Source organism: Vibrio sp. C8 (genome assembly GCF_054051265.1).
This window is the reverse complement of sequence record NZ_JBPAOE010000011.1, coordinates 57,672-115,342: the sequence shown is the minus strand read 5'-3', so window position 1 is coordinate 115,342 and position 57,671 is coordinate 57,672. Positions and strand designations below refer to the sequence as shown.

At 43.8% G+C, this 57,671-nt stretch carries 51 protein-coding genes and 1 pseudogene (2 of these 52 cut by a window edge); 13 read left to right on the top strand and 39 right to left on the bottom strand.

Annotated elements, in window-relative coordinates:
- The 11 genes and pseudogenes from ACRQQK_RS06555 to sixA form a co-directional block, all read right to left on the bottom strand.
- Positions 1–247, bottom strand: the 5' end (the start) of a protein-coding gene (locus ACRQQK_RS06555; RefSeq protein WP_457510521.1) for a ParA family protein. The gene continues 533 nt to the left of window position 1, outside the view; only the first 247 of its 780 coding nucleotides appear in the window; it begins with the start codon at positions 245–247; the stop codon falls past the left edge of the window.
- 9 nt (positions 248–256) lie between these two features.
- Positions 257–1,396 carry a protein-glutamate methylesterase/protein-glutamine glutaminase gene (locus tag ACRQQK_RS06550; RefSeq protein WP_457510520.1) on the bottom strand — a complete coding sequence of 380 codons (1,140 nt, stop codon included), beginning with the start codon at positions 1,394–1,396 and terminating at the stop codon, positions 257–259.
- Positions 1,397–1,422: 26 nt separating this feature from the next.
- On the bottom strand, positions 1,423–3,666 hold the full coding sequence (locus tag ACRQQK_RS06545; RefSeq protein WP_457510519.1) for a chemotaxis protein CheA: 2,244 nt from the start codon (positions 3,664–3,666) through the stop codon (positions 1,423–1,425).
- 9 nt (positions 3,667–3,675) lie between these two features.
- Complete coding sequence (locus tag ACRQQK_RS06540) at positions 3,676–4,401, bottom strand: protein phosphatase CheZ (RefSeq protein WP_457510518.1); 726 nt, start codon at positions 4,399–4,401, stop codon at positions 3,676–3,678.
- Positions 4,402–4,457: 56 nt separating this feature from the next.
- On the bottom strand, positions 4,458–4,826 hold the full coding sequence (gene cheY, locus ACRQQK_RS06535) for a chemotaxis response regulator CheY (RefSeq protein ID WP_042483844.1): 369 nt from the start codon (positions 4,824–4,826) through the stop codon (positions 4,458–4,460).
- A 45-nt stretch (positions 4,827–4,871) separates the two neighbouring features.
- Positions 4,872–5,606, bottom strand: a complete 735-nt coding sequence (locus tag ACRQQK_RS06530; protein WP_042483847.1) for an RNA polymerase sigma factor FliA — start codon at positions 5,604–5,606, stop codon at positions 4,872–4,874.
- The gene (locus ACRQQK_RS06525) at positions 5,599–6,486 is read right to left on the bottom strand and encodes a MinD/ParA family protein (RefSeq protein ID WP_042483851.1); all 888 of its coding nucleotides are present in this window, start codon (positions 6,484–6,486) and stop codon (positions 5,599–5,601) included. Before ACRQQK_RS06525 ends, ACRQQK_RS06530 begins: the two co-directional genes overlap by 8 nt.
- 13 nt (positions 6,487–6,499) lie before the next feature.
- A complete protein-coding gene (gene flhF / locus ACRQQK_RS06520; RefSeq protein ID WP_457511095.1) occupies positions 6,500–7,525 on the bottom strand; it encodes a flagellar biosynthesis protein FlhF in 1,026 nt (341 codons plus the stop codon).
- A gap of 36 nt (positions 7,526–7,561) precedes the next feature.
- Positions 7,562–7,993: pseudogene (locus ACRQQK_RS06515) on the bottom strand (flagellar biosynthesis protein FlhF); the annotation flags it as partial.
- A 48-nt stretch (positions 7,994–8,041) separates the two neighbouring features.
- Complete coding sequence (gene flhA / locus ACRQQK_RS06510; RefSeq protein ID WP_457510517.1) at positions 8,042–10,138, bottom strand: flagellar biosynthesis protein FlhA; 2,097 nt, start codon at positions 10,136–10,138, stop codon at positions 8,042–8,044.
- Between the two features lie 248 nt (positions 10,139–10,386).
- Entirely contained in the window at positions 10,387–10,854 is a 468-nt protein-coding gene (sixA, locus tag ACRQQK_RS06505; RefSeq protein WP_457510516.1) for a phosphohistidine phosphatase SixA, read from the bottom strand.
- A gap of 376 nt (positions 10,855–11,230) precedes the next feature.
- Between sixA and ACRQQK_RS06500 the strand changes: the two genes are divergently transcribed.
- Positions 11,231–14,008: an insulinase family protein gene (locus ACRQQK_RS06500; protein ID WP_457510515.1), complete on the top strand. Its 2,778-nt coding sequence runs from the start codon at positions 11,231–11,233 to the stop codon at positions 14,006–14,008.
- Positions 14,009–14,074: 66 nt separating this feature from the next.
- On the opposite strand, the gene ACRQQK_RS06495 is transcribed toward ACRQQK_RS06500, so the two are convergent.
- The gene (locus tag ACRQQK_RS06495) at positions 14,075–14,668 is read right to left on the bottom strand and encodes a VOC family protein (RefSeq protein ID WP_457510514.1); all 594 of its coding nucleotides are present in this window, start codon (positions 14,666–14,668) and stop codon (positions 14,075–14,077) included.
- 224 nt (positions 14,669–14,892) lie between these two features.
- On the opposite strand from ACRQQK_RS06495, the gene argS reads away from it, so the two are divergent.
- Complete coding sequence (gene argS / locus ACRQQK_RS06490; RefSeq protein ID WP_457510513.1) at positions 14,893–16,626, top strand: arginine--tRNA ligase; 1,734 nt, start codon at positions 14,893–14,895, stop codon at positions 16,624–16,626.
- Positions 16,627–16,732: 106 nt separating this feature from the next.
- Entirely contained in the window at positions 16,733–17,161 is a 429-nt protein-coding gene (locus ACRQQK_RS06485; RefSeq protein WP_457510512.1) for an HIT domain-containing protein, read from the top strand.
- Positions 17,162–17,261: 100 nt separating this feature from the next.
- Here ACRQQK_RS06485 and ACRQQK_RS06480 read toward each other — a convergent pair whose 3' ends face one another.
- The 5 genes from ACRQQK_RS06480 to znuA all read right to left on the bottom strand — a co-directional run bounded on the left by ACRQQK_RS06480 (position 17,262) and on the right by znuA (position 25,157).
- A complete protein-coding gene (locus tag ACRQQK_RS06480; protein WP_457510511.1) occupies positions 17,262–17,492 on the bottom strand; it encodes a FeoC-like transcriptional regulator in 231 nt (76 codons plus the stop codon).
- Positions 17,489–19,762 carry a Fe(2+) transporter permease subunit FeoB gene (feoB, locus tag ACRQQK_RS06475; protein ID WP_457510510.1) on the bottom strand — a complete coding sequence of 758 codons (2,274 nt, stop codon included), beginning with the start codon at positions 19,760–19,762 and terminating at the stop codon, positions 17,489–17,491. The genes ACRQQK_RS06480 and feoB overlap by 4 nt, the downstream gene beginning before the upstream one ends.
- Complete coding sequence (locus tag ACRQQK_RS06470; RefSeq protein ID WP_457510509.1) at positions 19,762–19,989, bottom strand: FeoA family protein; 228 nt, start codon at positions 19,987–19,989, stop codon at positions 19,762–19,764. The genes feoB and ACRQQK_RS06470 overlap by 1 nt, the downstream gene beginning before the upstream one ends.
- A 721-nt stretch (positions 19,990–20,710) precedes the next feature.
- A complete protein-coding gene (locus ACRQQK_RS06465) occupies positions 20,711–24,061 on the bottom strand; it encodes a helix-turn-helix domain-containing protein (protein WP_457510508.1) in 3,351 nt (1,116 codons plus the stop codon).
- Between the two features lie 211 nt (positions 24,062–24,272).
- Complete coding sequence (gene znuA / locus ACRQQK_RS06460; RefSeq protein WP_457510507.1) at positions 24,273–25,157, bottom strand: zinc ABC transporter substrate-binding protein ZnuA; 885 nt, start codon at positions 25,155–25,157, stop codon at positions 24,273–24,275.
- A gap of 80 nt (positions 25,158–25,237) precedes the next feature.
- On the opposite strand from znuA, the gene znuC reads away from it, so the two are divergent.
- Positions 25,238–26,026: a zinc ABC transporter ATP-binding protein ZnuC gene (znuC, locus tag ACRQQK_RS06455; protein ID WP_457510506.1), complete on the top strand. Its 789-nt coding sequence runs from the start codon at positions 25,238–25,240 to the stop codon at positions 26,024–26,026.
- Positions 26,019–26,801: a zinc ABC transporter permease subunit ZnuB gene (gene znuB / locus ACRQQK_RS06450; protein WP_457510505.1), complete on the top strand. Its 783-nt coding sequence runs from the start codon at positions 26,019–26,021 to the stop codon at positions 26,799–26,801. The genes znuC and znuB overlap by 8 nt, the downstream gene beginning before the upstream one ends.
- Positions 26,802–26,868: 67 nt before the next feature.
- On the opposite strand, the gene sucD is transcribed toward znuB, so the two are convergent.
- The 8 genes from sucD to sdhC form a co-directional block, all read right to left on the bottom strand.
- Positions 26,869–27,741 carry a succinate--CoA ligase subunit alpha gene (sucD, locus tag ACRQQK_RS06445; RefSeq protein ID WP_102940821.1) on the bottom strand — a complete coding sequence of 291 codons (873 nt, stop codon included), beginning with the start codon at positions 27,739–27,741 and terminating at the stop codon, positions 26,869–26,871.
- On the bottom strand, positions 27,741–28,907 hold the full coding sequence (gene sucC / locus ACRQQK_RS06440) for an ADP-forming succinate--CoA ligase subunit beta (RefSeq protein WP_102967658.1): 1,167 nt from the start codon (positions 28,905–28,907) through the stop codon (positions 27,741–27,743). Before sucC ends, sucD begins: the two co-directional genes overlap by 1 nt.
- Before the next feature lie 191 nt (positions 28,908–29,098).
- The gene (gene odhB / locus ACRQQK_RS06435; protein ID WP_457510504.1) at positions 29,099–30,334 is read right to left on the bottom strand and encodes a 2-oxoglutarate dehydrogenase complex dihydrolipoyllysine-residue succinyltransferase; all 1,236 of its coding nucleotides are present in this window, start codon (positions 30,332–30,334) and stop codon (positions 29,099–29,101) included.
- Between the two features lie 28 nt (positions 30,335–30,362).
- Complete coding sequence (sucA, locus tag ACRQQK_RS06430) at positions 30,363–33,173, bottom strand: 2-oxoglutarate dehydrogenase E1 component (RefSeq protein WP_457510503.1); 2,811 nt, start codon at positions 33,171–33,173, stop codon at positions 30,363–30,365.
- 90 nt (positions 33,174–33,263) lie between these two features.
- Positions 33,264–33,974 carry a succinate dehydrogenase iron-sulfur subunit gene (locus ACRQQK_RS06425; protein ID WP_457510502.1) on the bottom strand — a complete coding sequence of 237 codons (711 nt, stop codon included), beginning with the start codon at positions 33,972–33,974 and terminating at the stop codon, positions 33,264–33,266.
- A gap of 14 nt (positions 33,975–33,988) precedes the next feature.
- Positions 33,989–35,755 carry a succinate dehydrogenase flavoprotein subunit gene (gene sdhA / locus ACRQQK_RS06420; protein ID WP_457510501.1) on the bottom strand — a complete coding sequence of 589 codons (1,767 nt, stop codon included), beginning with the start codon at positions 35,753–35,755 and terminating at the stop codon, positions 33,989–33,991.
- Entirely contained in the window at positions 35,756–36,100 is a 345-nt protein-coding gene (gene sdhD / locus ACRQQK_RS06415; protein ID WP_167412932.1) for a succinate dehydrogenase, hydrophobic membrane anchor protein, read from the bottom strand.
- Positions 36,094–36,486, bottom strand: coding sequence for a succinate dehydrogenase cytochrome b556 subunit (gene sdhC, locus ACRQQK_RS06410; RefSeq protein ID WP_457510500.1), 393 nt, complete (start codon positions 36,484–36,486; stop codon positions 36,094–36,096). The genes sdhD and sdhC overlap by 7 nt, the downstream gene beginning before the upstream one ends.
- A gap of 394 nt (positions 36,487–36,880) precedes the next feature.
- Here sdhC and ACRQQK_RS06405 point away from each other — a divergent pair, with 394 nt between their 5' ends.
- Entirely contained in the window at positions 36,881–38,170 is a 1,290-nt protein-coding gene (locus ACRQQK_RS06405) for a citrate synthase (protein WP_457510499.1), read from the top strand.
- 67 nt (positions 38,171–38,237) lie between these two features.
- Here ACRQQK_RS06405 and ACRQQK_RS06400 read toward each other — a convergent pair whose 3' ends face one another.
- Positions 38,238–38,996, bottom strand: coding sequence for a Nif3-like dinuclear metal center hexameric protein (locus ACRQQK_RS06400; protein ID WP_457510498.1), 759 nt, complete (start codon positions 38,994–38,996; stop codon positions 38,238–38,240).
- A gap of 103 nt (positions 38,997–39,099) precedes the next feature.
- Here ACRQQK_RS06400 and ACRQQK_RS06395 point away from each other — a divergent pair, with 103 nt between their 5' ends.
- Complete coding sequence (locus ACRQQK_RS06395; RefSeq protein WP_457510497.1) at positions 39,100–39,861, top strand: DUF1853 family protein; 762 nt, start codon at positions 39,100–39,102, stop codon at positions 39,859–39,861.
- Between the two features lie 73 nt (positions 39,862–39,934).
- On the opposite strand, the gene pgm is transcribed toward ACRQQK_RS06395, so the two are convergent.
- The gene (gene pgm / locus ACRQQK_RS06390; RefSeq protein WP_457510496.1) at positions 39,935–41,581 is read right to left on the bottom strand and encodes a phosphoglucomutase (alpha-D-glucose-1,6-bisphosphate-dependent); all 1,647 of its coding nucleotides are present in this window, start codon (positions 41,579–41,581) and stop codon (positions 39,935–39,937) included.
- 158 nt (positions 41,582–41,739) lie between these two features.
- Entirely contained in the window at positions 41,740–42,300 is a 561-nt protein-coding gene (seqA, locus tag ACRQQK_RS06385; RefSeq protein ID WP_457510495.1) for a replication initiation negative regulator SeqA, read from the bottom strand.
- Between the two features lie 92 nt (positions 42,301–42,392).
- Here seqA and ACRQQK_RS06380 point away from each other — a divergent pair, with 92 nt between their 5' ends.
- The 3 genes from ACRQQK_RS06380 (at position 42,393) to fldA (ending at position 44,079) form a co-directional block, all read left to right on the top strand.
- Positions 42,393–43,157, top strand: a complete 765-nt coding sequence (locus ACRQQK_RS06380) for an alpha/beta fold hydrolase (protein ID WP_457510494.1) — start codon at positions 42,393–42,395, stop codon at positions 43,155–43,157.
- Positions 43,158–43,273: 116 nt separating this feature from the next.
- Positions 43,274–43,495: a DUF2788 domain-containing protein gene (locus ACRQQK_RS06375; protein WP_039424790.1), complete on the top strand. Its 222-nt coding sequence runs from the start codon at positions 43,274–43,276 to the stop codon at positions 43,493–43,495.
- 56 nt (positions 43,496–43,551) lie between these two features.
- Complete coding sequence (gene fldA, locus ACRQQK_RS06370; RefSeq protein WP_042483937.1) at positions 43,552–44,079, top strand: flavodoxin FldA; 528 nt, start codon at positions 43,552–43,554, stop codon at positions 44,077–44,079.
- Positions 44,080–44,160: 81 nt separating this feature from the next.
- Here fldA and ACRQQK_RS06365 read toward each other — a convergent pair whose 3' ends face one another.
- Together ACRQQK_RS06365 and ACRQQK_RS06360 are read right to left on the bottom strand one after the other, a co-directional pair.
- Positions 44,161–44,850, bottom strand: coding sequence for an LrgB family protein (locus tag ACRQQK_RS06365; RefSeq protein WP_457510493.1), 690 nt, complete (start codon positions 44,848–44,850; stop codon positions 44,161–44,163).
- Entirely contained in the window at positions 44,847–45,263 is a 417-nt protein-coding gene (locus ACRQQK_RS06360; protein WP_457510492.1) for a CidA/LrgA family protein, read from the bottom strand. Before ACRQQK_RS06360 ends, ACRQQK_RS06365 begins: the two co-directional genes overlap by 4 nt.
- Positions 45,264–45,386: 123 nt before the next feature.
- Between ACRQQK_RS06360 and ACRQQK_RS06355 the strand changes: the two genes are divergently transcribed.
- Positions 45,387–46,280: a LysR family transcriptional regulator gene (locus tag ACRQQK_RS06355; protein ID WP_457510491.1), complete on the top strand. Its 894-nt coding sequence runs from the start codon at positions 45,387–45,389 to the stop codon at positions 46,278–46,280.
- Here ACRQQK_RS06355 and ACRQQK_RS06350 read toward each other — a convergent pair.
- Positions 46,273–46,788: a DUF4442 domain-containing protein gene (locus ACRQQK_RS06350; protein WP_457510490.1), complete on the bottom strand. Its 516-nt coding sequence runs from the start codon at positions 46,786–46,788 to the stop codon at positions 46,273–46,275. The two genes, ACRQQK_RS06355 and ACRQQK_RS06350, sit on opposite strands and share 8 nt — an antisense overlap.
- A gap of 256 nt (positions 46,789–47,044) precedes the next feature.
- On the opposite strand from ACRQQK_RS06350, the gene fcrX reads away from it, so the two are divergent.
- Positions 47,045–47,494: a ferric iron uptake transcriptional regulator FcrX gene (fcrX, locus tag ACRQQK_RS06345; protein WP_167412944.1), complete on the top strand. Its 450-nt coding sequence runs from the start codon at positions 47,045–47,047 to the stop codon at positions 47,492–47,494.
- Between the two features lie 118 nt (positions 47,495–47,612).
- Here the strand turns inward: fcrX and ACRQQK_RS06340 are convergent, their stop codons facing one another.
- The 3 genes from ACRQQK_RS06340 to fabB all read right to left on the bottom strand — a co-directional run bounded on the left by ACRQQK_RS06340 (position 47,613) and on the right by fabB (position 51,263).
- A complete protein-coding gene (locus ACRQQK_RS06340; protein ID WP_457510489.1) occupies positions 47,613–48,626 on the bottom strand; it encodes an aspartate-semialdehyde dehydrogenase in 1,014 nt (337 codons plus the stop codon).
- Positions 48,610–49,755 (bottom strand): 4-phosphoerythronate dehydrogenase, encoded by a 1,146-nt coding sequence (locus ACRQQK_RS06335; protein WP_457510488.1) that lies wholly within the window; start codon positions 49,753–49,755, stop codon positions 48,610–48,612. Before ACRQQK_RS06335 ends, ACRQQK_RS06340 begins: the two co-directional genes overlap by 17 nt.
- A 296-nt stretch (positions 49,756–50,051) precedes the next feature.
- Positions 50,052–51,263 carry a beta-ketoacyl-ACP synthase I gene (fabB, locus tag ACRQQK_RS06330; protein WP_457510487.1) on the bottom strand — a complete coding sequence of 404 codons (1,212 nt, stop codon included), beginning with the start codon at positions 51,261–51,263 and terminating at the stop codon, positions 50,052–50,054.
- A gap of 126 nt (positions 51,264–51,389) precedes the next feature.
- Here fabB and mnmC point away from each other — a divergent pair, with 126 nt between their 5' ends.
- Entirely contained in the window at positions 51,390–53,405 is a 2,016-nt protein-coding gene (gene mnmC / locus ACRQQK_RS06325; protein ID WP_457510486.1) for a bifunctional tRNA (5-methylaminomethyl-2-thiouridine)(34)-methyltransferase MnmD/FAD-dependent 5-carboxymethylaminomethyl-2-thiouridine(34) oxidoreductase MnmC, read from the top strand.
- Positions 53,406–53,636: 231 nt separating this feature from the next.
- On the opposite strand, the gene ACRQQK_RS06320 is transcribed toward mnmC, so the two are convergent.
- From ACRQQK_RS06320 to ACRQQK_RS06300, 5 genes are all read right to left on the bottom strand, one after another.
- On the bottom strand, positions 53,637–53,936 hold the full coding sequence (locus ACRQQK_RS06320; protein WP_457510485.1) for a type VI secretion system PAAR protein: 300 nt from the start codon (positions 53,934–53,936) through the stop codon (positions 53,637–53,639).
- An 8-nt stretch (positions 53,937–53,944) separates the two neighbouring features.
- Complete coding sequence (locus ACRQQK_RS06315) at positions 53,945–54,733, bottom strand: glycosyl hydrolase family 26 (protein WP_457511094.1); 789 nt, start codon at positions 54,731–54,733, stop codon at positions 53,945–53,947.
- Between the two features lie 211 nt (positions 54,734–54,944).
- A complete protein-coding gene (locus ACRQQK_RS06310; RefSeq protein WP_457510484.1) occupies positions 54,945–55,244 on the bottom strand; it encodes a type VI secretion system PAAR protein in 300 nt (99 codons plus the stop codon).
- An 8-nt stretch (positions 55,245–55,252) separates the two neighbouring features.
- Positions 55,253–56,041, bottom strand: a complete 789-nt coding sequence (locus ACRQQK_RS06305; RefSeq protein WP_457511093.1) for a glycosyl hydrolase family 26 — start codon at positions 56,039–56,041, stop codon at positions 55,253–55,255.
- Positions 56,042–56,256: 215 nt separating this feature from the next.
- Positions 56,257–57,671: the 3' portion of a hypothetical protein gene (locus ACRQQK_RS06300; protein ID WP_457510483.1), read on the bottom strand. It continues 190 nt past the right edge of the window; the window shows 1,415 of its 1,605 coding nt (coding positions 191–1,605); its start codon lies beyond the right edge, outside the window — the gene reads right to left on this strand; the stop codon is at positions 56,257–56,259.

Sequence of the window (57,671 nt, the reverse complement as noted above, 5' to 3'; positions counted from 1 at the left end):
CAACATCGGTTTTCAATATCAAAGGTTTAACACTTTGTTCGCTATATTCTTTTAACTGAAACAGATCGAACAAGCTGGTTGGAACGTTATCTGAATCATAACCCAGATACGTCGTTAACGATGCGTGCGGATCGGTATCCACCAGCAAGACACGTTTTCCTTGTTTACTTAACAAACCGGCTAGCGTAATCGTTGTTGTGGTTTTACCTACGCCACCTTTTTGGTTTGCAACGCTCCAAACAATCATTAAATATCCTTATGCAAGACCTACTTCAACCAGCATTCTTTCAGCAATGCGGTCTAGTGGTAGATCTTCAGATGAAATACCTGATTTCGCGACAGCTTGCGGCATACCATACACCACGCAACTTGCTTCATCTTGTGCCCAAATGGTCGAACCCGCAGATTTCAGCATTCGGGAACCTTCGCGCCCATCAGCACCCATACCGGTCAAAATCATTGACAGCACTTTGTCGTTATAAACTTTTGCCGCTGAACCAAAAGTAACATCCACGCATGGCTTATAGTTCATGCGTTCCCCACCATCCAGAATACGAATTTTCGCGGCACCCGGACGGCCTTCCAACATCATTTGCTTACCACCCGGAGCTAAATAAGCAACACCTGGGCGTAGTGGATCGCCGTCTTCCGCTTCTTTAACTTCAATTTTGCATAGTGAATTCAATCGGCTAGCAAACGCCGCGGTAAACGTAGCAGGCATATGCTGAACCAGAACAATCGGATGAGGATAATTGGCTGGCAGTTTAGTCAGAATTTTTTGTAGCGCCACCGGACCACCAGTAGAGGTACCAATAGCAGTGAGCTGATAACTTTTACCAGAGGCTTTGAAGCGAGCCATCGGAGACGACGGTCTTGCTATGGGTGCAGCCGACGCAGTTGTGTTCGCTTGTGCACGTCCAAATGGACTGGTTGTAGGTGTCGAAGTAGAAGCTGTTGTTGCGCGCGTTGTACCACCAAGTGGGCGGCGCATAAAACTCTTTTTCGCTGCTATCTGAATCACTCGCTGTTGGAGTAAACTCACCGCTTCATCACGATTTCGCGCAATGTCTTCAAACTTCTTCGGTAAGAAATCTAAAGCGCCCGCGTCTAATGCATCTAATGTTGCTTTAGCGCCTTCTTGTGTTAACGAAGAAAACATCAAAATCGGTGTCGGATTTGATGCCATGATTTGACGAACGGCAGTAATACCGTCCATCACTGGCATCTCAATATCCATGGTAATCACATCTGGCTTTAGACGTTCGGCTTTTTCAACCGCTTCTTTACCGTTAGTTGCGACATCGATGACTTCAAGGCGTGATTCAGCGTTTATGATCTCGCTTACTCTGCGTCGGAAAAAACTTGAGTCATCTACAACTAATACTTTAATCGCCATAGTTTTCCTTAAATTTATACTCTTACTTAAACTCGAGAAGCAGCTGCATAACGTTTAAGCAGATCTGGAACATCAAGAATCAAAGCAATGTGCCCGTCACTGGTAATTGTCGCACCAGCCATACCCGGAGTACCTTGCAGTAATTTATCTAGTGGTTTGATAACCACTTCTTCTTGACCAATTAAAGTATCAACGACGAAACCAACACGCTGGCTGCCTAGTTGAACTATAACCACATGTCCATGTCCTTTACGAGCTTGTACCTTACCCGCTTGCGGTGCTAGCCAGTTTTGCAGATAGAAAAGCGGAATCGACTTATCACGAACAATGATGGTTAACTGTCCATCGACAACGTTAGTTCTACCCAAATCTAAGTGGAAGATTTCGTTCACGCTAGCCAATGGTAGTGCAAATGGATGTCCGGCAACACCAACCATAAGAGTTGGTAAAATTGCGAGAGTAAGCGGTACTTTAATCGTAATCTTAGTGCCTTTACCCAGTTCAGAGTCGATATCGATTGAACCGTTTAGGGTATTAATAGCCGTTTTTACAACGTCCATCCCTACGCCACGACCTGAAATATCAGAGATTTTCTCTTTACTGGAGAAGCCAGGCATGAATATAAGGTTAAAGCACTCTTTATCAGTCAGGCGAGAGGCTGCATCTTCATCCATCATTCCACGCTTAACCGCGATAGAACGTAGTTTTTGCGGGTCCATACCTGCACCATCATCAACGATAGCAAGTTCAATATGGTCGCCTTCTTGTGAAGCTGAAAGAATCACTTTACCAGTACGAGACTTACCAGTATTTGCACGCTCATCCGGCATTTCAATACCATGGTCAACCGAGTTACGAACCAAGTGAATCAAAGGATCCGCTAAGGCTTCAACCAAGTTTTTGTCGAGGTCAGTCTCTTCACCACGCATTTCAAGCACAATGTCTTTATTCAGGCTGCGCGCTAAGTCTCGAACCACTCGTGGGAAACGGCCAAAAACTTTCTTGATCGGCTGCATGCGCGTTTTCATCACTGCGCCTTGCAGATCAGCAGTGACAACATCGAGATTTGCAACCGCTTTAGACATTTCTTCGTCGTTACTATTTAGACCAAGACTTAACAGACGGTTACGAACCAATACTAACTCACCCACCATGTTCATAATCACATCGAGAGTCGAAGTATCTACACGAACAGTTGCTTCTGCTTGGTTCTGAGGTTTCTTAGCTGCGGCAACTTCGCGCTTTTCTTCAGGCTGTTTCACCGCTGGTACTGCTGGTTTTTCTGCCGCTGCAACTTTAGGCGCAACCGCTTTTGGAGCTGGAGCAGCAGCTTTTGCCTCAGCCGCTGCCGGTTGAGTAATGGCTGCGGCTGGGCGCGTTGCCATATCCAACTCTTCAATTGACGGGCCTTTACCTGAACCGTGTAGTTCATCAAGAAGTTTTTCGAACTCTTCATCGGTCATTAAGTCGCCGTCAGCGCCTGTTGCGCTTGGAGCGACTGATTGCGTAGGTTTACTTGGAGCAACAGGTTCAGCCGGCTTTTGTGGCACACCGCTGGCGGTTGGGCTCTTACCCTTACCGTGAAGTTCATCAAGCAACTTTTCAAACTCATCATCGGTGATATCACCGCTTAAATCCGAGTTAGTCGCCGTACTTGGCTGCACAGGAGCCGCTTCAGGTTTAGCCGCTACGGCTGCCGGGCTTTTGCCCTTACCATGCAACTCATCCAGTAATTTTTCAAATTCGTCTTGAGTTATTTCGTCGATAGAATCAGCCGACAATTTCGTTTCTTCTGGCTGACTTTGAACCGGAGTTTCGACCGAGGGTTCTTCAACAACAACGTCTTCAACGACAACTTCTGCTGCTGGAGCATCTTCAGATTCTGGCTTGCATAAGTTATGAAGCTCATCAAGAAGTGCGGGATCTGCAGGTGTTAATGCTTCACCATCTTGAACCGCACGGAACTGTTCATTCACTGTATCGAGTGAACGAAGCATAGTATCCATAAGGCTTGGGGTAACACTGCGTTGACCATTACGTAAAATGTCAAACACGTTTTCCGCGCCGTGGCAGGTTTCTACCAACTCTGTTAGAGACAAAAAGCCTGCACCACCCTTTACAGTGTGGAAGCCGCGGAAGATTGCGTTTAACAAATCTTTGTTCTCAGGGTCATTTTCTAACTCGACTAATTGCTCAGAAAGCAATTCGAGGATTTCACCTGCTTCAACCAAAAAGTCTTGAAGAATGTCTTCGTCTAAATCGTAGCTCATACGTTACCCCTAAAAACCAAGACTCGACAATAAATCGTCTACTTCGTCTTGAGATGCGACTGCATCTTCTCTCTGATGAGGATTTAAAATTGGTCCTTCAGCTTGAGTAGATGCTTTTTTCTCGCTAACTATTTGTTTCTGTTGTTCTGATTGTTCTTTACCAAATGCCGTCAAAATATCGACCAAACGTTGTTCTACTTCGTTAACCAAAGTGATCACACGGCGAATAATTTGACCGGTCAAATCTTGGAAGTCTTGCGCCATCAGTATTTCAGTAAGCTGACCACGCAACTCACTGCTGTCACCTTCAACTTGCGACAATAGGCCATCAACACGATGACATAATGCTTTGAATTCACTGAGTTCTATCTGACCGCGCATAAGTTCGTTCCACTGAGGGCGAACGAGCAGTAATGTTTCATGTAAACTGTCAGCAATAGGCATACAACGATCAACAGCATCCATGGTCTTGTTTGCTGCAACTTCCGTTTTTTCTATTACGTAGGTTAACCGAGTCCGTGCATCGGGAATTTCATCTTTAGCTATTTCTGTGATTCGATCATCAATTTGAAACTGCTTTAGTGAATCATGCAGATCTCGGGTCAATTCCCCGATCTCTTTAAACATCGGGTTACGTTCAGATTCAAAGACTCGCTTTAGAAATAGATTCGCTTCGTCTTGCAATCCATTCTCTAGCAATTCAACGAGTTCTTTGGCTTGTTCTAATGAAATCATTCTGATATAGCCTTACACGCGTAATGAATAGAGCACCTTCGTCCTAGCAAAAGTGTTTATAGACGTTCGAATATTTTTTCTAATTTTTCTTTAAGGGTAGCGGCTGTAAACGGCTTCACAATATAACCATTAACGCCAGCTTGAGCGGCTTCGATAATCTGCTCGCGTTTCGCTTCCGCTGTAATCATCAAAACAGGAAGATGCTTCAATTGATCATCTGAACGAATATGCTTCAACAGATCAATACCTTGCATACCAGGCATATTCCAGTCTGTGACTACAAAGTCAAACTCACCCTTCTTGAGCATTGGCAATGCCGTCAAACCATCGTCAGCTTCTTGTGTGTTATTGAAGCCCAAATCACGAAGTAGATTCTTTACAATACGGCGCATTGTTGAAAAGTCATCAACAATAAGGATCTTCATGTTTTTATTCAAAATTGCCTCCACTGAGTTCGAAATCAGTGATATTTAGTCATTTTGTGTCCAAGAACTTAACTTTGTTCTTAGACGTTGCATAGATTGGCTTAGTATTTGGCTTACTCGGGACTCACTCACACCAATGACTTCACCAATTTCTTTCAAGTTTAACTCTTCATCATAATAGAGCGAAAGTACTAAGGCTTCACGCTCCGGAAGTGATTTTATTGACTCAACCAATGCTTTACGGAACGATTCATCAGCAACACCTTGGAATGGCGAGTTGTCCTCGTCATCATCCAGTGGGGAAATAGCATCGTCCGAAACACCCAAGTCTTCAATTCCGACAATTCGCGAGCAATTAATATCGCTTAATACCGTATGATACTGGTCAAGCGGCATATTTAAGTGCTTTGCGACTTCGGCATCGCTGGGATCTCGATTTAGTATTCCTTCTAATTCAGAGATCGCCTGGCTAATTTCTCGGTTATGTCTGTGCACCGAGCGCGGTACCCAGTCACCGCGTCGAATATCATCGAGCATAGCTCCACGAATTCGAATTCCTGCATAGGTTTCAAAGCTAGCGCCTTTACTCCCATCGTAATTCTTTTGAGCTTCAAGCAGACCAATCATCCCGGCTTGGATTAAGTCGTCAATCAAAACGTTGGGCGGTAGGCGTCCAATCAAGTGATGTGCAATACGCTTAACCAATACAGAATATTGCTCGATAAACAGCTGCTGGCTGTTCAAAGCTCCATATTGATTGTAGGTAAGCGCTTTATTCACCAAATGGTTCCTCTACTGTTTCTGATCGATTAAGTAGCCGCTCAACAAAAAATTCTAAATGACCACTTGGTGTTTTCGGTATTGGCCACGTAGTTGCTTTATTCGCCAATGAGCTAATCGCTAAAGAGGCTGGAGAACGCGGGAATGCATCAACCACGTTGCGTTGTCTTTTCACTGCCTGACGAACATTATCGTCCAGAGGAATACATGCTACGAGTTCAAGGCTGACATTCAAGAAGCGTTCTGTGACTAATGTCAATTTAGCAAATAATTCCCGACCTTCACGATAACTTCTCACCATGTTTGCAACAATCTTAAATCGTCGAACTTGGTGTTCTCTGCTTAAAAGTTTGATCAACGCATATGCATCTGTGATTGAAGTTGGTTCATCACACACAACAACCACAACATCTTGTGCTGCTCGAGCAAAGCTGACAACCATATCAGAAATACCGGCTGCTGTATCGACTAAAAGCACGTCCATCTCATCTTCCAGCGTACCAAACGCTCGAATTAAGCCTACATGTTGCGCATGTGACAGTTCTGTCATCGACTGCGTACCCGAAGTCGCAGGAATAATCTGAATTCCGTGCGGTCCTTCAGTTATAGCATCTTTTAGCTCACACTCGCCAGCAAGCACGTGCCCTAGGTTACGCTTAGGACGAATACCGAGCATAACGTCGATATTGGCTAGGCCGAGGTCCGCATCCAGAACCATGACTTTTTTACCTTCGCGAGCCATACAAATAGCCATGCCTAAGGTTACGTTTGATTTGCCCACACCACCTTTACCACCTGTCACGGTGATGACTTTGGTTAACGATGGCTGAGATAAGCGACGTAAGCCGCTTGCTTGGTCATATATCATTTTATTCGTCATATCTGTACGCCGCCTAGAATCTCTCTGAATCACTATTCCAATAGTGAGGTTCATTTTCTGTCGACTTCTCTAGTAATTCGTTTGCCTTTGCCACCATGTATTTAGGCTGAGCAAGCACAATGTCTTCTGGTACACGTTGTCCATTCGCGATATATGCGACAGGTAGTGAGTTTTGAACTACCACACTGACAAACTCACCTAAGCTCAAACATTCATCGAGCTTAGTCATGATGCAACCTGAAAGAGGAATTCTTCTAAAGTGTTCGATGGTTTCCTGCAGTACCTTTCTCTGCGCTGTTGCAGGCAGAACAAGGTAGCTGTGAATCACTTCCCCACTCTCTTGCATCAAGGTATCTAGCTGTTCGGATAAGCGAACATCACGTTGTCCCATACCAGCAGTATCGACCAAAACGAGTCGGCGATTTCTCAACTGATATATTACTTCGGCTAACTCTTTGGAATCTTTAGCAACTCTTACAGGACAACCCATAATTCTTCCGTAAATCGACAGTTGTTCATGTGCGCCGATTCGGTAAGTATCTGTCGTTACCAATGCAACATTGTCGGAGCCAAACTCCATTGCTGCACGAGCTGCAAGCTTAGCCACAGTGGTCGTTTTACCCACCCCTGTCGGACCTAAAAGAGCGACTACGCCACCACGCTTTAAGATGTCTTGCTTCACCACTGGTATCTGGTCAGAGACTAAGCCTAACAAGGCTTTCCAAGCTTTGGGTGGAGGTGTATCTTCCGGAATGTAGCAAGCCAATTGGTCAGCTAAATCAAGTGATACTCCCATACGTTCAAGGCGTTTAATCAGCATTGCTCGCAGTGGTTCACGACGTTCAACTTCTTGCCACATCAAGCCGGATACTTGATGTTCTAAAAGACGACGGATTGACGTCATCTCTTCACGCATATTTTCTAAATCTTGTGCAGAAACTTTCGCTTCTTCAGGATGATTACGCTCAAAGCGAGATGGATCTAAACGCAGTTTACGCGGTTCGCGATTCGTCTCTTCTTCCTCAGCCCAACGACTCACTTTCGATTGAGGTGCGCTTGATTGAGTTGAATGGCTGTTTTCTCTTTGGCGTTGTAGCAAAGCAGATAGAGAATCTTCGTTGTCTGCACGGCGTGTATCTTGCTCGGGCATCGCGCCATTGCTGTACTGCTTGAGCATATTCGCAAAACGTTGCGTCATTGAACGACCTTCGGCAGCACTTGCTTGCAAGCTGACACGGTCATCTTCCAGTTCACGTCGAGCAGGTTGTCTTGTCAAAGACTGAGAAACCTGAGTGTTGCTCAATCTTGGCTGGGAGCTGTAAGGTTGTTGAGTTCTCGGCTGTGATACAGCTGGAGACGCAGATGGCTCACCATCCACGGCCGCCACGATTTCGACACCACCAGCGACTTTTTTATTCGACATGATCACCGCATCCACGCCCAACTCTTCTTTGACTTGGAGTAGCGCAGTTTTCATATCTTTGGCAAAAAATCGTTTTATTTTCAAAGCTGATATCCGTCTTTAACGTGAGGCGAACTAATTATCTAACAACAGTTAATTACCTACCGCCTGCACAATTCGAATTTGTTTCTCATCAGGTATCTCTTGGTACGAAAGGACACGTAAGTTAGGAATAGTATTTTTCACAAACTTAGCCAATGTCGAACGGAGAACACCCGAAGTGAGCAATACCGCTGGCTCACCTTTCAATTCTTGTTCTTGTGTTGCTTGGCTTAATGCCATTTGCAACCTTTCAGCAAGTCCCGGTTCAATACCTGCAGACTCACCACCTGAAGCTTGCATTGTTTGATGCAATATTTGTTCCAATTCAGGTATTAATGTAATCACAGGTAGCTCAGGCTCTATTCCATTGATTTCCTGAACGATTAGGCGCTTCAATGATATACGCACAGCCGCTGTAAGGATGTCAGGTTCTTGACTCTTACTGGCATATTCGGAAAGTGTTTGAACTATCGTTCGGATGTCGCGAATAGGTATGGCTTCGTTTAACAAGTTCTGTAGAACTTTCACCACCACACCCAAAGAGAGCTGATCAGGCACAAACCCTTCCACCAGCTTCGGTGTCGAACGTCCAAGCATTTCCAGTAAGTTCTGTACTTCTTCGTGCCCAAGTAACTGGGAAGCGTTGTTAGTTAGCAGTTGGCTTAAATGTGTAGCGAGTACCGTTGACGAATCTACAACGGTATACCCCAACGCCTGAGCATGTTCCCGTTGATCTTCACGAATCCAAACGGCTTCAAGGCCGAAAGCAGGGTCAAAGGTGCGTTCACCTTCAATCATTCCGTAGACTTGCCCCGGGTTGATAGCGAGCTCTTGATCTGGGCGAATTTCCGCTTCACCGGCAGCAACACCCATTAAGGTAATACGGTAGCTATTCGGAGTAAGTTCTAAGTTGTCACGAATATGCACGGCAGGAATAAGGAAACCAAAGTCTTGGGATAGCTTCTTACGAACCCCTTTCACACGCTCAAGTAACTCTCCGCCTTGGTCCCTGTCGACCAAAGGAATCAAACGATAGCCCACTTCTAAACCAATGATATCTACTGGTTGAACATCATCCCAAGAAAGCTCTTTCTGTGAAGGGGCGTCGCCATCCAATGTAGCAGGGAGATTGGTTGTTTCTTCCTTTTCTGCTTTCTGTTTACGTTGAATCCAGTACGCAGAACCGCCTGCAATCGTTGCCAGTAGTAAAAAAGCAAAATGCGGCATTCCAGGCACAATACCCATGACACCGAGTATTCCTGCGGTAATCATCAGCGCTTTCGGGTTATCAAACAGTTGGAAGATAACCTGCTCACCCATATCTTCATCGGTATTTTGACGCGTCACCATGATTGCAGCGCCAATAGAAAGCAATAACGACGGGATCTGAGCGACTAAGCCATCACCGATTGTTAATAAGGTATAGATTTCAATTGCTTCGCTAAAGCCCAAACCATATTGAGCCATACCGATAGATAAACCACCGATGATGTTAATAAACAGGATTAGAATACCAGCTATGGCATCCCCTTTAACGAACTTAGAAGCACCGTCCATCGAACCATAGAAATCCGCTTCTTTGGTTACTTCAAAACGGCGGGTACGCGCTTGTTCTTGATCAATCAAGCCTGCGTTTAAGTCGGCGTCAATCGCCATCTGTTTACCGGGTAAAGCGTCCAAGGTAAAGCGAGCACTAACTTCAGAAATACGCCCCGCACCTTTGGTTACAACCATAAAGTTGATGATCATTAGGATAAGGAACACCACCAGACCAACGGCGTAGTTGCCACCAATTACCACACTACCAAATGCCTCGATAACGTTACCTGCGGCGTTGCCTCCTTCATGACCTTTCAGCAAAACCACACGTGTGGAAGCAACGTTCAAGGCTAAGCGAAGCAAGGTCGCAATAAGCAGTACTGTCGGGAATGCCGCGAAATCCAAAGGTCGACGGGTATAAACCGTCACTAACAACACTACCATCGACAGCGCGATATTGAAGGTAAAAAATAAGTCCAACAAAAAGGCAGGAATCGGTAAAACGACCATACCAAGAGTCGCAAGCACCATAATAGGAGCGCCAATCGCTGGCATGCTGCGCTGTGGAATGGAAGGTAACTTGTCCGCAAATGGCAGAGTAAACTTCATAGGCCTATAAACTATTCGTTAATACTAAAATTGAAGAATTCGGTTTGCAGTATTGAGTTTGCTGCTTTCACAAAGCTAAGATCGTAAAAGCCTCTAAATGACAACACTTTAGCCAGAGGATGCAATATTCAGTCCATTCTAATGCGCCAAATTAATGGCTGCTTATGAAAAAACAGCGAACATCGATAACTAAAATGTTTAGAGACAAAAAAGGCCACCTTACGGCAGCCTCGACATGTTTTGTTCGATTAGGGATGAATATTCCACACCAGCTCACCTTTGCGAGCGGCGACATCATAATCAATACAGACTAATCCGGAAGTTGGGAACATAGGAGCAACCATTCCCGGTACAAACTCAGAAACCAGATACCCAACTAAAGGTAAATGCGACACTAACAGTACAGATGTCAGGTTTTCCGCTTCAATACATGCGGCTACGAACTCGAATACATCTCCTGACTGACCATATGGAGTGATCTCTTCACATACTTCAACCATGTCAGCTGAAAAGTGTCGCGATATCTCTTGCCAAGTTTGTTGAGCGCGCAAGTAAGGGCTCACAAAGACTTTGTCTACATGTGTAATATTCTTCTGAATCACGCCTGCTCTAGCTACAGCGACAGACTCATTCCGACCTCTATCCGTCAAGGCTCGCTCTGCATCACTGGCAGCATAATGCTGGGCTTCTCCGTGACGCATAATAAAAATTTTCATCTTTTTTACCTTAGGTTTAATGCAGTCTGTTGCTGCTTGGCGCCGATTATAATCGCCTTTTACCCTATTTCGCGACCACTTTTGCCGCAATTTGTGAGTCCTTTATATTACGCAACTCTCATGCCATCTATCTCCATTGAGTCTGGGCTCACTCACCGCATTTATCTCTTAATGAATTCAAATTAGGGTTAATTTCAAAACTATCAGTCTGTTAAAAACTCAGTGAAAAGACTAAAATGACAATGTGTTAATAAAAGTTCCAAGTTTATAAACGCTCTCGTTTATAAATATCCAGCTCATAAAAACCCGATCTCGTATTTGCGGTAAGTAGTATCAGCGCCATACTTAAGATCCCGTGCTACTCCGGAGATTCTCTGTGCACATAAGTCCTAATGATTCAAACCGCTATCGACACTTCACTCTGCCAAATGCGCTGAGGGTTCTGTTGATCCAAGATGAAAGTGCGCAAAAATCTGCTGCTGCACTTGCGGTCAACGTAGGACATTTTGATGACCCTATTGATCGCCAAGGTATGGCTCACTATTTAGAGCACATGTTATTTTTGGGAACAAAGGCATATCCGAAAGTTGGTGATTTTCAAAGTTTTATCAGCCAACACGGTGGCAGTAATAACGCTTGGACAGGAACAGAGCACACCTGTTATTTCTTCGACGTAACAACCAGCGCTTTCGAAAAAGCGCTTGACCGATTTAGTCAATTTTTTGCCGCACCATTGTTCAATGAAGAAGCGTTAGACAAAGAGCGCCACGCTGTCGATTCCGAGTACAAGTTGAAGCTCAATGACGACTCTCGCCGTTTGTATCAGGTACAAAAAGAGACGGTTAACCCACTCCATCCGTTTGCAAAATTCTCCGTCGGCAATATCGAGACATTAGGTGACAGAGAAGGCAAATCCATCCGCGAAGAAATTATTGCGTTTCATGCCGAGCAGTATTCATCGGACATCATGACGCTGACGCTTATGGGACCACAAACTCTTGATGAGATGGAAAAGTGGGTCAAAGAGAAGTTTTCAACCATTGAAAACAAACGCCGACACGGAAAATCAATCATCGAACCGTTTGTCACACCAGAACAAACGGGCATGACTATTAGGGTCGAACCTTTAAAAGAAATTCGTAAGCTGGTAATGAACTTCCCCATGCCTAATGTGGATGCTCATTATCCTTACAAACCCTTGTCTTACTTTGCGCATTTAATCGGTTATGAAGGTGAAGGCAGCTTACTGTTAGCATTGAAAGACAAAGGCTGGATAACTTCACTTTCAGCAGGTGGCGGTGCCAGTGGCAGCAACTATCGCGAATTCTCTATCAGTTGCACGCTGACAGCAAAAGGCTTGAAAAAGTCAGACGAAATCATTCAGGCACTGTTTCAATATATACGAATGATTGAAGAACAAGGCTTGGAAGAGTGGCGTTACCTTGAGAAACGCGCGGTATTGGAATCGGCTTTCCGCTTCCAAGAAACAAATCGTCCTATGGATATTGTTAGCCATTTAGTCGTCAATATGCAGCATTACGCCGCTGAAGATACCATTTATGGCGACTACCTGATGAGAGGCTACGATGAGGCGTTGCTAAAAAGTTTTCTGCCTTATTTGTCGCCAGAAAACCTTCGGGTAACGGTCATTGCACAAGGGCAGCGTTACGATAGAGAAGCCAACTGGTACTTTACACCTTATTCTGTCGAACCTTTTAGCGAAGAACAACAGAACATCTACCGTACCAATGACAAGACGTGGCCGTTGACTCTGCCGCCTCAAAACCCGTTTATCTGTTACGACCTTGACCCTAAACCGGTTGTCGATGCGCAGCCACAACCACAGATATTGCAAGACTTACCTGGCTTCCGTTTATGGCACATGCAAGATGCGGAATTTCGCGTACCAAAAGGCGTGATTTACATCGCCATCGACAGTCCGCACTCCGTCGCGAATGTGCAAAACATAGTGAAAACACGTCTTTGTGTTGAGATGTTTTTAGATTCTTTGGCGAAAGAGACCTATCAAGCAGAAATTGCCGGTATGGGTTACAACATGTATGCCCATCAAGGTGGCGTAACGCTATCCATCTCTGGTTTCAGTCAGAAGCAACCTCAGTTGATGGAAATGATCTTGTCTAAATTTGCAGAGCGTAGTTTCAGTCCTAAACGCTTCGACACCATCAAACAACAAATGCTACGCAATTGGCGTAATGCGGCTCACGACAAACCCATTTCTCAGTTGTTTAGTAATATGACGGGGCTATTGCAGCCCAACAATCCGCCGTATCCAGCTTTGCTTGAAGCGCTAGAAACAATAGAGGTTGACGACCTTGCTGAGTTCGTCGATTTGATTCTTGCCAACTTGCATGTCGAGATGTTTGTTTATGGTGACTGGCAAACACAAGACGCACACGATATGGCAGAAGTGCTCAAAGATGCATTAAGAGTACAAAACCAAACTTACGAAGAGTCTCTCCGCCCTCTTGTTATGTTGGGTAACAGCGGGACTTTCCAGCGTGAACTGAACTGTAACCAAGATGATTCAGCAGTGGTGGTTTACTATCAGTGTGAAGATACAGAACCACGCAGCATCGCGCTCTATTCGCTCGCGAATCACTTGATGTCAGCCACCTTCTTTCATGAAATTCGTACCAAGCAGCAGTTAGGCTACATGGTGGGTACGGGCAATATGCCAATGAACCGTCATCCGGGTCTGGTACTTTACGTTCAGTCACCGAATGCAGCACCAAGCGATCTCATTTTTTCGATTGATGAGTTCCTAAATGCTTTTTATCTGGTTCTGCTTGAACTGAATGATTACGAATGGCATAGCAGTAAACGTGGTTTGTGGCATCAAATCGCTACACCAGATCCAACCCTCAGAACACGTGCACAACGCTTATGGGTCGCTATCGGTAATAAAGATTGGAACTTCAATCAACGGGACATCGTACTTGAAGAGCTCAAACAACTGAGCAAATCCGATATGATCCGTTTCGTGGTTAATACACTTAAACCAAGAACGGCCAACCGACTCATTATGCATACGCTTGGCAATGCTCATCAGGACTGCGAACCGCTTCATTTAGGACTGGAAATTGGTTCAACGGAAGAGTTCCAGCTCAGACCAAAAGCGTACGATATCGGCTAAAATTGTATAGAAATAGGAGTTGCGTAATACAACTCCTTACTTTGACTTGATGTGATTTAGGGCAAGTTACTGTTCTGATTCAACAATGTTTTTTAATGAATGTGGATGTAACTTGATACACACGCCCTGCCATTTGAACGCCACAGTCGGGTTATTTAATCGCTCACCTTCGCCCTTGGGACTGGATAGCTTCACTTTGACACCTTTACCTGCAAGATTGTCCCAGTTCAACGCAAGATCAGGAAACATCTGTTTCAAATACGCCAGATAATCATCGGCTGTTTGCGCTTCTGATGGCACGACAAATTCCACATGTTCCCAACTTTGCTCAGGGTAAATCTTACCTTCTGCGGGATAAGGCAGCTCTAAACACTCAATATGCCAACTTTTAATCATCAAAGGTTGTTTGAATGCGATAACAATAATCGGACGACCGTTGATTTGGGTTTGAGAAATCACTTCCCCTTCTTGAGTCCAAGCTTTATGCGCCAATTTTGCCAACTCCAACTCATTGATCCGCATGGCAATATGATCAAGTTGATAGGCCGATAAATCTATCTGCAATACTGCCGTTAGTTGCTGAATTTTTTCGATAAAATTTTCTAAGTTTTGTTTCATCTGATTAGGATGAAGACCTGCATCTAGCAATGGCTGAAGCATTTTGCGCGTCCAAAATAATGATTTTTCACCGATACTATCAAAAGCACGCGGAAAAGTAGTAAATTTCGCAATTTCTTCCCTATAAGCGCGCCAATAAAATTGTTATTATGTGCGCCAATTTATGAACTAGATCAAGATATGCATTCACTACTGTCTGGTGATTTACAACCGTGTAGTGATTTTTATGCATACGCAACCAATTCCCAGAATTGAAGGACACCCGAGTGAATATTCAAGCACTGATTAATGACAAAGTATCTCAGGCTCTTGAAGCCGCTGGCGCACCAGCAGGAAGCCCTGCTGCCGTTCGCCAATCTGCAAAAGCACAGTTTGGCGATTACCAAGCCAACGGCGTGATGGGCGTTGCTAAACAGTTAGGTACAAATCCGCGAGAATTCGCACAAAAAGTCTTGGATGTTCTCGATCTTGACGGTATCGCAAGCAAAACTGAAATTGCTGGACCGGGCTTTATCAATATCTTCCTAAGCGAAGAGTTCCTTGCGGCTCAAGCTGAAGCTGCGCTTGCTGACGAACGTCTAGGCGTGGCAGTTGAAACACAGCAAACTATCGTTGCTGACTACTCTGCACCAAACGTTGCAAAAGAGATGCACGTAGGTCACCTACGTTCTACCATCATCGGCGATGCGGTTGTTCGTACACTTGAATTCTTGGGTCACAAAGTCATTCGCGCTAACCACATTGGTGACTGGGGTACTCAGTTCGGCATGCTAATCGCAAACCTTGAGCGTATCCAACAAGAGTCTGGTGAAGTATCTATGGAGCTTTCTGACCTAGAAGGCTTCTACCGTGAATCGAAAAAGCTTTACGATGAAGATGAAGAGTTTGCAGTAAAAGCACGTGGCTACGTTGTAAAACTGCAAGGTGGTGACCAGTTCTGTCTAGATATGTGGAAGAAACTGGTTGACGTAACTATGGTTCAAAACCAGCGTAACTACGATCGTCTAAACGTATCTCTTACTCGTAACGATGTGATGGGTGAAAGCATGTACAACGACATGCTTCCAGCTATCGTGGCAGACCTGAAAGAAAAAGGTCTGGCACAAGAAGATGACGGCGCACAAGTTGTATTCCTAGACGAATACAAAAACAAAGATGGTGAGCCAATGGGCGTTATCATCCAAAAACGCGACGGCGGTTTCCTTTACACCACAACCGATATCGCGTGTGCGAAATACCGCTACGAAACTCTCGGTGCTGACCGTGTATTGTACTTCATCGATTCACGTCAACATCAACACCTGATGCAAGCTTGGACAATTGTTCGCAAAGCAGGTTACATCCCTGAAGAAGTGTCTTTAGAGCACCACGCATTCGGCATGATGCTAGGTAAAGATGGTCGCCCATTCAAGACTCGCGCAGGCGGTACTGTTCGACTTGCAGATCTTCTTGATGAAGCAGAAGAGCGTGCAGCCACTCTGATCGAATCTAAAAACCCTGAGCTATCAAGCGAAGAGAAAGCAGAGATTGCAACGACAGTAGCAATGGCGGCAGTGAAGTATGCGGACCTGTCTAAACACCGTACAACTGACTATGTGTTTGACTGGGACAACATGTTAGCGTTTGAAGGCAATACTGCACCATACATGCAATATGCTTACACTCGCGTTGCTTCTATCTTTGCTAAAGCTGGTTTGTCGATGGATGAACTGAGCGGTGATATCAAACTTACAGAAGAGAAAGAAAAAGCATTGATCGCGAAACTGCTTCAATTTGAAGAAGCAGTACAAGCAGTCGCTCGTGAAGGTCAACCGCACATCATGTGTAGCTACCTGTTCGAACTTGCTGGTCAGTTCTCTAGCTTCTACGAGGCATGCCCAATCCTAGTTGCTGAAGACGAGCAGGTAAAACAAAGCCGTTTGAAACTGGCGGCGTTAACAGCGAAGACCATCAAGCAAGGCCTGTCACTGCTAGGTATTAACACCCTAGAGCGCATGTAATACAGCAAGTTAATACAAGCAAATTGAAAAAAGGTTGGCGACATGTCAACCTTTTTTGTTTTGCTTACCGTATAATCATTTTCAGTTTCTATCATGGATGTTTTATATGAGTTTTCACCTTCACCCACAACTTGCTAAAGATACCGATGTGATTGGCCATTTCCCGCTCTGTGTTGCTCTACTCCATAAAGACGACGCTGTGCCATGGGTTATCTTGGTACCTAAAAAAGCGAATCTAAAAGAACTGCACCATTTACCAATGAACGAACAGCAGCAATTTCTGGTCGAATCTCAGGCAGTCAATCAAGCTTTGGAAGCGTTATTCCAACCAGCAAAGCTTAACCTTGGCGCTTTAGGCAACATGGTTCCTCAACTTCATATCCACCATATTGCACGCTTTGAAGACGATATCGCCTGGCCTGGACCTATCTGGGGAAATACTAAAGGTACGGTTCGTAGCGAGCAACTACAGGAAGAGATGTTGGTGAAACTACGCAGCTTGCTGTCGATGAGCAAAATATTTGTCACTGCTTAAGATCGCTTTTACCGACAAGTTTGGATAAATAAAGAGAAAGCCGCTTAATGCGGCTTTCTCTTTATTTCAATGACATCTTATTTCAATGACATCATTTTCACTACATAGTGACCGTGACTGACAGGCTATCTTGCTTGTTAATAACATAACGAACTCGCGTTACATGCTGAGCAGCATTGGTATCAATAAGGCGTGAAATAACGCCTTTCTTAATCCAAATAGCAAGCATGGCATCAACGCCGTCTTCGCTGATTGAAAACCGTTTAGCCAACTCCTTGCGAGTGATACTTCCCGTCTCTTCAATCGCCTGTTTCAGTTCGGTCAAAATCATGCCACTTGAACCTCAAGAACGTGCTGTTTGCGCCCTGCTCTCTTAAGCATTTGGAACACGGTGTAGTAGACCGCAATAATAGCAACTATCCAACTGATACTGGATAACGGATGACTCGCTAAGTTTACCGCTTGATAGAATATCGCCGCACAGCCATACGCTAGACCCATCGTCCATGCGGCAATAAAGTAAGAGTACTTTTTACCAAATTCACGAACGTATGCCCCCATAGCAGCTACACAAGGCGTGTAGAGAAGAATCATAATCAAGTAAGCAAATGCTGCACTGCCGCTTTCGAAATGTGAGTTCAAGTTACCGAAGATTGAAGAATCCACCTCTTGCTCTTGTGCAACGGCTTCGTTATCAGAAAGGTCACCCACCTCAATACCCAATGGATCAGAGAAACTCAATCCCATTAGGTTTTCAGGCACTGACATTACCGCTTCTTCTAAACTCGCCATTAAATCGAACTCTGCACCTTCTTCATCACCCGCTGTGGTGTAAAGATTGTTCAGCGTACCCACAACCGCTTCTTTGGCGAAAATACCCGTAATAATACCGACAGTAGCTGGCCAGTTATCTTGGTTCACACCAATCGGTGCAAATACCGGAGTCACAACCTGAGCAGCTTTCGATAATACTGAGGCTTCACTGTCTTGGTTACCAAACGAACCATCGGTACCTACAGAATTTAAGAAGCTTAAAATCGCTACCACCATAACAATGGTTTTACCTGCACCAAGCACGAAGCGATTAAGCTTTTGCCACGTTTTAATCAGTACGTTTTGCAGTGTTGGAAGTTCATAGTCAGGCATTTCCATCACTAAGCTATCGCTTGAGCCAGGATACAGCGTCTTCTTGAGAACCCAACCGGTAAACACCGCTGCAACAATTCCGAGTAGATAAAGCACAAATACAATGTTTTGACCACTTTGCGGGAAGAATGCGGCAGCAAAGAGCGCATACACTGGTAAGCGGGCGCCACACGACATAAACGGAGCCATAGAAGCAGCTAACTTACGTTCACGTTCTTGGTCTAAAGTACGAGTCGCCATAATAGCAGGCACGTTACAGCCGAAACCGAGTACCAAAGGTACAAACGCTTTGCCCGGTAGACCGATTTTTTGCATAACCTTATCAAGTACAAATGCTGCACGTGACATATAGCCAGAACTTTCTAATACAGCTAAGAACAGATACAAACAGGCAATAACGGGAATAAAGGTAGCAACGGTTTGGATACCGCCACCAATGCCATCCACCAGAACCGTCACTAACCAAACAGGCAGATGGTCATCAAGCAGATAATGGCCGCCATCAACCAGCAGTGCTCCAACACCAATATCAAAGAAGTCGATAAACGCACTACCAATGTTGATAGAGAACATAAACATCAGATACATCACGGCGAAGAAAAAAGGAACGCCTATCCATTTGTTTAAAATGATTTTATCGGCTTTCTCGGTAAAGCTGTGGCTCAACTTACCTTCACTACAACGAATTTGCTTACACTGTTCATGGAGATAAGTGTACTTGGTATCTGCCACATGTAAGTCTATATCCAGCCCGCACTCTTTCTGCTGCTTATAGACTTGTGCGCGGTCAGCTTCAGGCAAGCCGTTAATAACCATTAAATCGTTTTCAAGAGCACGAATAGCTAAAGCACGAGCAGCAACATCTTGTTCTTTAAACAATGGTATGAGTTGCTGAATTGCGGCTTCAAAGTTTTCGCCATAATTCAGTTCAACATCTTTAAGAGCGATACCTTGAATAAGTTGCTTATGCAGCTTTTCTTTGAAACGACGAACTTGTTCTCTGTTATTGGCAGAAAGGGTAAATACAGGACAACCCAACATTTCGGCAAGCAATTTGGTATCAATACGTTGACGATCACGCTTGAGAGCATCCATTTTATTGAGAACAACAACCATCGGTCTGCCGAGTTCACGCAGCTGCAATGTCATATATAGACTGCGTTCTAAGCTGGTTACATCTACAACGTTAATAATTAGATCTGCAGGATGAGTTAATACCGCTCTTGAAGCTATCGACTCATCAATACTGTTGCTATCGTTACCACTGTCTAAAGCATAAATTCCCGGTAAGTCAGTCAACCTAAAGTCATCACCAGAATGGGAATAACGGCCAGTCTTCTTCTCAACGGTGACCCCCGCCCAGTTTCCTACCTGCTGTTTTGCACCAGTTAGACCATTAAACAGCGTTGTTTTACCGCTGTTAGGGTTACCTACTGTAAGCACTTGATATTGCATTATGCTTTCTCCACTTCAATAGACGATGCAATGCTATCTCGCACTGCCAACGATATGCCTCTAACTTCAACCTGTAGCGGATCGCCCATCGGAGCTCTACGAATTAGCGTTACTTCTGTGTTTGGTAATAATCCCATCACCATAAGCTTTTTCCTAACCTCATTAGACAAACCGTTCATTGCTAGAACAGTGCCTCGGTCGCCATCATTTAAGTCAGATAGTTTCATAATGCATTTCGCCAATCGTAGTGTTAATGAGAAACATTTTTATTTGATATGTGAATAATACGCCCCTACAACCCAACAAATATTGCGTGAAATCAAATATTGCTAAAATGACAACTCTGAACGATGGCTGATTTATCTCGTCAAAAACGTCAAATTCAAAGAACATATTTATATATCAAAACTCACTGACTTTTCGCACCTTTCGACTAGAAACAAAATAAATAATTAAAATCAATAAGTTAAATCACACAAACTTTGTTGTCGTTTTTCTTATATAAAATTGTCGTTAATTTTATAAGGGTATAAATACGGTTTGATTATAGTCACTCCCGTCTTCACACATTCTCGAAGACATTTATTCCAGAAGTGATGCTATGTCACTCCGGCAGCAAGCGAAGGTGTCTTTGGCACCCGTGGTATAGTCCCCCGGCTATACCACGGTTTTTTTTATCTGCAGAAGCCTAATCAAGTCCCGGCACGTCTAGTTATCCCACACCACTTATAAGCAAACCAAGCAAACAACCTCCTCCAACCTACTTCGACTAGATATAACTTCGATTGCAGATAACGACATCCAGCTTTGCTGTTTCAACCTCTGTTGATTTCTCTTAGATCTCTTTTGAGAAGCTTATCTTGGACGCAAAAAATTACGTCCAAGATAATCTTTAGACTTGGGTTAGAAAATGAAGGTATTACAAAGGAAGAAGAAAAATGAACACCATTAATCTTGGTGTTCATCGATAAATTGAGTTGGTGACAGACCGAAATAATGTTTAAAACGTTGACTAAAGTAAGAAGGATCATTGAAGCCACACTCATATGCGGCTTGCGATACCTTTTCTCCACTTAACAAGCGTTGACAAGCTTTCTCCAATCGCACTTCGTTAAGATATTCTTTAAATGTTTTACCTGTAGCAGTTTTAAATCGTCTCTGGAAACTGCGTTCAGACATAAATAAAACTTTCACCACATTAGCAGTACTAAATTCCGCATCAGAAAAATTATCGACAACAAGCTGTTCAACCTTGCTAAGCCATTGGCTCTCAGTATCATCCAAGAGCTTGCCATCTGAACACTTTGAGTAAGAACCCAAGTCGGTTTCTAGTTGTTCAATATCCGCAGCAGGCCAAGATAGTTGTACAACGTTCTGTTCCTTAGACACATACACATTCATTTCACCGCCTGATTGCTCAACAAGATCGCTTAGCTGATTGAGAGCAAACCCTGACGTGGTTGTCATGGTCTGTTCAACATTTTTAGCGCTTCCACCTTGATCACTCATCGTTACCAAAACACGACCATTCACTTCATAGCAACGAACTACAAGCGCTTGATTCTTGAATAAACGTTTCATAGCCTCTGCAAATAAAGCATTAAAAATCACATCCAGATTAAACTGCTGCAATTTTACGTAACTTCTTCTACTTTGAATCTCTGCATCCAGAATCATTCCAGCAATAGAAAATTCATCACTCCAACTGCTCACTACAGATTCCAGAACCAGAGACAGGTTATGCGTTAATATTGTCGATTCACTATCGGAACGCACATTCTTAACCTGTTCCAACTCAATTCTGGCTTCTTCCACCAGTGTTTCTAATTCTGTTTGATTTGCTTCACGAACGCCGTTCCTCAACTTTTCTAATCTTGGTTCGATAGCCATTAGAATGTTTTCCAACAGTGCGTGGCGAATCTGAATCTGCTTTCGAAGTTGCAAGTTGTTGCTGAGTACGATTTTACTTTGGTGCCTAAGCTGGCTAGTTTTCAAATCTACTTGCTCTTTGAGCAGTCGGTTTGCTTTCATCATCATGCGAGAGCGCCACCAAACAACTAGTATCAACAAAGAGATAAGGCTCAGTACATAAACGATGAAAGCCGTCATAGAGAGATACCAAGGCTCTATAACGTGAAACGATAAATAGCTTTCTAGTTTGTTACGTTGCTCTGCGGTAGAACTGCGTAAATGGAGTTGATAATTGCCCGGACGTAGATGATCAAGCGTGAGTTGCGAACCTTCGATAGGTAGCCATGTGCTGCTTTCCGTTAACTTATATTCAAGACTCAAGTTAACGGTTTGGGGTAAAGCGCCAAAAGTGAGGCTTAGTGAGCGACCGTAATCGACACTAAACTCCGAAGGGCTTCCAACCGACAACAACTTATCGTCAATTTTGATCTGGCTAATAATGACAGGAGAATGGGGCAGACTTGAGACGGACAGCTCTTCAGCAGAAACTTTCACCAAACCTAGCGCAGAACCAATCACTAACTGTGGGTAAGCCGAGCTTAGGCTCGAAGCGCAAACACCTGGAAGAAACTCATTGTTAATTAACCCGTATGGCTCACCAAAATGCTTTTTCACCGCTCCTTGATAGTTATACAGAGTTAGCCCTCTAGAAGAGGATAGCCAGACCCCCTGAGAGCTCTCCATTAAGCATTTAGGACTAATGCTATCTTCGGCTAATACAATAGGAAGCAGTTCGCCACTATCGCTTTGTTGTTTGTAAACACCATAGTCGCTCGCGAACCAAACATGCCCATCTCGGTCTTCAATCACTGAATGGTTTTGCCCATACTCACTACTTGCACTATTGAATGTAATTCTCTGATCTCTGATTGAATAAGTGCCATGCTCAGTGCCAATCAGGATGCCATTGTGTAATGTAGCTTTTAACTGAGTTATCGTGGCAGGAAGATAAGCATCAACTAGCCAATCATCACCATATTCCACAAACGCTTTGTTGACTGTGTTGTAAGACCACAGTTTATTGCCGGACACTCCCCATAGTTCATCATGGCTGTCCACTTCAATTCGATCCACTTTGGCATGAGTTAGCAAAAGTGGAAGCGAGACTTTCACTACTTTTGAATGAACGACATCGAATTTAACTAAACCGTCATCAGTGGCTAACCATAAATTGTTACCCATCAAGACCGAATCGTTGACTTGCCCTTCATAAAGCATCTCTCGTTGTGGTGATTGGTTAAAATTAATACGAGTCACACCTGTTGGCGTTGAGAGCAAAAACTCGTCGTTGACTTGCAGATAGGCAATATTCTTAATATCTGCATTCAAGTCGCTTTTCGTCAGCTTCTTAGACAAAACACGATTAAATTTCTGACCAAACATTGAGTAGTAAAACACACCTTTCTCAGAAGCAATCCATATCCCCCCTTGTGCGTCGTTCACTAAAGAAAAAATCTTATGACCTTTAAGCGAGTAACCACTGTGTACGTTGCTCTTTAGTTTTGTCGTACTCTGATTCAATAATGAATGGACGAACAAGCCGTTCTCTGTGCCAATCCAATATTCATTTTCTGTTTCAGCGATAGAGAGTACGTGCGATTTGGCGATTTTTTGAGGATCTTTAGATTTGTTTTTTAAATCCACCAGCAGCACGCCATCCAATGTTCCAACAAGCATCTCTCTGCGTTTTTCAGAGAAGAATAAAGTTTCAACGTAGTCATCGCCCGAACGAGGCACGTGAACAAAACTGTGATTTTCTGATAGAAAAACACCGGAGTTTGTTGCTAGCACCCACTTTGAAATACCGAATGTCGCGTCATTAACCACGACCCTCTTTGATTTATCAAAGTGGGTCAGTGTTTTTAGTGTGTAAGACTCGAGTAAAAGCGATTGCGTATTGTAAGTGTAGAAATGGTCTTTGCTTACCATCCAAATAGACATCCCAGAAACGCCTATCTTATCGATGGCTGTACCGGCAGGTAGCTCCACAACACGGGTTCGTACATCATTGGTCGATATTTTGTTCAGACTGCCATTTATTACAGTCCAGAAAGAATTGTTCAAGTACACAAGTTGCTGGTAGTCATTGGATAGGATGGAACCTTGCCTCGGCAAAATGGCTTGCCCGTCAAAAAAGCGTATTTTGCCATGGACATCATGCAGCCAAATACCACCCGCTTCACCAACGAATAAACTCTTGGCCGCATAGACTTTGCCTTGTGTCTGAGTTGGCAATGGATAAAACACAGAGGGAGACTTCTCGATGGCATTTGCTGCAAACACGCCAAAGTAGAAAACAGCAAAGACAAGACACCAGATGCGATACAAAATAAACCCTTTCTATGACCAAAGAGGTTCGCGACAGTTAATTCGCGACAAAAAAGAACTTGCATTGTATAGAAAAAAAGCGGCAGTTGAAGGGAGAAGTGTAATAAAATTTTATTTATCAGTGTGTATCACACATGAAAGACGATTAAACATCGCCTTTCATGTGTGAATATCTGTAAAAATCACTAAGTAATAAATAAATTGCTTAATGTTATTTCGCGAGACAGCCGTAAAAACTATCGCTCATAGAGTGAAGAAACTTGAAGTAACTGCCTTTTGATACAGGGATATCTATACCTAAAGGATCGAGAACGCCCGTTTGTGCATCACTACCTCTTAGCACACTTTCAATTACAGCAGGTTGAAACTGAGGCTCAGAGAAAACACATTTTGCTTCATTAGCAGCTAGTGCTTTCCGTATGGCAATCAGAGTCTTAGCACCCGGCTTTCTGTCTGGACTGACGGTAAAATGGCCAATATTATTCAACCCATAATGCTGCTCAAAGTAATCATAAGCATCATGAAAAACGTAATACGGCTTGTGCTTTACTTGGTCGAGCTTAGCAGCAATGTCTTTATCTGTTTGATGTAATGAATTAATAAAGTCACTTAAATTTTTGTTGTATATGTCTTTATGCTCTACATCCGAAGTAACAAGAGTTTGTGTAATCGCTTTTGCCACCTGCTCTGCCTGTTCTACGCCCAACCAGAAGTGTGGGTCATGGGTTCCATGGTTATGCCCATCTTGTTGATGATCGTGTCCCATTTCGCCATACGAACGCAGCTTCAAATCTGGTACTTCACTTAGTGTTAAGACGTTGTCTTGCTGACTAAGAACTTTCTCCAAAAAAGGTTCAAGATCTTTACCAAACCAAATAACCAACGAACTGTGGCGAATGGTTTTTACATCCGAAGGGCGAAGAGCGTAATCGTGTGGTGACGCATTGGCTGAGAGCAAAACTTCTGGCTCGGTCACTCCCAGAGTCAACTCATGCGTTATCATCTGAATTGGTTTAATACTTGTCAGAATGGTATTTGCCCAACCAGAAACCGGTAAGACAATTAGACTCAATAAAAGAGTGATTCTCGAAAACATGGGAGCTTGTATATCCTGTGGCGTTAATATTGGATAAATGTTACATTATAACATCAGTCAATTGCAAATGAGTTCCATTAATGTCAGCGCTTATTGAGTTGCAAGATATCTGCGTAGATTTCAACCAACTCCGAGTATTAGATCGCGTCAACCTTGCTCTTTCGAAAGGAAAGATAACAACCCTTATCGGACCAAATGGAGCAGGAAAATCGACTTTAGTTAAAGTACTACTCGGTCTTCATACACCGACTTCAGGTAATGTCGTCAAAGCGAAAAATGTAAAGATTGGCTACGTCCCGCAGAAGCTAAAACTTAACGATACGTTACCGCTCACCGTAGAGCGTTTTCTAAAACTCGCAGGTAAGTATAGTCGCCAGGAACTAACTGAAGCGATGCGATTGGTTGGTGCCGAACATTTGGCAAGAAATGATATGCACAAACTCTCTGGCGGTGAAAACCAGCGTGTCTTACTTGCACGAGCTTTGCTACAAAGACCTGACATCCTTGTATTGGATGAGCCAGCTCAAGGTGTGGATGTGCAAGGCCAAATTGACTTATACGATTTAATAAATACCATTCGTCAGCGTTTCGGCTGTGGTGTATTTATGGTTTCCCATGATCTTCATCTGGTAATGGCAAAAACCGATGAGGTAATTTGTTTACATCACCATGTGTGTTGTTCTGGTACTCCAGAGCACATCACGAAACACCCAAGTTATATCGCTTTATTCGGTGACCGTAGCCGAGAAACATTAGCGTTTTATCATCACAACCATGAACACCATCATCATGATCTTTCTGGTCAGCCAGTAAAAGGCGATGCTGGTACATGTTCTCACCACTCCCATGGTCATCATCAACATGATTGAATTTCTACTTCCATCGATTCTTGCTGGTATTGGTATTGCAATTATTGCAGGCCCACTAGGTTCTTTTGTTGTTTGGCGCAAAATGGCCTACTTTGGCGACACGTTAGCTCACGCCTCTCTTATGGGGCTTGCGTTGGGCTTTCTTTTGGACATCAACCTTTATTTTGCGCTGCTTATTTGTTGCTTAGGATTGGCCTTCATTTTAGTGACTCTGCAAAAGCAGCAGTTGGTTGCTACCGACACGTTACTTGGCATATTGGCTCACAGCTCTCTATCGCTCGGTCTGATTGCTGTTAGTTTTCTCGACAATGTTCGTATCGATTTAATGAGTTATCTGTTCGGTGATCTGCTTGCAGTAAACCCTTCTGACTTAATCTTTATCTGGAGCGGTGTGATCATTGTAGGCGCGATTCTTTACCTGTTCTGGCGTCCATTGCTTTCAAGCAGTGTGAATGAGGAACTTGCGTCGGTAGAAGGCATCAACATTGACCTGATGCGTTTGGTGCTCATGCTATTAGTAGGTTTAGTGATTGCTGTGGGGATGAAGTTTGTAGGTGCTCTGATCATGACTTCACTGCTTATTATTCCAGCTGCGACTGCAAGAAGACTGGCTCAAACGCCAGAACAAATGGCGCTGTTTGCCGCCTTAATTGGCATCATCAGCGTTCTGTGCGGACTAACTTTATCTTGGCACTTTGACACGCCAGCAGGTCCGTCAGTCGTTATCAGTGCAAGCACATTGTTCATGCTTAGCCATATCGTAAAAAGAAGTTAATTCTTTCTTTAGAGCTTCCAATAAAAAACCCAAGCCTAAGCTTGGGTTTTCTTTATCTTGAATAATATTACCAACCGGTAACTTCACGCAGAGCTTTACCGATGTCCGCTAGGCTCTTAACCGTTTTCACGCCAGCAGATTCAAGTGCAGCAAATTTCTCTTCCGCTGTACCTTTACCACCAGAGATGATTGCGCCCGCGTGGCCCATACGTTTACCCGGAGGAGCAGTTACACCCGCGATGTAAGAAACAACCGGCTTAGTTACGTTTTCTTTGATGAACGCTGCTGCGTCTTCTTCCGCTGTACCACCGATTTCACCAATCATTACAATTGCTTCAGTCTCTGGGTCTTCTTGGAACAGTTTTAGAATATCGATAAAGTTTGAACCCGGAATTGGGTCACCACCGATACCAACACAGGTAGACTGGCCGAAACCTTCATCAGTAGTCTGTTTAACTGCTTCATAAGTCAGAGTACCAGAACGAGATACGATACCTACTTTACCTTTCTTATGAATATGGCCTGGCATGATACCGATCTTACATTCGTCTGGAGTAATAACACCCGGACAGTTAGGGCCAATCATACGTACGCCAGTTTCTTCCAGCTTCACTTTCACATCGATCATATCGATAGTTGGGATGCCTTCCGTGATCGTTACGATTAGCTGAATACCTGCATCGATAGCTTCTAGAATTGCATCTTTACAGAATGCTGCTGGAACGTAGATAACTGTTGCTGTAGCGCCAGTTGCTTCTACTGCTTCACGTACAGTGTTGAACACAGGTAGACCTAGGTGAGTTTGACCACCTTTACCCGGAGAAACACCACCAACCATTTGCGTGCCGTAAGCGATCGCTTGCTCAGAGTGGAAAGTACCTTGACCGCCAGTAAAACCTTGGCAGATCACTTTAGTATCTTTGTTAATAAGTACAGACATTATTTGCCCTCCGCAGCAGCAACAACTTTTTGAGCTGCGTCAGTTAGTGACTCAGCTGCAATGATATCAAGACCAGAACTTGCAAGAACTTCACGACCAAGCTCCGCGTTCGTACCTTCTAGACGAACAACAACCGGAACGCTTACGCCAACTTCTTTCACTGCTCCGATAATACCTTCTGCGATCATGTCACAGCGTACGATACCACCAAAGATGTTTACTAGAACGGCTTTTACATTGTCATCAGATAGGATGATCTTGAATGCTTCAGCTACACGCTCTTTCGTTGCACCACCACCTACATCTAGGAAGTTTGCAGGTTTGCCACCGTGTAGGTTAACAATGTCCATTGTACCCATTGCTAGACCTGCACCGTTAACCATACAGCCAACGTTACCGTCTAGAGCTACGTAGTTTAGTTCCCACTGAGCTGCGTGTGCTTCACGCTCGTCTTCTTGTGAAGGATCGTGCATTTCACGCAGTTTAGGCTGACGATACATAGCGTTTGAGTCGATATTGATTTTACCGTCGAGGCACAATAGGTTGCCTTCGCCAGTAATCACAAGAGGGTTGATCTCTAGTAGAGCTAGATCGTACTGAGAGAACATTTGGCCAAGACCCATAAAGATCTTAACGAATTGTTTAATTTGGTCACCAGCAAGGCCTAGTTTGAACGCAAGTTCACGACCTTGGTAAGCTTGTGGGCCTACGAGTGGGTCAATTGCTGCTTTGTGAATTAACTCTGGAGTCTCTTCAGCAACTTTTTCAATTTCTACACCACCTTCCGTTGATGCCATGAACACAATTTTACGTGTAGCACGGTCAACAACTGCACCTAAATACAGTTCATTTGCGATGTTTGATGCTTCTTCAACCAGAATCTTAGTAACAGGCTGACCATTTGCGTCTGTTTGGTAAGTGACTAGGTTTTTACCTAGCCACTTTTGAGCGAACTCTTTAACGCCTTCTTTAGTATCGTGAAGTTCAACACCGCCCGCTTTACCGCGACCGCCTGCGTGAACCTGACACTTAACGACTTTTTTTGCTGTACTGATACGGCCAGCAGCTTCAAAAGCTTCTTGTGGCGTATCACATGCATAACCTTCGGGTACAGGCAATCCAAATTCTGCAAACAGCTGTTTGGCTTGGTATTCATGCAAATTCATTTTGATATTCCGTTTGTTCTTCCTTTGAAGGAATTATTATTTCCATAACGCTACAGTCTTGGCTGCGTTTGCGTTCGTAGGGCTTTACAAATAAGTCGTTGAAACTTAGATGAAGGCCAGATGTTGGGCAGTCTAGCCTTGGGCGCTATGGGCGTCTAGTCACCCTAGGGTAACTAGACGTTTTAGCGATATTAAATGTCTAATAGCAGACGTGCTGGGTCTTCTAGTAGTTCCTTAACGGTTACTAGGAAGCCTACTGACTCACGGCCATCGATTAAACGGTGATCGTAAGATAGTGCCAGGTACATCATAGGTAAGATTTCAATCTTACCGTCCACTACCATCGCGCGATCTTGAATCTTATGCATACCCAAGATTGCTGCTTGTGGTGGGTTGATGATTGGCGTAGACATTAACGAGCCAAATACACCACCGTTAGTGATCGTGAAGTTACCACCCACTAATTCTTCTACCGTCAACTTACCATCACGACCTTTAAGTGCGAGTTCTTTAATGCCTTTTTCCACTTGAGCAAAACCAAGGGTATCCGCATCTTTAAGTACTGGCGTCACCAAACCACGAGGTGTTGATACCGCAATGCTGATATCAAAGAAGTTGTGGTAAACGATATCCTCTCCATCCAATGAAGCATTAACTTCTGGGTAACGTTTTAGAGCTTCTGTTACGGCTTTCACGTAGAAAGACATAAAACCGAGACGAATGCCGTGGCGCTTCTCAAACTGGTCTTGATACTGCGCACGAAGATCCATAATAGGCTTCATGTTTACTTCGTTGAATGTCGTCAACATTGCAGTGCTGTTCTTAGCTTCAAGCAGACGCTCTGCAATACGTTTACGAAGGCGAGTCATCGGTACGCGTTTTTCGCTACGAGCTGCAACAGGTGCTGGCGCTGCTGCTTCAGCAACAGGTGCTGGCGCTGCTGCTTCAGCAACAGGAGCTGGTGCTGCTTTGTTCGATGCTAGGTGCGCTTCGATATCTTCACGAGTAATACGACCGCCTACCCCAGAACCTTTCACGTCACTCGCTTCTAGGTTGTGTTCTGCAAGCAGACGACGAACTGCTGGGCTTAGCGCATCGTTCGTTTCTTCCGTCAACGTCGCTTTGTGACGTTTGTCTGGAGAAGCTTCGCTTGAATCCGCAGAGTCTTTAGTTGGCTCGCCTGCAACAACTCCAGGAGTTAGGCGTGCAAGTAGTTGTTTAGAAAGAACGGTTGCACCTTCTTCTTCAAGAATCGCTTCTAGTACACCTTCTTCCGGAGCTGGTACTTCTAAAACAACTTTATCAGTTTCGATTTCAACAATGACTTCGTCACGAGCAACCATATCGCCCGGTTTCTTGTGCCAAGTCGCGACAGTTGCGTCCGCTACTGATTCAGGTAAGTCTGGAACCAGAATTTCAATTGTCATATCTGTGTCTTCCTTTTACTTCTAGTTCTTAAGCTATGTTCAGAGCGTCATCAACTAACGCTTTCTGTTGCTTCAAGTGTACCGACATATAGCCTACTGCTGGTGATGCAGAAGCAGGACGGCCTGCATATTTCAAATCGGCGCCTGCTGGGATCGCCGCACGGAAATTGTGTTGACTACAGTACCAAGCGCCTTGGTTTTGAGGCTCTTCCTGACACCATACATAATCAACAGCGTTAGTGTATTGTTCGATAGCCGCTTGTACTTCTTCCATCGGGAATGGGTAAAGCTGTTCAATACGAACGATAGCAACATCATCTTGTTCATTGCTACGACGTTGTTCTAACAAGTCGTAGTAAACTTTACCTGAACAGAATACAACGCGTTTAACGTTAGCAGGCTTCAAATTGTCAATTTCACCGATAGCTGGCAAGAATGTTCCTTGCGCTAGCTCTTCCATGCTTGACACACATAGAGGATGACGAAGCAGAGATTTTGGTGACATAACAATGAGCGGACGACGCATCTTACGTACAACCTGACGACGCAGCATGTGGTAAACCTGTGCTGGTGTAGAAGGTACGATAACTTGCATGTTTTGCTCAGCACATAGCTGTAGGTAACGTTCTAGACGCGCAGATGAGTGCTCTGGACCTTGACCTTCGTAACCATGAGGCAACAACATGGTCAAGCCACATAGACGAGCCCACTTCTGTTCACCAGAAGAGATGAATTGGTCGATAACAACCTGAGCACCGTTTGCGAAGTCACCAAACTGTGCTTCCCAAATCGTCAAACCGCCCGGTTCCGCTGTCGCATAACCATATTCAAATGCCAATACCGCTTCTTCAGACAATACTGAGTCCAAAACTTCGAATGGACCTTGGTTGTCATGAATATTCGCTAAAGGAATGTACGTGCTCGCGTCTGTTTGGTTATGTAGAACCGAATGACGGTGGAAGAAGGTACCACGACCAGAGTCCTGACCAGAGATACGAATTCGCTTACCGATATCAACCAAAGTTGCGTAAGCCAAGGTTTCCGCCATACCCCAATCAAGTTTTTTCTCACCAGTAATCATTGACTTACGATCGTTGTAGATTTTTTCTACACGACTTTGAAGTTTATGACTCTCTGGATGTGAACAAGTGCGTGTTGCAAGCTCTTTCAGGCGATCAAGATCAATTTGGCTATCCCAATCAATATTCCAGTCATGGCCTAAGTACGGAGACCAGTCGACAGAGTGCATTGCCATTGGTCGCCATTCTTTAACGACGACTTCACCACGGTCCAACGCATCACGATATTCATTCACTAATTGAGTGGCTGTCTCAATATCGCATTCTTTACGATCGATCAGCACATCAGCGTATAGCTTACGTGGTGTTGGATGTTTTTTAATTTTTTGGTACATCAGAGGCTGAGTTGCATTTGGCTCATCAGCTTCGTTGTGTCCGTGACGGCGATAACAAACAAGGTCAATCACAACATCACGTTTGAACTCATTACGGTAATCAAGAGCAATGCGCGTTACGAAAGCAACCGCTTCTGGATCGTCAGAGTTAACGTGGAAGATTGGCGCCTGAACCATTTTCGCGATGTCAGTACAGTACATGGTTGAACGCGTGTCACGAGGGTTCGACGTCGTGAAACCAACTTGGTTGTTAACCACGATACGAACCGTACCACCGACACAGTAACCACGAGCCAATGACATGTTAAATGTTTCAGCTACAACACCTTGCCCAGCAACAGCTGAGTCACCGTGAATAGTAATAGGAAGTACTTTGCTACCATCTTCATCGCCTAGACGATCTTGACGTGCGCGTACAGAGCCCATAACTACTGGGTTTACAATCTCAAGGTGAGAAGGGTTAAACGCCAGTGCTAAGTGAACATCACCACCTGGGGTTGCGAAATCCGCAGAGAAACCTTGGTGATATTTAACGTCACCGGTACCCCATGTTTCGTCATGCTTGCCAGCAAACTCATCAAACAAGTCTTGAGGTTTTTTGCCCAAAACGTTAACAAGCATATTCAAGCGACCACGGTGCGCCATACCAACGACAACTTCACGCATACCGTTTTTACCAGCATGACGGATCAACTCTTTAGTCATTGGGATTAATGCGTCGCCACCTTCCAGAGAGAATCGTTTCGCGCCTGGGAATTTTGCGCCTAAGTAGCGCTCAAGGCCTTCCGCTGCAGTTAATTCATCAAGGAAAGTGTTTTTCTCTTCGAGAGTGAAAGATGGCTGACCTACCACTGATTCTAAACGTTGTTGGATCCAACGCTTTTGCTCAGTGTCTGTCATGTGCATGTATTCAGCACCGATAGAACCACAATAAGTCTGTTCTAGAGATTTGTAGATATCCTTTAACTTCATGGTTTCTGTGCCAACGGCAAAGGAACCAACGTTAAAGGTTTCTTCCATATCATCTTCGGTAAGATTGTGGAAAGCAGGATCCAATTCCGCCACAGGTGGGCGTTTCCACAAATTTAGGGGGTCAAGTTTAGCAGCTTCATGTCCGCGGAAGCGGTAAGCATTGATAAGCTGTAATACTTTTACTTGTTTTGCATCGACTTCGGGGTCACTAACTTGGACATTGTAATGCTTTGTCTCTTGAGCGAGTCGTCGGAAGTAATCACGGACACGTGAATGCGGCTGTTCAACCACATTTTCAGGCTGCGTAGGCAAACCATCAAAAACACGTTTCCACTCCTCACTTACCAGATCGGGATCACTTAGATACAGTTCGTAGATATCTTCTACATAAGTTGCATTGGCGCCAGCCAAGTGTGAAGACTCGAGCCACGCCTTCATCACGCCGTTGTGCATTATTTTCCCTTAACTAGTAGGTTTCACGTTTGCTTCGGTCTATGCCGAGCTACAAAGGCAGGCCCTAAGGCCTGCAATCTTGTGACTATTTTAAACAGAACGATTAATCAGCATAGATTTAATATGGCCGATTGCTTTCGTCGGATTTAACCCTTTAGGACAAACACTTACACAGTTCATGATGCCATGGCAACGAAAAACGCTAAATGCATCATCAAGATTAGATAAGCGTTCATCTGTCGCAGTGTCACGACTATCAATTAACCAGCGATAAGCAGCTAAAAGACCTGCAGGACCAATAAACTTATCAGGATTCCACCAGAACGAAGGACATGAAGTTGTACAACATGCACACATGATACATTCGTACAGACCATCTAAATGCGCGCGCTCTTCAGGAGACTGTAAGTTCTCACGTGAAGGAGGTAAATCACCTTCAGAGATCAAGAACGGTTTTACTTTTGCGTAGTTGTCATAGAACTGGGTCATATCAACGATCAAGTCACGAACAACTGGCAAACCAGGTAGTGGACGAATCACAATTTTACCGCCTTTAAGTGCAGATAAAGGTGTGATACATGCCAGACCGTTTTTACCATTCATGTTTAAACCATCGGAACCACAAACACCTTCACGACATGAACGACGGAATGCGATTGTAGGGTCTTGTTCTTTCAGCAAAATAAGCGCATCAAGAACCATCATATCCGAGCCATCTTCAACCTCAAGCTCATACTCTTTCATATACGGCTTGTTGTCTACATCCGGATTGTAACGATACAAAGAGAAGTTCAATTTCATTGGTTAATCCTCCCTTAGTATGTACGGATTTTTGGAGGGAACGCTTCACGATGTACTGGCGTCATGTTTACATCACGCTTACTCATCTGTTCCGTCTCTGGGTTATAGATAGAGTGATATAGCCAATTAGCATCATCACGGTCTGGGAAATCGAAGCGAGCATGTGCGCCACGGCTTTCTGTACGGTAGTTCGCCGCTACAGCCGTTGAGAATGCTGTTTCCATTAAGTTATCCAACTCTAGACACTCAATACGTTGAGTGTTGAACTCAGAAGACTTATCTGAAAGATGAGCTTCTTGCAGACGCTCACGAATCACCTTCAACTCTTCTAGACCTTGTGCCATTGCATCACCTTCACGGAATACCGAGAAGCTGTTTTGCATACAGCGTTGTAGGTCTTTACGGATTTGGAATGGGTCTTCGCCACCTTTGCTGTTTTCCCAACGCATGGTACGCGCTAGCGAGGCTTCGATATCCGATTCGGTTGCTGGACGTGCTTCTGCTTGCGCCGCAAGAGTTTCACCTAAGTGAAGACCGGTTGCACGACCGAACACCACTAGGTCAAGCAGTGAGTTACCGCCTAGACGGTTTGCACCGTGAACAGATACAGATGCGATCTCACCACAAGCAAACAAGCCTTGAACTTCCATATCTTTACCAGAAGCATCTTGTTTAATCGCCTGACCGGAAACCTGAGTTGGTACGCCACCCATCATGTAGTGACAGGTTGGGATAACTGGAATTGGCTCTTTTACTGGATCAACGTGAGCAAAGGTACGAGAAAGCTCACAGATACCAGGGAGACGAGATTCAAGAACGTCTCTACCTAGGTGATCCAGTTTCAATTTGATGTGTGGACCCCAAGGACCATCACAACCACGACCTTCACGAATTTCAATCATCATTGAACGAGCAACCACGTCACGACCAGCAAGATCTTTTGCGTTTGGAGCATAACGTTCCATGAAACGCTCGCCGTCTTTATTTAGAAGGTAACCACCTTCACCACGACAACCTTCAGTTACGAGTACGCCCGCACCCGCAATACCTGTTGGGTGGAATTGCCACATTTCCATGTCTTGCATTGGTACGCCAGCACGTAGCGCCATACCGACACCGTCACCAGTATTGATATGAGCGTTAGTCGTAGAAGCGTAAATACGACCCGCACCACCCGTTGCCAGAATCGTTGCTTTAGATTTGAAGTAACAAATCTCACCAGTTTCCATACATAGAGCAGTACAACCTAAGATGGCACCATCTTGGTTCTTCACTAAATCCAGTGCATACCACTCAGAGAAAATGGTTGTCTTATGTTTGATGTTTTGTTGGTAAAGAGTGTGTAGTAGCGCGTGACCAGTACGGTCAGCCGCAGCCGCAGTACGAGCAGCCTGTTCACCACCAAACTCTTTAGATTGACCACCAAACGGACGTTGATAGATTGAACCATCTTCAAAACGAGAGAATGGAAGCCCCATACGCTCAAGTTCGATAACCGATTCAGGACCGTTCTTACACATATACTCGATAGCGTTTTGGTCTCCGATGTAATCAGAACCTTTTACCGTATCGTACATGTGCCACTGCCAGTTATCTTTGTGAGAGTTACCAAGAGCAACGGTAATACCACCTTGAGCAGATACTGTGTGTGAACGAGTTGGGAATACTTTAGATAGCAAAGCACAAGATAGGCCTTGCTCAGAAATTTGCAGTGCAGCACGCATGCCAGCACCACCAGCGCCGATTACTACGGCATCAAACTCACGAACAGGAATAGTCACTTACGCACCCCACAAAACAAACAGGCCAGAGAAGAAGTATCCAAACAGAATTGCAATGACGACTAATTGAAGACCGCCACGAAGTTTAGAACACTTTACGTAGTCAGTTAGTACTTGCCATAAGCCGATCCAGCCGTGGATAAGTACTGAAACTAACGCCAACATTGTGAAGACTTTCGTAAACGTTCCTCCGAAGAAGGACGTCCATGAGACATATGAGATATCTGTGAAAGCGCAGAAACTCACAAGATAGATCGTGTAAAGAGTCATGATGATCGCGGTAGAGCGAATTAGTAAGAAATCATGAACTCCATTGCGACCGAATGAAGAAACGTTTTTTACCATACCAAGATCCCCGCCAATACAGATAAAATGGCTGTTGCAACGAAAGCAACTTTCGCACTCATTGCTCCAGATTCAAGCTCCTCGAAATGACCAAGATCCATCAATAAATGACGAATACCACCAGCGATGTGGTAGGCCAAAGCGGTTAAAATTCCCCAAAGAATAAACTTGGCAAAAAAACCACCTACGAGATGACTCGCATCCATGAAGCCTTGTGGCGAAGATAATGATAAGGATAGTAACCAAAGCAGTATGCCGACTGCTACAAACGTAATAACCCCTGACACACGGTGAAGGATTGATGCGATTGCGCTAATCGGAAAGCTAATGGTCTGTAAATCTAAATTAACAGGTCTTGACTTTCTTTCTTTCACGGGCTTGCTCACTCAGCTCCATTGAGCATTTATAGTTATGGATGTTTTTTGGTGGCAAAGCCATAAAACTTAACATTTACTTAACAAATAACCGCTATATTCAGCACTTAAGTTGTAAATAAATTGTTAACAACAAGAATAAAAACCTCTCATTCTAATTGTTTCTAGCCTTGAATTTATAAGGTTTCCACCAAAATTAACTGCGCCAATATACGGCTGGCAACATTCTAATACAATTGATGTAACAATTTTTGCTACATAGAACAGATTTTTAACTTTATATGTATAAAAAATCAAAGAAAGTGCACACATCAGATGAAGAAAATTGACTTTGATGTGGATCAGACGTAAAAAAAGGCACACAAAACATCCTGGACGGATTAAATAATAAACAAAGGAGATTGTTATGGCAGATAAGAAAGCGACCCTTCATATTGAAGGCAAAGCGCCAATTGAACTGCCGATTATGGACGGGAGTATCGGCCCACAAGTAATCGATGTTCGCAAACTTGGAGCGAATGGCTACTTCACATTTGACCCGGGTTTTCTTGCCACTGCATCCTGTGAATCTCAAATCACTTACATCGACGGCGACAAAGGTGTTCTGCTACACCGTGGTTACCCTATCGATCAGTTAGCCAATAACGCCGACTACTTAGAAGTGTGTTACATCCTTCTTTACGGTGAAGCCCCTACTCGTGAAAAATACGAAGAGTTCAAGAAAATTGTAACGCGCCACACCATGGTACATGAGCAAATCGCAAGCTTCTTCCACGGCTTCCGTCGTGATGCTCACCCAATGGCCGTGATGTGTGGTGTAGTTGGTGCACTTGCAGCCTTCTACCACGATTCTTTAGACATCAATAATGACCAACACCGCGAAATCGCGGCATACCGTCTACTGTCTAAAATGCCAACATTGGCAGCAATGTGTTACAAGTACTCTGTAGGTCAACCATTTATTTACCCACGTAATGATCTTGGCTATGCAGAAAACTTCCTACACATGATGTTCGCAACACCATGTGAAGAGTATGACGTTAACCCAGTCGTTGCTCGCGCGATGGATAAAATCTTTACCCTTCACGCAGACCATGAACAAAACGCATCAACTTCAACAGTGCGTCTAGCCGGTTCTTCTGGTGCTAACCCGTTTGCATGTATTGCTGCAGGTATCGCATCTCTTTGGGGACCTGCTCACGGTGGTGCTAACGAAGCATGTCTGCGTATGCTCGAAGAAATTGGTTCTGTAGACAAGATCCCTGAATACGTAGAGCGTGCTAAGGATAAAGATGACCCATTCCGTCTAATGGGCTTCGGTCACCGCGTGTACAAAAACTACGACCCTCGTGCTACGGTTATGCGTGAAGCATGTCACGAAGTGCTTAAAGAGCTTAACATCAAGGATCCTCTATTGGATGTGGCGATGGAGCTTGAACGTATTGCCCTGTCAGATGAGTACTTCATCGAGAAGAAACTTTACCCGAACGTAGATTTCTACTCAGGTATCATTCTGAAAGCGATTGGTATTCCAGTATCAATGTTTACAGTAATCTTTGCGATGTCTCGTACTATCGGTTGGATTGCACACTGGAACGAAATGCACAGTGACCCTTCAAACCGTATCGGTCGTCCACGTCAGCTGTACACTGGTCTTAAAATGCGTGACTTCGAGCCTCTACACGAGCGCGAATAACTCCGTATTAATACGTACTAATAAAAAGAGCGAGATATTATCTCGCTCTTTTTATTTCGTTTACCGACTAGACTGGATTATCAATATCAATAAAAGTGACATCAAATCCATGTTGCTCTGCTAACCATTCACCTAACGCTTTAATGCCGTAACGTTCAGTTGCATGATGACCCGCGGCAAAATAGTGAATGTTAAGTTCTCTTGCCGAATACGTGGTGCGCTCCGAAATCTCGCCAGAAATAAAAGCATCCATCCCCTGTGAAGCAGCTAACTCAATAAAATCCTGACCACCACCAGTACACCACCCTAACTGCAGAATTCTTTTGTCTGCCAGTTCAGGTTCAATATGCAATGGCTCGCGATTTAACACAGTTGCAATACGTTGCGCTAATTCTGCTCCCGTCATTTCTTGCTGAAGCCGACCAAACATCGCCACAGATTGAGAATGGCCTTCAAGTCCGCCTTCCACTTCAATATCTAGTAGCTGAGCAAGCTGAGCGTTGTTGCCCAGTTCAGGATGAATATCTAAAGGCAAATGGTAAGCAAATAAGTTGATGTCGTTCTTTATCAATTGGCGTATGCGTTCGCCTTTCATACCACGAATCGCCTCATTTTCACCTTTCCAAAAATAGCCGTGGTGAACCAAAATCGCATCCGCATTCATCTTTATGGCTTGTTCAATAAGAGCTTTGGATGCCGTCACACCTGTGACAATTTTTTTGACTTCTTTTCGACCTTCAACTTGAAGACCATTGGGGCAATAATCTTTAATTAATTGCGGAGAGAGAGTCGCGTTCAATAACGCTTCAAACTGTAAATTATTCATCTCAAATTCCATTGCTTAATGGGTATGACGAGGTTATATATACCCAAGTAACCTCAAGATACAAGGTTCAGAATAAATTGTCGAAATATGCTCGGGTAACTATATGGACTTAAAACCGTTAATTGATTGGGTAACAACCACCCCGTCAATATTTAAAGCATCACCACCTATTGTAAGCAAGGCGCCTTTTTCTATGCCAGTACAAAGAAAATGGACAGCATATCAAGGCAATCAGAGACTTGGATTTTTATATCAACATTTGTGCTCTGAGCTTTTCAAATCCACCTCTACTTACAGTGCCATTGCGGAAGAAATTCAGCTTGTTCATGAAGGTAAAACATTAGGTTCTGTTGATTTCATTCTAAAAAACCGCAAAACCGAACAATTTGAACACTGGGAAGTTGCAGTAAAATTCTATTTGCTTCATCAAGGTCTTTGGTATGGCCCGAATGCCGAAGACAGACTTGACCTGAAACTGTCTCATATGCTCAACCATCAGTTACCCCTTTCCAGCAGCGAACAGTTTTCATTAAAGCATCCTCTATGGTCGAACGCTTCACAGCACCTTCTTATGCAAGGCAGATTATATATCAACCCATTTACCCCTGAACCAATACCTAATGAATGCTTAGGCTTCTCTATAAACGTTGATCAAATACAAGGCCGTTGGTGTTATAAATCACAAGCTCATTTAATTAAAGAACCACTCTATCTTTTGGATAAAGCTCAGTGGCTAACAGGAAGAAACGAAGCCTCTCAACGCTACTCAGATCCACAGGAAGGTTTTGTTCACTGCCAATCTGAATCAGGTGTATTCTGGTTTATATTGCCAGAAACGTGGCCAGCGCAAGAACAAACCATCTAATTATTACTATCTCAAATGTAAAAAGAGAGGCGACCTAGTCGCCTCTCTTCATTTTTAATTCACGTAACAAAAACTATAAACCAGCGGCTTTAAACACCTGATTTACGATTTCTTGAGCTTCTTTCTCGATCTGAGCTAAGTGCTCAGCGCCTTTGAAGCTTTCACAGTAAATTTTATAGATATCTTCAGTACCAGAAGGACGAGCAGCGAACCAACCGTAATCAGTCGTCACTTTCAAACCACCAATAGCAGCACCATTACCCGGCGCATGAGTAAGACGAGCCGTAATTGGGTCTCCAGCCAATGTTTGTGCAGCCACCATTTCAGCAGAGAGCTTACTTAACACGTCTTTTTGTGGACCATTAGCTACAGCTTGAATACGGTTGTAGCGAGATTCACCGTGTTTAGCAGCCAACTCATCGTAATACTCTTGAGGATTCTTACCCGTCACCGCGGTAATTTCAGCCGCTAACAGGCATAAGATGATGCCGTCTTTATCCGTAGACCAAGGCGTGCCATCTTTACGTAGGAAAGAAGCACCAGCGCTCTCTTCGCCACCAAAGCCAAATTTACCGCTGTATAAGCCATCAACAAACCATTTGAAGCCAACTGGCACTTCGCACAGTTCACGACCAAGATCCGCAACCACTTTATCGATAATCGCGCTGGATACCAGTGTTTTACCTACAGCCACCTCTTTGCCCCAACCGTCACGATGGCGGTATAGGTAATCGATACATACTGCTAAGAAATGGTTTGGATTCATTAAACCTTTTGGAGTAACGATACCGTGACGGTCATAATCTGGGTCATTACCAAATGCCAGATCATACTCATCTTTAAGTGCAAGCAGACCAGCCATCGCATAAGGTGATGAACAGTCCATACGAACCACTCCGTCTTTATCTAAAGACATAAACTGGAACGTTGGGTCAATTGCTTCGCTCACTAGCGTTAAATCTAGGTTGTATGCTTTACCAATTTGGCGCCAGTAATCAATACCGCTTCCGCCTAATGGATCAACACCAATTTTCAGGTTCGCTTTTTGAATCGCTTCCATATCGATAACGTTAACCAAATCATCGATATAAGGCTTCACCAAATCCACTTGCTTGAACAACGGAGATTGTCTTGCTTCGCTAATCGCAACACGTTTTACATCTTGCATATTGTTAGCAATGATCTCGTTTGCACGATCTTCAATCGCTTTGGTTAACTGACCTTCCGCAGGACCACCGTGAGTCGGGTTATATTTGATACCGCCGTCCTGAGGTGGGTTGTGAGACGGTGTGATCACAATGCCGTCGGCTTTCGCGTCATGCTTTAGGTTGTAAGTCAGGATCGCATGAGAAATACCCGGTGTTGGTGTGTAACCGTTGTTCTCTTGCACAATCACTTCGACACCATTTGCAATCAGCACTTCAACCACAGAGCTAAATGCAGGTTCAGAAAGAGCATGGGTATCTTTACCAACAAATAGAGGACCTTTTGTACCTTGTGCTGCACGAACTTCAACCACAGCCTGAGCAATCGCTAAAATATGATTTTCGTTGAAGGTAGATTTATCCGCTGTGCCGCGGTGACCTGAAGTACCAAACTCTACTTTGTGTGCAGAGTTACTTGGTTCAGGTTGGAGTAAGAAGTAGTTTGCGACTAACGCTGGAATGTTATGTAAATCTTCTTGTTGCGCTTTCTGCCCAGCACGCGGGTGCATAGCCATAATGACATCCTTTCTAAAATTCAGACAAAATAAAACCTCATAATACGAACTTTGTATTGTGCATTATGAGGTTTGAATCAGACTTTTTTGATTTTCAGTTCGAGATTTAGATCGCGCTTTCTCTTTAGTAAACGTTCTCTTTTTAATTAACGTTCGTATTAGATAGCGTTGGTTACTTTCTCGATAATGTCCGCAGGGAAATTCATCAGCGTCATCACTTGCTCAACCATTTGCTGTTTGCGACTGGTGTTGTTGTTAGTGATCACCCAGAATGGCGTGTTAGGAATCGCTTTTGGCTTTGTTGTTTGACCATTAGCCAATAAGGTTTGTTCGTTATCAGCAAAGTACACGCGTTTACGGCCTTTCACTGACATAGCGTCAGAGAAACTAGCCGAATCAATACGGTAAAGTGTCGACAGCACCAACATAAAACGGTCTACTGCTTTCTTTAATCCCGCAAACTCATCAGAAATAAGTAAAGTGCGCATTTCTTTTACGCTATCCACTTTCGTTTCTTGAGCAGCATCTTTACTCACAACGATACCTTTCGGTTCAGCAGCTGTAGCAGACACAGCAGGAGCTTCTGGCTTGGCAGAAGGTGTGTTCTTGTTATCTACATCCAACAGACGGCGCAAAATATCAGACGCGCTCTCACCGATATGAAGGGTTTGACCCGCGATGTAGCGGTATAGATCCTCATCAACCTCTATTGTTTTCATTCGCTTTTCACAATCTCAATGTTTAAACTCTGAGGGATTATAGCGAGATCTTTGCCGAGACTCTACGTTAAACCAATCACTAATAAGATAAAATGTCAGCACTTCTAAATTATAAACTCGAAGGTGAGGGTCACACCGTTGTTTTGATCCACGGCTTATTTGGCAACTTAGACAATTTAGGTTTACTCGCACGCGATTTAAAAACCGATCACCAAGTACTGAGTATTGACCTGCGCAACCATGGTCAATCCTTTCATAGTGATGAACATGACTATTCAGTGATGGCTAATGATGTAAAGCAGCTTCTTGAGTCACTTAACATCGAAAAAGCGATTGTGATTGGTCACTCGATGGGTGGCAAAGTTGCTATGAAGCTGGCTGATATTGATGCTTCGAGACTAGAGAAACTCGTGGTACTTGATATGTCACCGGTCAAATACACCATGCGTAAACATGATGCAGTCATCGCTGGGTTAGATTCCGTACTAGAAAACAAACCCTCTTCACGCAGTGAAGTTATGGAGCTATTAGCTCAGCACATCGAAGAAGACGGTGTTCGCCAGTTCTTGGGCAAATCGCTTACCAAACAAGATGACCATATGACTTGGCGTTTCAATGTACCAAGCATCAAACAGAACTACTGGAATATCATCGGCTGGGAACCCATTGCCCCTTGTAATGTTCCAACTCTGTTTATTAAAGGTGGTAACTCAGACTATTTAACCGCTGAGCATCAACCTCAAATACAAGCGCAGTTTAAGCAGGCAAAAGCACATGTCATAGCGAACACCGGCCACTGGTTACATGCAGAAAAGCCAGCAGAAGTATTACGCGCTATTCGTAAGTTTATTGACTAAAGAGCAATTTATAGCCAATAAGCCTACTAAGTGTGAATTCGATAATGTTGCATCCATTAACTTTGCTTAATAACAGTGGTATAGTGCGCGCAAGCAAATTGGCATAAAGGATACCCATGCTGTACGACTACATGAATATGCTCGAATCTATCGGGCTAGACTTGCTTTTTGCATCTATCTTTTTCTTAATCGGTATGGCGATTAAAGATGTATTGAAACAAGGTAATGTGCCAGTTTTTGGCCGTCGTATTGTTTGGTTAGTTCTATTTTTAGGTTGTGCAGGCTTTATCGCAAAAGGTCTTATCCAACTCAGTTGGGAAGGCACTGGTTTGGGTTAATTCCCCCAACACGTCGATTTCCCCGCAACCCATAACAATTTAAAGGTAAAGGCTCTATGGCAAGTGTAGGTATCTTCTTTGGTAGCGATACAGGTAACACCGAAGCGATTGCAAAGATGATTCAAAAACAACTCGGTAAAAATCTGGTTCATGTTCAAGATATTGCGAAAAGCAGCAAAGAGGACATCGATAACTTCGATCTTTTACTTCTAGGTATTCCTACTTGGTATTACGGTGAAGCTCAATGTGACTGGGATGACTTTTTTCCAGAACTAGAAGCTATTGACTTCTCTACTAAGCTAGTTGCAATTTTCGGCTGTGGCGACCAAGAAGATTACGCAGAATACTTCTGTGATGCGATGGGTACAGTACGTGACATCGTTGAAGCAAAAGGTGCAACTATCGTAGGTAACTGGTCAACAGAAGGCTACGAGTTTGAAGCGTCTAAAGCACTTGTTGATGAAAACCACTTTGTAGGTTTATGTATCGATGAAGACCGCCAACCTGAATTGACAGAAGAGCGCGTTACTAAGTGGGTACAACAAGTTTACGAAGAGATGTGTCTTGCAGAACTTGAAGACTAAGTTATTCCCTTAGCGATTAATAAATAGCCTCTGCACATGCAGGGGCTTTTTTATAGTTCCGATTTAACTAATAGTCCCATTTTACCAAAGTAATTGCCCGATTAATGGGGCAAGTAATACTGTTACCATTCCCGCAATCATCATCGCCACACTAGACACAACGCCTTCAGAGGAACCCATTTGATACGCTTTGGCCGTTCCCGCGCCATGAGCAGAAGCACCTAAACTCGCGCCTTTTCCCATACGAGTACGAATCGCACATACAGTTAATATCAATTCGCCCATCGCCATTCCGATCAAGCCAGTGATTACCACAAATAACGCCGTCAGATCACTTTGACCACCAATCGACTTTGATGCTTCTACGGCAAAAGGCGTAGTCACTGAGCGCATTGCTAGACTTCGTTGTAATAACTCCGAAAGATTAAACCAACGAGCCAACAATACCGTAGAACTGACTGCCACGAAAACGGATACCAACACACCGACCGATAAAGAAAGCCAATGACGCTGAATCAAATGACGATTGTCATAGATAGGGATAGCAAATGCGACAGTTGCAGGCCCAAGCATCCACAGTAACCAGTGCGAATCGGTCATGTAGTCTTGGTAGGGAATGTGAAAACCGAGAACAACCACGACCAATAATAAAGGTGCCAATAAAAGAGGCGTCAACAAAATGGTACGCTTTCTCTGATAGAGCCATTTACTGCCGTAATAGAAAACGACGGTTAGCAGCAAGCATAAAACGCCCAATAACGAATTACTCATAAGCTTTTTGTCACGGTGTTAATATTACTTTTTTGACGAGCTCTTTTCAGTTCAAAACGATATAACTTTTCCACCACCCAGGCCGTTGAAGCAATGACTATCACAGTGCTTACTAGTAGCACAGCCATAATTCTCATTCCTTCTTGCTTTAATAAATCCTGATAATTCACCACAGCCACAACTGCAGGAACAAAAAACAGTAACATTTCTGCCAGCAACCAAGTCGCCCCTTTTCTTAGCCATTCAACATTGACGACTTTGCTAAAAATCAAACCGAGCAGTAAAACCAACCCGGTTAAATTAGCTGGTATCGGAAAATGAAACGCTTTCACTAGATAGTCAGAGACTAACCAAACCAACGCCAACACAAAGATTTGAAGAAAAGTGAACAAGGCATCGCTTAACTTTTTCATCCAATATTCCTTTACCGCAAAATAACTGTTCTCAGTATATGAAGAGGTAAAACCTTCATAAAATGACTTTTTATTATAAAATTTATGCCATTATGGAATAGTTAAAATCATCGGATAGTTATCATGGACATAAAAGCACTGAGATACTTTGTAGAGCTCGTTAATGAAAAAAGTTTTACTCGGGCTTCAGAGAAACTGTTTGTTACTCAGCCGACCATCAGCAAAATGATTCGAAGTTTAGAAGAAGAAGTGGATCAACCTCTGCTTCACAGACAGGGAAGGCTCTTCTCTCTTACTGATGCAGGCGAAATTGTTTATCAACGGGCTCAAGAAATTCTGGCTCAAATGTCTCAGCTCGACGCCGAGTTGATCGACCTTAATGAACTAAAACGAGGGCATCTTCGTTTAGGTATTCCTCCAATGGTTGGTCACGTTTACGCAGGGTTGATTCGCCAGTACCGTCTGCGCTATCCAGAAGTAGAAATGACCATAGTAGAATACGGCGGAAGGAAAATAGAACAAGCGGTCTCTAGTGGCGAGCTGGATGTTGCCGTAACTATGCTTTCCCTCAATCCCGCGTTAGAGCTTAACGCTTTACCCCTAGATACCTATCCTATCTGTGTAGTATTACCAGACTGTAAACCTTGGAGTGACATGACCAATATCCATTGGCAAGATATAAAAGGAGAACCTTTCTACCTCTATACCGAAGACTTCACACTCAGCGATTACATAGATCGGGCATGTGTGAGTGAGAATATCGTTCCAATCATTGCAGCCCGAAGCAGCCAGTGGGACTTTCTAGTCGCTCTGGTCAAAAGTGGTGTTGGTGTCGCTTTTTTGCCAGAGCCTTTATGTCATCGAATCCAAGGTGAAGGCATCATAGTAAGGACGATGACCCCAAGTATTGACTGGAAGTTAGGTGCGATTTGGCATTCGGAGAGATATGTGTCCCGAACAGCAAAAGCATGGTTGGAGTTATGTCGCGAATACTTAACGACAGTCGGCTCTAATTAGCCGACTCAGTACATACCTCTTCATCTTCTTCGGAGCGATACTTCGGTTTCTTACGAACATAGAGTTTTCGGTGCACTTCTGAAACTACTTCGCCTCGAGCATTCTTTACATGAATGATGAATTCAGGAAAACACTTATCTCCTGTCGCAGTCATTTTTAAAATTGAATTTAACAGCTCATCGGTAATCCTAAATTCTGCAAACAGATCGGAATGTCCCGGTTTAATAAAGTTAATGCTAGCCTCTTTATCCCACACGTAATACTGCTCACCAAGAATACCCATTAACATCAACGAATAAACTGGGTCAGTGAGAGAAAAAATGCTGCCGCCATATTGGCTTCGGTTAGCATTTTTGTTCCACCAGCGTAATTTCAAGCGCATTTTTGCTTCACGAAAATCCGTGCTAATCGACTCTATTTTTATACCCGCCCCCCAAAATGGAGGCCAACTATTCAATGCATACTTCACAATATTAGGTTTATATAGCTTCGAGAGTATTTTATTCATGCTATCCGTGCCTTAGACTCTAGATTGCTTTGCGCCTGCACCCGCAAATGGAATTGCATATGGCGTCAATAAAAACAGAATTAATGTTAAATAATTGTAACTGGTCTAATCACTTTTATCAGTGACATAGCACGACTTTACGAGAAAACACTAGTAACCCTCTGAACTTCGTGGTTTATTGTTCAGTGCGAGTAACCTATAATGCTGGGCAACATTGAATTCTGTTAGTTACTGCAGATCATCAACGGGAAGATATATGTCAGACAATAACCAAGCGCTAAAAGATGCTGGTCTTAAGGTAACCCTACCAAGGCTAAAGATTTTAGAAGTTTTACAACAGCCTGAGTGCCAACATATTAGTGCTGAAGAGCTCTATAAGAAGCTGATTGATCTTGGCGAAGAGATCGGTCTTGCTACTGTTTACCGAGTTCTAAACCAATTTGATGATGCAGGTATAGTGACTCGACATCATTTTGAAGGCGGCAAGTCAGTATTTGAATTATCAACTCAACACCATCACGACCACCTTGTATGTCTAGATTGTGGTGAAGTAATTGAATTTTCTGATGAAGTGATTGAACAACGTCAACGAGAGATTGCCCAACAATACAACGTTCAATTGACCAACCACAGTTTGTATTTGTACGGAAAATGTGGTGACGGTACGTGTAAAGATAATCCAGACGCACATAAATCGAAAAAATAATGACGTTTGTCAGCACCTTTAATTGAAGAAGCCGAGTGATTAATACACTCGGTTTTTTTATATAGAAGAAAGGGAGTGTTTACACACTCCCTTTCTTATTATTCCGAGCGTTCAACGCTTAGAAGTAATCGCGAACCAATACTTCTGCAATTTGCACTGCGTTGGTTGCTGCGCCTTTACGTACGTTATCAGCAACAACCCATAGGTTAATACCGCTGTGATGACTGATGTCGTTACGGATGCGACCAACCAATACTTCGTCAATACCACCAGCATCACGAACTTGAGTTGGGAAATCATTCCCTTCAAACACTCGAACACCTTCAGTTTGTTGCAAAAGCTCAATCACTTGGCTTGCATCAATCGGTGAACTGGTTTCAATATGAACTGCTTCCGCATGACCATAAAATACAGGTACGCGAACACATGTCGGGTTAACCATGATCGAAGGATCGTTGAAGATTTTTTGGGTTTCCCAAACCATCTTCATCTCTTCTTTGGTGTAACCGTTATCCATAAATACATCGATTTGCGGAATACAGTTAAACGCAATTTGCTGGCTAAATGCACTGCTTTCAGCTGGTACACCATTCAACAATTTAGCTGTTTGACCTGCAAGCTCATCAATACCTGCTTTACCTGCACCCGAAACCGACTGATAGGTAGAAACGTTGATACGCTCAATACCTACAGCATCATAAATCGGTTTTAACGCCACCAGCATTTGAATGGTTGAACAGTTCGGGTTGGCAATGATATTGCGGTTGCGGAATTCTGCAATCGCTTCTGGGTTAACCTCAGGCACAACCAGAGGTACATCGTAGTCGTAACGGAATTGTGAGGTGTTATCGATAACCACCACACCAGCTTCCGCAGCAATTGGAGCCCATTTTGCAGATAGGTCACCACCTGCCGAGAACAGCGCAATATGTGCTTGGGACCAATCGAAGTTTTCTACGTTCTGAACCTCAATCGTTTTACCGTTAAAACGATAAGTTTTGCCTTCGCTACGCTCACTCGCCAACAAAAACAGTTCATCAACAGGAAATTGACGCTCCTTGAGAACTTCTAACATTGTTTCACCGACTGCGCCTGTTGCGCCGAAGATTGCTACATTAAATTGCTGGCTCATTGGTTACCTCAATTCTAAAACCTAATTTCTCTAACGGTGCTAAGTTGGACAGCTCATCACCAACAAGCGTGATCGCGCTATATTCGCGTCTGTCCCAATAATTCTTGCGCATTAAGTCAAATGCACCAGGTTGACTAATTTCACGACGGAACTGCGCATCGTCTTTTCTTACATCGTAGACGAGTTGAATCAAATTAAATAATGTTGCCTCATCCCAAGCACGTTCCAGTATCACTTTAGGAATAGGTGCGATTGGCAATAAAGTTGAAGGATTAGCAAAAGCGTTTGATTCAATGAACTCACAGTAACTGTTGAAGATCATCGTTGTTCCGCGCGCTTTACCTTCTAAGCCGTAGCCTGCTACGTGTGGCGTAGCAAATGCGAGCAGTGGTAACAGATCCATATCCACTTGTGGTTCAAACTCAAACACGTCTAGAGCTGCAATAAAACCGTCTTGTTTTTGCAGACGAGCTTTCAGCGCTGCGTTATCAACGATTGGACCACGGGCAGCATTAATCAGAATTTGATCGCTTCTCAGGCTCTCAAGTACTTGTTCGTTAATCAGATGATGGGTCGGCCATTTACCGTCAGTGGTTATTGGTGTATGCAGCGTGATGACATCTGCTTTACTTAATAATTCATCAAGCGGCGTAAACTCGCGAGAGTCTCCTTCTGCCTGCTTCGGTGGATCGTTCAGCAGAACGTTAATACCCATACCAGTTAAACATTCAGAGAGGTAAGTACCCACTTGCCCTGCCCCGATAATACCAACTGTCTTTTCAAAAATTGAAAAGCCATGTTGCTGCGACAAGACCATCAAGACACTCACTACGTATTCAGCAACGCCAACCTTGTTACAACCCGGTGCAGCGGTAAAGAAAATACCACGTTGTTGAAGTAACGCTTGATCGACATGGTCCATACCAGCTGTTGCCGTACCAACAAATCGTAGTTTATTGGCTTTACTCAATAACGCTTCATCAACTTTAGTTACTGAGCGAATCATCAGCGCATCTACATCGACTAAATCGTCGGCATTTAGAGTACGACCGGGTTTAAGGATCACTTCGCCCAATTGGCTGAATAGCTCTTCAGCGTAAGGCATATTTTCATCGATTAAGATTTTCATTGCAGAATTTAACCCTGATTTTAACTATAGGGGGTCTGTTTCCCTTCTATAGCTGGCATTGTGCAAAAAAGAGCGGTAGGTGTCGAGAATAATAGGCTTAAGCCCCAAAAATAAAAATACCCAGTGGCAATAATAGCCACTGGGCAATATCCAGAACAAAAGGATCTCGTCCCGCTCTCCATGGGACAAAGTCAGCGTCTGTTTGATCAGTCAAGCTGATCGGTTCTGGAAACCAAAATACCAATCTAAGTAAGTCGTTACTCCAATTGGTATTACCTTACGGTATCCTTGGTCTCTTAAGCTTCGTACTTCTTGATTACTAGAGTGGCGTTAGTACCACCGAATCCAAAGCTGTTTGACATAACTGTTGTCAGCTCTTGTTCACGCATTTCATTTACGATATCCAGACCATCGGCTGCTTCGTCTAGGTTCTCGATGTTAATGCTTGGTGCGATGAAGCCGTGGTGTAGCATTAGAGTTGAGTAAATCGCTTCGTGTACACCCGCTGCACCTAGAGCATGACCTGTCATTGCTTTCGTTGCAGAAATTGCTGGGCTGTTGCCGCCGAACACTTCTTGGATAGCACCAAGTTCTTTCACGTCACCAACAGGTGTTGATGTACCGTGAGTGTTCACGTAATCCACTTTGTCGATGCCTTGCATTGCCATCTTCATACAACGCACAGCACCTTCGCCTGATGGCGCAACCATGTCATAGCCGTCAGAAGTCGCACCATAACCTACGATCTCGCCGTAGATTTTCGCGCCACGAGCAAGTGCATGCTCAAGTTCTTCAATAACAACCATACCGCCGCCACCAGAGATAACAAAACCGTCACGGCCTGCATCATAGGTACGAGATGCTTTGTCTGGTGAATCATTATATTTCGTTGATAGTGCGCCCATTGCATCGAACATCATAGTCAATGACCAATCTAGCTCTTCACCACCACCTGCAAATACGATGTCTTGTTTACCCAGTTGGATAAGCTCCATTGCGTGACCAATACAGTGTGCCGAAGTTGCACATGCAGAACTGATTGAGTAGTTCACACCACGGATTTTGAATGGCGTAGCCAAACATGCAGAAACTGTTGAAGACATTGTGCGAGGTACCATGTATGGACCAATACGCTTCACGCCTTTCTCACGAAGAGTATCGACAGCGATCACTTGGTTCAGTGATGATGCACCACCAGAACCAGCAACGATACCTGTACGATCATTAGAAACTTGTTCAGGAGCAAGACCTGCATCAGCGATTGCTTGTTCCATAGATAGATAAGCAAATGCCGCCGCATCACCCATAAAGCGCATTTGTTTGCGATCAATATGGTCAGCAGGGTTCATCTTCAAATTACCCCAAACTTGAGAGCGAAGACCTTGCTCTTTAAATTGCTCAGAGCCTGTGATGCCGGATTTGCCAGCTTTAAGAGACGATAAAACTTCTTCGACGTTGTTACCGATACTTGAAACAATACCCATACCGGTGATTACGACTCGTTTCATGTGACATTCCTATTATTCAATAATTCGTTAAATGATAACGAAGATGGACTTCAAAAGTGGTCAGCTTTCCCATAAATCCGTACAATCTCGACAATATTTCGCCGAATTTGAAAGAATTTTCCTACTATGACATCCATTACTAACGCACAGCTTGGCTGGAATGATGCCGGAACGCCGGTTTCAGACCAGTTCGATGATGTTTATTTTTCAAACGTCAATGGACTGGAAGAAACTCGCTATGTGTTTCTAACACAAAATAATCTTCCTCAAAGATGGCAAGATTATGACCAAAAGCGTTTTGTCATTGCCGAAACAGGATTCGGTACTGGATTAAACTTCCTCGCAGTTTGGCATTGGTTTGAGAAGTTTAGACAGCAAAACCCCGAAGCGATACTACAATCGTTACATTTCATCAGTTTTGAGAAGTTCCCGCTTAGTAAAGCAGACTTAATTAAAGCACATGAATCTTGGCCGGAACTGGCTGATTACGCACAACAACTCCATGAATTCTATCCGATTGCCGTTCCGGAATGTCACCGTATTGTCTTAGCCGATGGTGCAATTACTCTCGATTTGTGGTTTGGTGACATTAAAGACTGTATGCCAAAAGTGCCAACCCTAAAGCAAGGTATTGTTGATGCTTGGTTTTTAGACGGCTTCGCACCAAGCAAAAACCCTGAGATGTGGAACCAAGAGCTGTTCGATGGTATGGCAAAACTGGCCAAGCAAGATTGCAGTTGCGCAACATTCACTGCAGCGGGCTTCGTGCGTAGAGGCTTAATCGAAGCTGGTTTTGATATGAAGAAAGTCAAAGGCTTTGGTACTAAGCGGGAAATGATTGCCGGTAAGCTCAAAGAGAAAAAAGCGTACAGCAACATTAAGCCTTGGTTCAATGTTGAAGCGACTGACAATCTGCATGACGTTGCGATTATTGGTGGTGGTATTGCCAGTGCTGCACTTGCAAAAACACTCACAGCGAGAGGTATATCAGTCTCGATGTATTGCAAAGATGAAGCCCCCGCGGAAGGCGCATCTGGTAATCGCCAGGGGGCTGTCTACCCACTGCTTAATGGTGAACACTCTGGCGTATCACGTGTGTTTGCTCCAGCCTTCTTATTTGCTCGCCAATTTATCGACCAAGCGGCAAAGACTGTTTCGTTTGACCATAACTGGTGTAGTGTGACTCAACTATTGTGGGATGACAAATCGAGCAAAAAACTGAACACCATGTTGAAAGCGGATTTTTCACCAGAGTTGGTATCCAAACATAATATTGAACAGACCAACCAAATAGTGGGACTGCCGGTAGATGTTGAAAGCCTCTCCTACCCTATGGGCGGCTGGCTGTCGCCAGCTCAGTTAACTCAAGGCTTAATTGCTGAGCTAGAGCAACAAGCCAAGCTAAAAGTTTACTACCAGCACCATATTGATACACTCGATTGGCAAGAGGAAGAAAAACAATGGCAACTAACCTGTGGAGACAAAACATTCCACCATCAAGCCGTTGTTATCGCCACTGGGCATCTCTTTGATAGCCTAACTCAAACACGATTTGTCCCGCTTGGAAAAGTAAAAGGCCAAGTAAGCCACATTCCAACCAACAGCGAATTGCAGCAGTTGAAAACCGTACTGTGCTATGACGGTTATATGACACCTTGTAACCCGAACAATCAACACCACTGTATCGGTGCCAGTTACGACCGTTCCCATTTAAATAAAGAGTTTGATCCACAGGCTCAAATTGAAAACGCTCAGCGCCTAAAAAATTGCTTACCTAAACAAGCATGGCCAAACAGTGTCGATGTGAGCGAAAACCAATCTCGCCAAGGCATTCGCTGTGTGAGTCGGGATCACCTTCCGTTTGTGGGTAACGTGGGAAACTTTGACGCAATAACAGAACAATATTCCGGACTAAATGGGATGAGCGAGAGCAACGCTTCTGATATTGCCCAATATCCTCAGTTGTATTCATTACTTGGATTGGGCTCGCGAGGTTTGAGTTCGGCGCCACTAATGGCTGAACTGCTTGCTTCGCAAATGAGTGGTGACCCATTGCCTTTACCAAACGATGTGCTTGAAACGCTTCATCCAAGCAGAATGTGGGTAAGAAAGTTGCGTAAAGGGAAAGCGTTGACTGGCTAAGTATTCACGAAAGTTCAGAAATAGCTTTCTTAATTGCCTGCTCAAAACTATCATTTTGACTATTTGCATTCTAAGGTTGGTAATCAACCTTAGAAACACATGCCCATATTATTTTGCTAGCTCGATATCAAACCTTTTTGGCTTAATGCGGCGATGCAAATGAAACACCCTGTCAGTGAACATATAGAGAAAAGACACAACACATTGATAGACGTATTCTTCATCTTTGCACTATCCAATCATGACATCAGGTGAAGCGGTGGCGATTGTGCCGCCACAATCAATTGCATCCCCAAAACGGGCTGCAGGTTTGCCATCAATAAAAACACCAGATGAACCGCCCGCCACACTTCTAGGGTGATTGCCATGAGGCGTTTTATCACAAGGACAACCATGCGCTAGTAATGGGTCTCCTTGTCGAACCGCTGGCAGATAATTAATCATCACCGTAGAGCTTCCTGACGTAATGGGTGTCGGCGGAAAGCAATCATGCTCTGAGCCGATATCACCCAACCTTGCTGCTTGTGGCATAGTACCTCCTATCTTGAAACGACAATACGTCCATCAATCAGTGAGAAATAGGGAGTAACTGTAAATTCCAAATCTTTTTGCTCTGACCATATTCTTAAAGGGGAGCTTTCCCTCATATCTTCAAGGCGCACTAGTTTCCCATCCATGTAGCTTTTTAGAGAATACTCATTCCATTCTCTTCGAGGGGCTACCTGAGCATCGTCATTTTCTTTGAAAGTTGATTCAAACCCTAAGGCATCAAAAAACTCATCAGGGGTGGAGTTATAGGCTTCTGCTTTGGCTTTCTCTCTATTAGATAAAGACCAAGCCATTTTTAATCCTTCAAAGTCTCGTTTCTCCATCAGCCGCATTAAATTGGTGTACGCTCGATACAATTTTTTCATGTGTTCAGGATTATTTTCATTAAATGGCGTCGCATCTATCCAGCGCCATTTAGGGATAGTTTTAATGTAAATAGGGCGTCTAAACTCGGTTAAATGACCATCGGTCACACCTTCAACATTTTCTAAAAGCGTTTGATGGTTGTCAGGATACGTTTTAGACGTTTTCACCGTTGGTTTTCCGTCTTCAATTGTTAGCGTCAAACTCGATATTTCTTTTTTCACGCCATTTTCAAATGCACCATATAAGGTCACTTGGCATTGATCATTTCCATTATAATTGTAATCTTGCTCATACGAACCAATCGGGAAAGACCAAATATCCAAAGAGTTTTGTCCTGGTTGTAAAAACGCAGTAGCGTTAAAGCCTGAGGAAAACGTCCCTGATCGAGTACTGAGATTGTCCAGTTGCTCCATGTAGTTCACCATCCCACCACAATAAATCGTTTCAGAGCTGATGTTTACCGTGTAGAGCACTGAAGGCTTCTCCCCTTCCTTATCTACTTTTATATCAACGGTCGATACTTGCTCTCTCATGTCCATCAATTCACTGTCTCCAAAACAACCTGTCAATGAAAATATAGAAAAAAGACATAACACATTGATAACGGAATTCTTCATCTTTGCACTATCCAATCATGACATCAGGTGAAGCAGTGGAAATTGTGCCGCCACAATCAATTGCATCACCTAAACGAGCTGCGGGTTTGCCATCAATAAAAACACCTGATGAACCGCCTGCCACCCTTCTAGGGTGATTGCCATGAGGCGTTTTATCACAAGGACAACCATGCGCTTGTAATGGGTCTCCTTGCCGAACCGCTGGGAGATAATTAATCATCACAGTAGAGCTTCCTGACGTAATGGGTGTCGGCGGAAAGCAATCATGCTCTGAACCAATATCACCCAACCTTGCTGCTTTAGGCATAATACCTCCTATCTTGAAACGACAATACGTCCATCAATCAGTGAGAAATAAGGCGTGTAAGAAGTTACGCGACGTAATTTCTCAGAACTAACTCGTAGCGGAGAATGATCCCTTTTATCTTTGAGGCGCACCATTCGACCATCCATAAAGCTTTCTAGCGTATACTCAGACCACTCTCTCCTAGGGTCTATTTGAGCATCGTCATACTCATTGAAAGTTGATTCAAACCCTAAGGCATCAAAAAACTCATCAGGGGTGGAGTTATAAGCTTCTGCTTTGGCTTTCTCTCTATTAGATAAAGACCAAGCCATTTTTAATCCTTCAAAGTCTCGTTTCTCCATCAGCCGTATTAAATTGGTGTACGCTCGATACAATTTCTTCATGTGTTCAGGATTATTTTCATTAAATGGCGTCGCATCTACCCAGCGCCATTTGGGGATAGTTTTAATGTAAATAGGGCGTCTAAATTCGGTTAAATGACCATCGGTCACGCCTTCAACGTTGTCTAGTGGTGTTTGATGATTGTTAGGGTAAGTTTTAGAGGTTTTTACTGTTGGTTTACCGTCTTCAATCGTTACCGTCAGACTCGATATCTCTTGTTTTGCACCATCTTCAAACGCACCATACAGCGTCACTTGGCATTGGTCATTCTCACTGTAACTGTAATTCTCTTCATATAAACCGACTGGCACCGCCCAAACATCTAACTGATTTTTACCCTGTTGTAAAAAAGCTGTGGCATTAAAACCTGATGAAAAAGTACCAGAAGAAGTGCTTAAGTTACCGAGTTGCTCCATACCGTTAATTACTCCAGCACAAAACATAGTTTCAGAGTTAATGTTTGCTGTGTAGAGTACCGAAGGCTTCTCCCCTTCGTTATCTATTTCTATATTAACGGTCGATACTTGCTCTCTCATGTCCATCAATTCACTGTCTCCAAAACAACCGGCCAATAAAAATACGCTTAGAAGTGGCAAAGCCACCTGAATCTGTTTTCTGTTTTTCACTTTCACTATTTACTACTCATCAATGTTGTTCGGTACGGGGAGTCTGTTTCACTTAACGCCTTCACCCACTGCCACTCTTTCTGTTTTGTGTAGCTGACACTGGCTTCTGCCTTAGTATTGCCACGAGCTCCGCCAAAACCACCAGAGCCTTGACCGTATTTATCATCTTCTGACTTTGTGTTCCCCGAGATCTCAATTTTTACGATGGCTTTAATGCCGTTATGGAAAAATACTAGCTCGACTTTGGATTCATCATCCTTGTGGGTACTTCTTAAAGCACATTGGCACTCGGCTTTAATTTGGGCAGATAATTGGAACGCACCCTCCACGACCCACACTTTAGCCCCACCTCTCACATTGACATCCGATGATAAAGCCACGTTCGCTAGGGTAGAAAGATCATATTGTGTCGCACCTTTCACTTCTTGAGTCAAAGTCCCCGTCACATCAAGTTTGCTCGACAAAGCGATAAAAAACTCAGCCCCAGCATAAGCACCCGCTTGGCCTGCTTTGACTTTATCTTCCAACTTCTGAGCTTGCTCGCGGATTTCCGCTACTGCTTTTTCCATCTTAAAGTACGCAGCAGCAGCTAATACCAAATCTAAAGTCAATTTAAAATCAAATAATGGCGTTAATCCTAAGGTTAATTGACCCCTGGTACCAAATTGTGAATCCACTAATTCACAAGTTTGTTTCCCTTTGAATGTCACCGTGGGCTTACCCAGCTTAAAGCTGACCAATTTGACGTCGTCTTTGCCAGCACTTTGATAGGTGCCGCTTTTCATTTGCTTGATTATATCAATAATGCCATTAATCAAACGCCATTGATCCACTATGTTCTCAAAGGTGCTTTGTAAATTGCGGGTGTAGGTATAATTGCTTTGAGAATGGGTAAGCTTCTCGCCGTATTTGGTGGTGCTGCTGCCTTGTTTTATCGTCAAATTGCCAGCCAAAGAAAAAGATTTGATTATCTTGTTGGCAGGAATTTCTTCCCCTTTGAACGCCCCACTTTTTTGACGTTCAAAATACTCCTCGTAACGTTTCTCATCGCTCACTGCTTCCGATTGTGAGACATAACTTAAAGTGAGATCAGACTCCATTTCTATTTTTGGATAAACGTTGATAAAACAATCGTTGGTTAAATCACCAAGTAAGCGAGTGTAGAGCGGTCGATAAAGAATACTGTGCTCTTGTTGAGGCTTGCCAACACACTGACTTACACAAACTTGATAAGTTGTGTGTGGAAGCTGACTTAATTTCTTTTCAGCCAGCATAAATTTAAGAGCATCAAGTAAACTAAAGGCCTTGTCTGCGTGATAGTTCAGGTGATAAGACTGGCACTCGGTCGTCGAGATATCTTCTGCATAGGTATCGTTATCCGTAATATAACCTGACGGACAACTATCACGGCCATTTTGAC

Bases quoted from the DNA above. Each gene is read 5' to 3' on its own strand.
- ACRQQK_RS06550 (WP_457510520.1), bottom strand. From the start codon at position 1,396: ATGGCGATTAAAGTATTAGTTGTAGATGACTCAAGTTTTTTCCGACGC.
- ACRQQK_RS06545 (WP_457510519.1), bottom strand. From the start codon at position 3,666: ATGAGCTACGATTTAGACGAAGACATTCTTCAAGACTTTTTGGTTGAA.
- ACRQQK_RS06540 (WP_457510518.1), bottom strand. From the start codon at position 4,401: ATGATTTCATTAGAACAAGCCAAAGAACTCGTTGAATTGCTAGAGAAT.
- cheY (WP_042483844.1), bottom strand. From the start codon at position 4,826: ATGAAGATCCTTATTGTTGATGACTTTTCAACAATGCGCCGTATTGTA.
- ACRQQK_RS06525 (WP_042483851.1), bottom strand. From the start codon at position 6,486: ATGACGAATAAAATGATATATGACCAAGCAAGCGGCTTACGTCGCTTA.
- flhA (WP_457510517.1), bottom strand. From the start codon at position 10,138: ATGAAGTTTACTCTGCCATTTGCGGACAAGTTACCTTCCATTCCACAG.
- sixA (WP_457510516.1), bottom strand. From the start codon at position 10,854: ATGAAAATTTTTATTATGCGTCACGGAGAAGCCCAGCATTATGCTGCC.
- ACRQQK_RS06495 (WP_457510514.1), bottom strand. From the start codon at position 14,668: ATGCTTCAGCCATTGCTAGATGCAGGTCTTCATCCTAATCAGATGAAA.
- ACRQQK_RS06485 (WP_457510512.1), top strand. From the start codon at position 16,733: ATGAGTTTTCACCTTCACCCACAACTTGCTAAAGATACCGATGTGATT.
- ACRQQK_RS06480 (WP_457510511.1), bottom strand. From the start codon at position 17,492: ATGATTTTGACCGAACTGAAACAGGCGATTGAAGAGACGGGAAGTATC.
- feoB (WP_457510510.1), bottom strand. From the start codon at position 19,762: ATGCAATATCAAGTGCTTACAGTAGGTAACCCTAACAGCGGTAAAACA.
- ACRQQK_RS06470 (WP_457510509.1), bottom strand. From the start codon at position 19,989: ATGAAACTATCTGACTTAAATGATGGCGACCGAGGCACTGTTCTAGCA.
- znuA (WP_457510507.1), bottom strand. From the start codon at position 25,157: ATGTTTTCGAGAATCACTCTTTTATTGAGTCTAATTGTCTTACCGGTT.
- znuC (WP_457510506.1), top strand. From the start codon at position 25,238: ATGTCAGCGCTTATTGAGTTGCAAGATATCTGCGTAGATTTCAACCAA.
- znuB (WP_457510505.1), top strand. From the start codon at position 26,019: ATGATTGAATTTCTACTTCCATCGATTCTTGCTGGTATTGGTATTGCA.
- sucD (WP_102940821.1), bottom strand. From the start codon at position 27,741: ATGTCTGTACTTATTAACAAAGATACTAAAGTGATCTGCCAAGGTTTT.
- sucC (WP_102967658.1), bottom strand. From the start codon at position 28,907: ATGAATTTGCATGAATACCAAGCCAAACAGCTGTTTGCAGAATTTGGA.
- odhB (WP_457510504.1), bottom strand. From the start codon at position 30,334: ATGACAATTGAAATTCTGGTTCCAGACTTACCTGAATCAGTAGCGGAC.
- sucA (WP_457510503.1), bottom strand. From the start codon at position 33,173: ATGCACAACGGCGTGATGAAGGCGTGGCTCGAGTCTTCACACTTGGCT.
- ACRQQK_RS06425 (WP_457510502.1), bottom strand. From the start codon at position 33,974: ATGAAATTGAACTTCTCTTTGTATCGTTACAATCCGGATGTAGACAAC.
- sdhD (WP_167412932.1), bottom strand. From the start codon at position 36,100: ATGGTAAAAAACGTTTCTTCATTCGGTCGCAATGGAGTTCATGATTTC.
- ACRQQK_RS06405 (WP_457510499.1), top strand. From the start codon at position 36,881: ATGGCAGATAAGAAAGCGACCCTTCATATTGAAGGCAAAGCGCCAATT.
- ACRQQK_RS06400 (WP_457510498.1), bottom strand. From the start codon at position 38,996: ATGAATAATTTACAGTTTGAAGCGTTATTGAACGCGACTCTCTCTCCG.
- ACRQQK_RS06395 (WP_457510497.1), top strand. From the start codon at position 39,100: ATGGACTTAAAACCGTTAATTGATTGGGTAACAACCACCCCGTCAATA.
- pgm (WP_457510496.1), bottom strand. From the start codon at position 41,581: ATGGCTATGCACCCGCGTGCTGGGCAGAAAGCGCAACAAGAAGATTTA.
- seqA (WP_457510495.1), bottom strand. From the start codon at position 42,300: ATGAAAACAATAGAGGTTGATGAGGATCTATACCGCTACATCGCGGGT.
- ACRQQK_RS06380 (WP_457510494.1), top strand. From the start codon at position 42,393: ATGTCAGCACTTCTAAATTATAAACTCGAAGGTGAGGGTCACACCGTT.
- ACRQQK_RS06375 (WP_039424790.1), top strand. From the start codon at position 43,274: ATGCTGTACGACTACATGAATATGCTCGAATCTATCGGGCTAGACTTG.
- fldA (WP_042483937.1), top strand. From the start codon at position 43,552: ATGGCAAGTGTAGGTATCTTCTTTGGTAGCGATACAGGTAACACCGAA.
- ACRQQK_RS06365 (WP_457510493.1), bottom strand. From the start codon at position 44,850: ATGAGTAATTCGTTATTGGGCGTTTTATGCTTGCTGCTAACCGTCGTT.
- ACRQQK_RS06360 (WP_457510492.1), bottom strand. From the start codon at position 45,263: ATGAAAAAGTTAAGCGATGCCTTGTTCACTTTTCTTCAAATCTTTGTG.
- ACRQQK_RS06355 (WP_457510491.1), top strand. From the start codon at position 45,387: ATGGACATAAAAGCACTGAGATACTTTGTAGAGCTCGTTAATGAAAAA.
- ACRQQK_RS06350 (WP_457510490.1), bottom strand. From the start codon at position 46,788: ATGAATAAAATACTCTCGAAGCTATATAAACCTAATATTGTGAAGTAT.
- fcrX (WP_167412944.1), top strand. From the start codon at position 47,045: ATGTCAGACAATAACCAAGCGCTAAAAGATGCTGGTCTTAAGGTAACC.
- ACRQQK_RS06340 (WP_457510489.1), bottom strand. From the start codon at position 48,626: ATGAGCCAGCAATTTAATGTAGCAATCTTCGGCGCAACAGGCGCAGTC.
- ACRQQK_RS06335 (WP_457510488.1), bottom strand. From the start codon at position 49,755: ATGAAAATCTTAATCGATGAAAATATGCCTTACGCTGAAGAGCTATTC.
- fabB (WP_457510487.1), bottom strand. From the start codon at position 51,263: ATGAAACGAGTCGTAATCACCGGTATGGGTATTGTTTCAAGTATCGGT.
- mnmC (WP_457510486.1), top strand. From the start codon at position 51,390: ATGACATCCATTACTAACGCACAGCTTGGCTGGAATGATGCCGGAACG.
- ACRQQK_RS06320 (WP_457510485.1), bottom strand. From the start codon at position 53,936: ATGCCACAAGCAGCAAGGTTGGGTGATATCGGCTCAGAGCATGATTGC.
- ACRQQK_RS06315 (WP_457511094.1), bottom strand. From the start codon at position 54,733: ATGGAGCAACTGGACAATCTCAGTACTCGATCAGGGACGTTTTCCTCA.
- ACRQQK_RS06310 (WP_457510484.1), bottom strand. From the start codon at position 55,244: ATGCCTAAAGCAGCAAGGTTGGGTGATATTGGTTCAGAGCATGATTGC.
- ACRQQK_RS06305 (WP_457511093.1), bottom strand. From the start codon at position 56,041: ATGGAGCAACTCGGTAACTTAAGCACTTCTTCTGGTACTTTTTCATCA.